General features: G+C 32.8%; 51 protein-coding genes and 3 tRNA genes (1 of these 54 running past the window's edge). 31 read left to right on the top strand and 23 right to left on the bottom strand.

The features are described from left to right. The 5 genes from ACQY1Q_RS11900 to ACQY1Q_RS11880 form a co-directional block, all read right to left on the bottom strand. Nucleotides 1-1,755 carry the 5' portion of a tetratricopeptide repeat-containing sensor histidine kinase gene (locus ACQY1Q_RS11900; RefSeq protein ID WP_431005544.1) on the bottom strand. Its footprint begins 96 nt before the window's first position, so the window shows 1,755 of its 1,851 coding nt (coding positions 1-1,755); the start codon lies at nt 1,753-1,755; its stop codon lies beyond the left edge, outside the window. A gap of 115 nt (nt 1,756-1,870) precedes the next feature. After that, nucleotides 1,871-2,254: a cupin domain-containing protein gene (locus ACQY1Q_RS11895; RefSeq protein WP_431005543.1), complete on the bottom strand. Its 384-nt coding sequence runs from the start codon at nt 2,252-2,254 to the stop codon at nt 1,871-1,873. A 7-nt stretch (nt 2,255-2,261) separates the two neighbouring features. Further along, nucleotides 2,262-3,368 carry an alkene reductase gene (locus ACQY1Q_RS11890; RefSeq protein WP_431005542.1) on the bottom strand — a complete coding sequence of 369 codons (1,107 nt, stop codon included), beginning with the start codon at nt 3,366-3,368 and terminating at the stop codon, nt 2,262-2,264. Nucleotides 3,369-3,381: 13 nt separating this feature from the next. After that, complete coding sequence (locus tag ACQY1Q_RS11885; protein WP_431005541.1) at nt 3,382-3,765, bottom strand: DoxX family membrane protein; 384 nt, start codon at nt 3,763-3,765, stop codon at nt 3,382-3,384. Between the two features lie 2 nt (nt 3,766-3,767). Continuing rightward, a complete protein-coding gene (locus ACQY1Q_RS11880; protein WP_431005540.1) occupies nt 3,768-4,715 on the bottom strand; it encodes a polysaccharide deacetylase family protein in 948 nt (315 codons plus the stop codon). Nucleotides 4,716-4,807: 92 nt separating this feature from the next. Here ACQY1Q_RS11880 and ACQY1Q_RS11875 point away from each other — a divergent pair, with 92 nt between their 5' ends. Beyond that, nucleotides 4,808-5,674 (top strand): AraC family transcriptional regulator, encoded by an 867-nt coding sequence (locus ACQY1Q_RS11875; protein WP_431005539.1) that lies wholly within the window; start codon nt 4,808-4,810, stop codon nt 5,672-5,674. A 19-nt stretch (nt 5,675-5,693) separates the two neighbouring features. Here the strand turns inward: ACQY1Q_RS11875 and ACQY1Q_RS11870 are convergent, their stop codons facing one another. The 10 genes from ACQY1Q_RS11870 to ACQY1Q_RS11825 form a co-directional block, all read right to left on the bottom strand. Then, entirely contained in the window at nt 5,694-6,110 is a 417-nt protein-coding gene (locus tag ACQY1Q_RS11870; protein WP_431005538.1) for a heavy-metal-associated domain-containing protein, read from the bottom strand. 7 nt (nt 6,111-6,117) lie between these two features. Further along, on the bottom strand, nt 6,118-7,827 hold the full coding sequence (locus ACQY1Q_RS11865) for an efflux RND transporter periplasmic adaptor subunit (RefSeq protein WP_431005537.1): 1,710 nt from the start codon (nt 7,825-7,827) through the stop codon (nt 6,118-6,120). A gap of 164 nt (nt 7,828-7,991) precedes the next feature. After that, the gene (locus ACQY1Q_RS11860; protein ID WP_431005536.1) at nt 7,992-10,487 is read right to left on the bottom strand and encodes a heavy metal translocating P-type ATPase; all 2,496 of its coding nucleotides are present in this window, start codon (nt 10,485-10,487) and stop codon (nt 7,992-7,994) included. A gap of 4 nt (nt 10,488-10,491) precedes the next feature. Continuing rightward, entirely contained in the window at nt 10,492-11,721 is a 1,230-nt protein-coding gene (locus ACQY1Q_RS11855) for a TolC family protein (protein ID WP_431005535.1), read from the bottom strand. After that, complete coding sequence (locus tag ACQY1Q_RS11850; protein ID WP_431005534.1) at nt 11,718-15,455, bottom strand: efflux RND transporter permease subunit; 3,738 nt, start codon at nt 15,453-15,455, stop codon at nt 11,718-11,720. The genes ACQY1Q_RS11855 and ACQY1Q_RS11850 overlap by 4 nt, the downstream gene beginning before the upstream one ends. Nucleotides 15,456-15,557: 102 nt before the next feature. Continuing rightward, nucleotides 15,558-15,977, bottom strand: a complete 420-nt coding sequence (locus ACQY1Q_RS11845) for an HYC_CC_PP family protein (RefSeq protein ID WP_431005533.1) — start codon at nt 15,975-15,977, stop codon at nt 15,558-15,560. A 305-nt stretch (nt 15,978-16,282) separates the two neighbouring features. Beyond that, nucleotides 16,283-16,356, bottom strand: a tRNA-Arg gene (locus tag ACQY1Q_RS11840). Nucleotides 16,357-16,363: 7 nt separating this feature from the next. Next, nucleotides 16,364-16,438: transfer RNA gene (locus ACQY1Q_RS11835), tRNA-Pro, on the bottom strand. 25 nt (nt 16,439-16,463) lie between these two features. Further along, nucleotides 16,464-16,546: transfer RNA gene (locus tag ACQY1Q_RS11830), tRNA-Ser, on the bottom strand. Between the two features lie 92 nt (nt 16,547-16,638). After that, nucleotides 16,639-18,702, bottom strand: coding sequence for an HD family phosphohydrolase (locus tag ACQY1Q_RS11825; RefSeq protein WP_431005532.1), 2,064 nt, complete (start codon nt 18,700-18,702; stop codon nt 16,639-16,641). Between the two features lie 106 nt (nt 18,703-18,808). On the opposite strand from ACQY1Q_RS11825, the gene ACQY1Q_RS11820 reads away from it, so the two are divergent. Together ACQY1Q_RS11820 and ACQY1Q_RS11815 are read left to right on the top strand one after the other, a co-directional pair. Continuing rightward, on the top strand, nt 18,809-19,984 hold the full coding sequence (locus ACQY1Q_RS11820; protein ID WP_431005531.1) for an acetyl-CoA C-acyltransferase: 1,176 nt from the start codon (nt 18,809-18,811) through the stop codon (nt 19,982-19,984). Nucleotides 19,985-20,006: 22 nt separating this feature from the next. After that, nucleotides 20,007-20,774 (top strand): NlpC/P60 family protein, encoded by a 768-nt coding sequence (locus ACQY1Q_RS11815; protein ID WP_431005530.1) that lies wholly within the window; start codon nt 20,007-20,009, stop codon nt 20,772-20,774. 40 nt (nt 20,775-20,814) lie between these two features. Here ACQY1Q_RS11815 and ACQY1Q_RS11810 read toward each other — a convergent pair whose 3' ends face one another. Then, nucleotides 20,815-23,370, bottom strand: a complete 2,556-nt coding sequence (locus tag ACQY1Q_RS11810) for an ATP-dependent Clp protease ATP-binding subunit (RefSeq protein WP_431005529.1) — start codon at nt 23,368-23,370, stop codon at nt 20,815-20,817. 319 nt (nt 23,371-23,689) lie between these two features. Here ACQY1Q_RS11810 and gyrA point away from each other — a divergent pair, with 319 nt between their 5' ends. Both gyrA and ACQY1Q_RS11800 read left to right on the top strand, forming a co-directional pair. Then, nucleotides 23,690-26,200, top strand: coding sequence for a DNA gyrase subunit A (gene gyrA / locus ACQY1Q_RS11805; RefSeq protein ID WP_431005528.1), 2,511 nt, complete (start codon nt 23,690-23,692; stop codon nt 26,198-26,200). A 13-nt stretch (nt 26,201-26,213) separates the two neighbouring features. Then, nucleotides 26,214-27,458 (top strand): tetratricopeptide repeat protein, encoded by a 1,245-nt coding sequence (locus ACQY1Q_RS11800; protein ID WP_431005527.1) that lies wholly within the window; start codon nt 26,214-26,216, stop codon nt 27,456-27,458. Between the two features lie 99 nt (nt 27,459-27,557). On the opposite strand, the gene folE is transcribed toward ACQY1Q_RS11800, so the two are convergent. From folE to nadC, 6 genes are all read right to left on the bottom strand, one after another. After that, nucleotides 27,558-28,247 carry a GTP cyclohydrolase I FolE gene (gene folE, locus ACQY1Q_RS11795; protein WP_431005526.1) on the bottom strand — a complete coding sequence of 230 codons (690 nt, stop codon included), beginning with the start codon at nt 28,245-28,247 and terminating at the stop codon, nt 27,558-27,560. 44 nt (nt 28,248-28,291) lie between these two features. Continuing rightward, nucleotides 28,292-29,656, bottom strand: coding sequence for a histidine--tRNA ligase (gene hisS / locus ACQY1Q_RS11790; protein ID WP_431005525.1), 1,365 nt, complete (start codon nt 29,654-29,656; stop codon nt 28,292-28,294). A gap of 114 nt (nt 29,657-29,770) precedes the next feature. Next, nucleotides 29,771-30,700 carry a YihY/virulence factor BrkB family protein gene (locus ACQY1Q_RS11785; protein WP_431005524.1) on the bottom strand — a complete coding sequence of 310 codons (930 nt, stop codon included), beginning with the start codon at nt 30,698-30,700 and terminating at the stop codon, nt 29,771-29,773. A 102-nt stretch (nt 30,701-30,802) separates the two neighbouring features. Then, the gene (locus ACQY1Q_RS11780; RefSeq protein ID WP_431005523.1) at nt 30,803-31,372 is read right to left on the bottom strand and encodes a pentapeptide repeat-containing protein; all 570 of its coding nucleotides are present in this window, start codon (nt 31,370-31,372) and stop codon (nt 30,803-30,805) included. A 12-nt stretch (nt 31,373-31,384) separates the two neighbouring features. Further along, nucleotides 31,385-33,493, bottom strand: coding sequence for a M3 family metallopeptidase (locus tag ACQY1Q_RS11775; protein WP_431005522.1), 2,109 nt, complete (start codon nt 33,491-33,493; stop codon nt 31,385-31,387). A gap of 206 nt (nt 33,494-33,699) precedes the next feature. Further along, nucleotides 33,700-34,560: a carboxylating nicotinate-nucleotide diphosphorylase gene (nadC, locus tag ACQY1Q_RS11770; RefSeq protein WP_431005521.1), complete on the bottom strand. Its 861-nt coding sequence runs from the start codon at nt 34,558-34,560 to the stop codon at nt 33,700-33,702. A gap of 203 nt (nt 34,561-34,763) precedes the next feature. Between nadC and ACQY1Q_RS11765 the strand changes: the two genes are divergently transcribed. The 13 genes from ACQY1Q_RS11765 (at nt 34,764) to rlmH (ending at nt 44,513) form a co-directional block, all read left to right on the top strand. Beyond that, nucleotides 34,764-35,285 carry a hypothetical protein gene (locus ACQY1Q_RS11765; protein ID WP_431005520.1) on the top strand — a complete coding sequence of 174 codons (522 nt, stop codon included), beginning with the start codon at nt 34,764-34,766 and terminating at the stop codon, nt 35,283-35,285. Nucleotides 35,286-35,614: 329 nt separating this feature from the next. Further along, nucleotides 35,615-36,205, top strand: a complete 591-nt coding sequence (locus tag ACQY1Q_RS11760) for a 2OG-Fe(II) oxygenase (RefSeq protein WP_431005519.1) — start codon at nt 35,615-35,617, stop codon at nt 36,203-36,205. Nucleotides 36,206-37,039: 834 nt separating this feature from the next. Next, on the top strand, nt 37,040-37,537 hold the full coding sequence (locus tag ACQY1Q_RS11755) for a hypothetical protein (RefSeq protein WP_431005518.1): 498 nt from the start codon (nt 37,040-37,042) through the stop codon (nt 37,535-37,537). Further along, nucleotides 37,534-38,622, top strand: a complete 1,089-nt coding sequence (locus ACQY1Q_RS11750) for a DGQHR domain-containing protein (protein WP_431005517.1) — start codon at nt 37,534-37,536, stop codon at nt 38,620-38,622. Before ACQY1Q_RS11755 ends, ACQY1Q_RS11750 begins: the two co-directional genes overlap by 4 nt. Nucleotides 38,623-38,750: 128 nt before the next feature. Continuing rightward, the gene (locus ACQY1Q_RS11745) at nt 38,751-39,218 is read left to right on the top strand and encodes an RDD family protein (protein WP_431005516.1); all 468 of its coding nucleotides are present in this window, start codon (nt 38,751-38,753) and stop codon (nt 39,216-39,218) included. Nucleotides 39,219-39,402: 184 nt separating this feature from the next. Further along, a complete protein-coding gene (locus tag ACQY1Q_RS11740) occupies nt 39,403-39,822 on the top strand; it encodes a hypothetical protein (protein ID WP_431005515.1) in 420 nt (139 codons plus the stop codon). 43 nt (nt 39,823-39,865) lie between these two features. Beyond that, complete coding sequence (locus tag ACQY1Q_RS11735) at nt 39,866-40,294, top strand: DUF1801 domain-containing protein (RefSeq protein ID WP_431005514.1); 429 nt, start codon at nt 39,866-39,868, stop codon at nt 40,292-40,294. Between the two features lie 102 nt (nt 40,295-40,396). Beyond that, a complete protein-coding gene (locus ACQY1Q_RS11730) occupies nt 40,397-41,074 on the top strand; it encodes a hypothetical protein (protein ID WP_431005513.1) in 678 nt (225 codons plus the stop codon). Between the two features lie 55 nt (nt 41,075-41,129). After that, nucleotides 41,130-41,783, top strand: coding sequence for a hypothetical protein (locus ACQY1Q_RS11725; protein WP_431005512.1), 654 nt, complete (start codon nt 41,130-41,132; stop codon nt 41,781-41,783). A 294-nt stretch (nt 41,784-42,077) separates the two neighbouring features. Continuing rightward, entirely contained in the window at nt 42,078-42,488 is a 411-nt protein-coding gene (locus ACQY1Q_RS11720) for a hypothetical protein (RefSeq protein WP_431005511.1), read from the top strand. Between the two features lie 135 nt (nt 42,489-42,623). Then, the gene (locus tag ACQY1Q_RS11715; RefSeq protein ID WP_431005510.1) at nt 42,624-42,758 is read left to right on the top strand and encodes a hypothetical protein; all 135 of its coding nucleotides are present in this window, start codon (nt 42,624-42,626) and stop codon (nt 42,756-42,758) included. 39 nt (nt 42,759-42,797) lie between these two features. Beyond that, nucleotides 42,798-43,961: an alpha/beta hydrolase-fold protein gene (locus tag ACQY1Q_RS11710; RefSeq protein WP_431005509.1), complete on the top strand. Its 1,164-nt coding sequence runs from the start codon at nt 42,798-42,800 to the stop codon at nt 43,959-43,961. 78 nt (nt 43,962-44,039) lie between these two features. Further along, entirely contained in the window at nt 44,040-44,513 is a 474-nt protein-coding gene (gene rlmH / locus ACQY1Q_RS11705; RefSeq protein ID WP_431005508.1) for a 23S rRNA (pseudouridine(1915)-N(3))-methyltransferase RlmH, read from the top strand. 5 nt (nt 44,514-44,518) lie between these two features. On the opposite strand, the gene ACQY1Q_RS11700 is transcribed toward rlmH, so the two are convergent. Then, nucleotides 44,519-45,379, bottom strand: a complete 861-nt coding sequence (locus tag ACQY1Q_RS11700) for a hypothetical protein (protein ID WP_431005507.1) — start codon at nt 45,377-45,379, stop codon at nt 44,519-44,521. A 324-nt stretch (nt 45,380-45,703) separates the two neighbouring features. On the opposite strand from ACQY1Q_RS11700, the gene ACQY1Q_RS11695 reads away from it, so the two are divergent. From ACQY1Q_RS11695 to ACQY1Q_RS11635, 13 genes are all read left to right on the top strand, one after another. Further along, nucleotides 45,704-46,285, top strand: a complete 582-nt coding sequence (locus ACQY1Q_RS11695; RefSeq protein WP_431005506.1) for a non-canonical purine NTP diphosphatase — start codon at nt 45,704-45,706, stop codon at nt 46,283-46,285. Further along, entirely contained in the window at nt 46,282-47,313 is a 1,032-nt protein-coding gene (locus ACQY1Q_RS11690; protein WP_431005505.1) for a FecCD family ABC transporter permease, read from the top strand. The genes ACQY1Q_RS11695 and ACQY1Q_RS11690 overlap by 4 nt, the downstream gene beginning before the upstream one ends. Further along, nucleotides 47,306-48,097 (top strand): ABC transporter ATP-binding protein, encoded by a 792-nt coding sequence (locus ACQY1Q_RS11685; RefSeq protein WP_431005504.1) that lies wholly within the window; start codon nt 47,306-47,308, stop codon nt 48,095-48,097. Before ACQY1Q_RS11690 ends, ACQY1Q_RS11685 begins: the two co-directional genes overlap by 8 nt. Before the next feature lie 71 nt (nt 48,098-48,168). After that, entirely contained in the window at nt 48,169-49,203 is a 1,035-nt protein-coding gene (locus tag ACQY1Q_RS11680) for a M28 family metallopeptidase (protein WP_431005503.1), read from the top strand. A 226-nt stretch (nt 49,204-49,429) separates the two neighbouring features. Continuing rightward, entirely contained in the window at nt 49,430-50,098 is a 669-nt protein-coding gene (locus ACQY1Q_RS11675; protein WP_431005502.1) for a hypothetical protein, read from the top strand. Nucleotides 50,099-50,172: 74 nt separating this feature from the next. Next, nucleotides 50,173-51,051: a zinc-dependent peptidase gene (locus ACQY1Q_RS11670; protein ID WP_431005501.1), complete on the top strand. Its 879-nt coding sequence runs from the start codon at nt 50,173-50,175 to the stop codon at nt 51,049-51,051. Between the two features lie 68 nt (nt 51,052-51,119). Further along, nucleotides 51,120-52,310: a glycosyl hydrolase family 18 protein gene (locus tag ACQY1Q_RS11665; RefSeq protein ID WP_431005500.1), complete on the top strand. Its 1,191-nt coding sequence runs from the start codon at nt 51,120-51,122 to the stop codon at nt 52,308-52,310. A gap of 27 nt (nt 52,311-52,337) precedes the next feature. Next, entirely contained in the window at nt 52,338-52,955 is a 618-nt protein-coding gene (locus ACQY1Q_RS11660) for an SGNH/GDSL hydrolase family protein (protein ID WP_431005499.1), read from the top strand. A gap of 20 nt (nt 52,956-52,975) precedes the next feature. Beyond that, on the top strand, nt 52,976-53,563 hold the full coding sequence (locus ACQY1Q_RS11655; RefSeq protein ID WP_431005498.1) for a Crp/Fnr family transcriptional regulator: 588 nt from the start codon (nt 52,976-52,978) through the stop codon (nt 53,561-53,563). A gap of 66 nt (nt 53,564-53,629) precedes the next feature. Beyond that, nucleotides 53,630-54,079 (top strand): DMT family transporter, encoded by a 450-nt coding sequence (locus ACQY1Q_RS11650; protein WP_431005497.1) that lies wholly within the window; start codon nt 53,630-53,632, stop codon nt 54,077-54,079. Beyond that, nucleotides 54,076-54,846, top strand: coding sequence for a GNAT family N-acetyltransferase (locus tag ACQY1Q_RS11645; protein WP_431005496.1), 771 nt, complete (start codon nt 54,076-54,078; stop codon nt 54,844-54,846). Before ACQY1Q_RS11650 ends, ACQY1Q_RS11645 begins: the two co-directional genes overlap by 4 nt. 170 nt (nt 54,847-55,016) lie before the next feature. Next, on the top strand, nt 55,017-55,904 hold the full coding sequence (locus tag ACQY1Q_RS11640) for a hypothetical protein (protein ID WP_431005495.1): 888 nt from the start codon (nt 55,017-55,019) through the stop codon (nt 55,902-55,904). Nucleotides 55,905-56,436: 532 nt separating this feature from the next. Then, complete coding sequence (locus ACQY1Q_RS11635; RefSeq protein WP_431005494.1) at nt 56,437-57,426, top strand: hypothetical protein; 990 nt, start codon at nt 56,437-56,439, stop codon at nt 57,424-57,426. Nucleotides 57,427-57,671 lie beyond the last annotated feature (245 nt).

The raw sequence follows: 57,671 nt of genomic DNA, 5'->3' as shown, positions 1-57,671 counted from the left end.
TTGTTTTATTTTTTTAGATAACAACCTTAATCGTTCTTGTATAATTTTGGTTGCATGAGATTTTTTAGTTGTGTTCTTATTCTTTTTATTAAGTGTAGTTGTGTAGCCTACTCCATTGTCTTTTACAATACATATCAATTTTTCATCAGCTTCAGAGATTTCTATTGTTATTTTAGGATTTTCAACACCTTCAATTCCATGTTCTATGGCATTTTCTATGATTGGTTGAATAATCATAGCCGGTATTTGTATAAAATCTTGTTCAATAGTTTCATCAATAAGTAATGTGTAATCTAACGTATTATCTAATCTTAATTTTTGTAAGTCTAAATAATCTGTTATTGATTGAATTTCTTTAGAGAATGTAACTTTATCTAAATTTGAATTTTCAAGATTGTATCTTAATAGTTTTGAAAATTTAGTTAAGTATTTGACTGCTTTTTCATTCTCACTTTTTAAAATATTTGTTTGAATATTAGATAATGCATTAAAAATAAAATGCGGATTCATTTGTGAGCGCAATAACTGTTGTTGTAATTGTAACTTATTAAGTTTATCTAAATTAATCTTATTGCGTAAATACATTATAAACATAATTACTACTAACAAAAGCACTATTAGTACAATGGTTACTATTAATTTATTTTTTTTAATAATTGTTTGCTGGGCTTCTGTTTTTTCTTGAAGTAATTGTATTTGTTGTTCTTTTTTTTCTGTTTCGTGTACTACTTGTAAACGTTTTATTTCTTTTATTTTAATTTCATCTAATAAATCTTCTGAAATCAAACTTAGCTCTTCTTGATACTTAACTGCTTCTTTAAAGTTTTTTTGCATTTTATGTAAAGTCACCAGTTGTGTTAAAGCATCTTTGATTAATTCTTTATTTTCACCTTTTTCTTTAACTGCCAACAGAAACTCTTCTGCTTTTTTATAATTACCTCTTATTAAAAGTAGGGTTGCATAATTATTCAGTAAACTTTTAGTAACTCTACCCGGAGCGTAGTTAAATGCTTTTCTGTAAAATTTTTCAGCATTAAACAAATCGTTATTCTCATAATATGTTAATCCCATATTGTTATAAGACATAATTACGCCTAGTGTATCTTTTAATCTTAAATTTATTTCTTGAGATTTTTGATGATAGTATAATGAAGAGTCTTTTTGATTTTGCGCCTTATATAAGATACCGATATTGTTATATACGGCACATATATTCTCGTATTGTTGTCTTTCTTCAAAAATTTCTGCTTCCTTTTTTAACATTGTAAGCGAATCTTCATAGTCTTTTAAGAAGAAAAACAATCGGGCATAAGCATCATAAAAATTAGGTATAAATGTATACTCTTTTTCATTTAATACTTTTTCTAAGGATTGAAAAATAACCAGTGCTTTTGCATATTGTCCTTGACTAACCAAATGGTCTGCCCACATATATTCAAAATTCAGACGATAGGGTTCATTATTATAACTCAAGGCTAGTTCTTTTCCTTTGTTATAATATTTATTTATTGAATCTACATTAAATTCAAATTGCTTATAATACTCTAAAAATTTTATATGTAGCTTTAAATCATCTTTTTCGTCTTTACTTTTTTTTACTTCTTCAGAAATATGATATAGTTCATTACGATACTCTTTATAATTGCCTTGTTTTCTTAAGGAGTCTAACTTAAAGAATGTTTGAGCTTGTATCTTATTACTCCACAGCACACATAGTAATATAAGTATATAACCGTTTTTTGGGCTTCTAAACATTTTGCTTTTTTTAGAGGAATTTTTTTTCTCTTTTTAGCAAAAATATGGTATTAATTAGTCTTGATTACTTTTTTAGGGTATAAAAAAGCGGGATAAAAATTATCCCGCAAACTATTTAACTGATAAATTCAACTGTTATAAATTTTAATATGGTACTCCCTTTATTTTCCAGGTTATGTATAAAGTAATGTTCATTATTTAAGCCTTCATAAAACTGTGTATCTCCCTTTTCATATATATTCTCAACAATGCGTCCATCATTATAACACGAAACCGCTGTTCCAAAATTCAACGCTGTCCAAAAATAGGATTTGTTATGTTTATGAAATGGCAAACTTTTTCCGGGTTCTAATTCAATACTCCACACTTTGCATTGCGTATTCTCAAAAAGCAGGAACTCACCTACCTGAGTATTAAATTCTCCTTTTTCTAACTCTTCTATCTTCTCTTTGGTCCAATGATTCCATTCTCCTTTTTTATGTAGTATAACTGTTTTCATTGACAACTTATTTTAAGAAAGGATAGTCTGTATAACCTCTGGCATTTCCACCGCCAAACAAAGTATGCCCGTCTGTTATTGAATTTAAAGCAGCTCCTTGTTTTACTCGTTCCGGATAATCAGGATTACTTAAAAAGTTTCTTCCAAAACCGATTAAATCAACCAAATTTTCTTCTAATAAAGCCTCGCCCTCTTCCGGAGTTTTATTTCCTGTTGCTATAATTGTGTTACTAAAGTTTTCTCTCAATTCTTCTCTAAATTCTTTGGGAATAATCGGAGCATCATCCCAATCTGCCTCACATAAATGAATGTATGCAACCCCTATTGTATCAAGAGATTTTGCTGCTAACATAATGGTATCTAAAATTTCCGGATCTTCCATGTCTTTAAAACTAATAAAAGGTGAAAGCCTTACTCCTGTTTTATCTGCTCCGATTTCATTAACAACAGCTTCAGTTACTTCTACTAAAAAGCGTATTCTATTTTCTTGTGATCCTCCATAGTTGTCGGTTCGTTGGTTGCTATTACTTCTCAAAAACTGATCAATCAAATATCCATTTGCTCCATGAATTTCTACGCCGTCAAATCCTGCTTCAATTGCATTTTTTGCTGCTTTTTTAAAGTCGTTTATTGTTTCTTTAATTTCTTCTAAAGTTATTTCTTTAGGTGTATCTACCGGAACAAATGTGGCATCACCATTAGGTGCGCCATCAAAAATATATACTTGTGTATCTTTAGCTTTGATTGCAGATGGCCCTAAAGGTTGCAATTCATTTACTTTTGACGAACTAACTCTTCCTACATGCCATAATTGTAAAAATATTTTACCTCCTTTTTTATGCACTGCTTGCGTTACTAACTTCCATCCATTAATTTGTTCTTCTAGGTAAATTCCCGGAGTTTTTGCATAACCTTTACCTTGCTGAGATATTTGAGTTGCTTCGGTAATTATAATTCCTGCAGATGTTCTTTGCTGATAATACTCTGCCATTAATTCATTAGGCATATCGTTAGGTTCAGTTGCTCTTGAGCGAGTCATGGGAGCCATTAAAAAACGATTAGATAGCTCTAAATTACCCATTTTATATTTATTAAATAAGTTAGGATATTTCATTTTGAATTTATTTTTATATTATTTTATAGGTATTATCTTCTATACGACTTATCAATAGATAAGCACATAAAGCATATATCATTTGAAAAGCCACCCAATCCCACTTTTCAAGTAAACAAGCTCCAAATAACAATACCGTTAGTAATACTCCTATTGCTATGGTTGTTTTATATGTATAAATTCCTAAAAACAAGGCTGCTCCTAATAACAATTCTATATATGGTACTGTTTGAGAAAAAATCTGAACCATTACTTTTGGAAGAAATGTTGACTCATAAGTAGTAATCATCCAGTTACTAAATGCATTTATTTTAGGTAATCTTACCAAACCGTGGGTAAAAAAATTAATTCCCACAAGGATTCTGATAAATAAATAGGCGGTGTTTTTTGCTTTCATTTTTACTGATTATATTCTAATTCTGAGTTATCTATCGGTGTATTGGGATCATTTTTAACCATTTTAGCTATTTCATCTTTACGCATAAAAACAACTCCCTTGTGTTTTTTGGCATATTGAATAAACTCATCTACAACACGAACTACTGAGGGTTTTCCGCCAATACGATCATGTAAACTAACAGACATCATTCTTCTTTTACTCTTTCCTTCTTCATATAATTGATTAAATTCTGCTTTTAATTGTTCTAAAAATTGATCAGGAGACCATTGCTTTCCTTCAATATTTACAATATCATTATTACGTAATGTATAAGGTACTACAACAAAATCTTTTCCTCTTACTTTAGTGATAAATGGTTCATCTCTACTTAAATCATCAATATGATATAAAAATCCTAATTCTTGTAATACCTTTAATGTATTAGGACTTCTCCTTAGCCAATTACAGTTATATCCTATTCCTCTTTGTCCGGTAATAGCTTCAACCGTGTCAATTCCTTTTTTTACAAAATTTAATTCTTCTTCATAACTCATATTCCATTGATCATCCCAAGCTATTCCGTGAGCAGCAATTTCATGTCCTCTGTTTGCTATTGCTTTAGCTACTTCCGGGTAGCGGATTGCAGCTTCTCCCACAACATGTGATGTAACTTTTATTTGATGTTTATCCCATAAATCCAACATTCTATATACCCCTTCTTTTGCTCCATAACGAAACCAGCTTTCCGCCGGTAAATCAACCTGACCTTTTGGCAACGGTTTTCCTGAAAATGGACTTTCTGCTCCTTCTGGTTGCCCTCCTGTTTCAAATTGCATTGAAAAAGAGATAACCAAACGAGCATTGTTAGGCCAATTCCCTTGCTCATGCTCTGTAAAGTCTTTCTTTTCTGTTTTACATCCCAATAAGGACATTAGAAAAGTATATGCTATCATTTTTAATATTTTCATTTTTTGTGATTTTAATTCCTTACAAATTTAGCTGCGGTTCTCACGTTATTTTTTGTATAAATCCATTGTTTTTTTGTACATTTCTAACCCTTATGATACCACGTTATTTTAGTCATCATTCTTTAAATATTTTTTCTTTTGAAAAAGAAGTATGGGAATATCCGGAGCATACTCATAACTTTTATGAGTTAATTTTTATTGAAAGTGGTCATGGACTTCAGATTATGAATGATGTTACTTTTTCATATACTAAAGGAGACGTTTTTCTCTTAGGTCCCAATGATAAACATCGATTTGAAATAAAAGAGAAAACTGTTTTTACTTTTTTAAAATTTACTGAACAGTTATTTGCTGAAAAAAATGAAACGAATGCAACTAATAATTGGCAGCGAAAAATAGATCGTATTTTGTTAAATCCTAATACGCAACCAGGTGCTATTATTTATAATGAAAACGATTATAAAAAAGTATTTCAGATTTTAGAAATCATCAAAGAAGAATATCTTTCTAAAGATATATTTAGCAGGCGTATTGTTCTTGAACTTTTTGGTGCGTTAATTACCATTATTGCTAGAAATTTACAATTCAAAAATAATTTAATTTCTCCGGAACAACTGGCTAAAGCCGATAAAATAACGGCTCTTCTTTCTTATGTTAGGCAACATATTTTTGATAGCAGTAAACTTAGTATTCAAAACATTGCTGAAACTTTTTTAATGTCTCCTAACTATGTAGGTACTTTTATTAAAAAGCACACAGGAATGAATCTTCAACAACTTATTACTCAAACTAAATTAAAAACAGCTGAGCGGTTATTAGGCTCCAGTAAATTAACTGTTAGTGAAATTGCTATTAGGTTACAATTTACTGACGCTAGCCATTTTACTAAGTTTTTTAAAAAACATAAAGGAATTACTCCTAAAGTTTACAGAAACAAAAAAAACCTTTCCATAGTATAGAAAGGTTTTTTCATGTTTATTAATGAGTTTCTTCTGTAGTTCCTTCTTTTAAACTCATTTTCATTTCATGGTCGTATTGACAACATCCCGGAAGATTGTTATATGATTCCTCACTTCCTGAAACTTTATCTGTATCATATCCGGAAGCTGCAATTGCTTTATGAATAGCTTCTATATTCGTTTTTGATCCGTCAAAAGCAACGTGAATTTCCTTTTTGTTTTTATCCCAATTTGCTTCGGTTACTCCTTCTACTCCGTTTGCTGCTTTTTCAATAGTGCTCTTACACATTCCACAATTTCCACGAACTCCAAAGGTAGTTTTAGTCATGGCTACTTCTTTTTGTTCAGTTTGAGTGGTTTCTTTTTTTGTTTCGTTTTTACAGCTTACCAATCCTATTACAGCTATTAACGCTATGCTTACTACTACTTTTTTCATGATTTAATTATTGTTTATTATTTATTACTTGTTTTACTTCTCCGCACTTTAGCATTTTATCTCCAAAATACGGATTTAAGACTTGTTTTTCTTTGCTTAACCAATAGGCTCCTTTATCACTATCTGCCATTGGACAATATTGTTTATATGCTGTTTCTTGAATACCAAATATTTCTACAGCGAGTATTAAATGGTTTGATACTATTTTAAATTGTTTTCGTTGTTGTTCAACATCTGTTACACGAGCAATAGCTTCACTACTCGATTTTAATGTTTTTAGCAACGACATCCATTCTTTATGAGCCTTTTCATTACTCAACAATTCCATATTTATTTTTTTTATTTCTGAAATAAATTGTGTTGCCTGTCCTTTAGCTTTTTCACCGTTTGTTTCAATTAAAGCATTTTTAATAGCTATATAACTGTTATATGCATTTTGTAATTGTTCTTTAAAAGCATTAGGTATTATATAGGTTTCCTGAATGGATTTTGTATGATTCATCATTGACTTTTTTCCTTGTAACTGAGCTGAGGCGTCTACTGTAAAAACTCCGTTTGTTACAATTTCTTCTCCGGAACTAAGTCCTTTTTTAATCTCGTAAGTATCTCCTCTTTGATTTCCCAACACGACTTCCCTCATTTCAAAAACAGGTTCTTCTGCTTTAGGTTTCACATATACTATAGAGCGTTTACCAGTCCATAGTACTGCTGAAGCAGGAATTACCACTTCTTCATTTTTTTCTGACGAGCTATTTTTAACTTTTCCATAAATAAACATGCCGGGTTTAAATTTTTGTTTTGAGTTATCAATTACAGCTCTCATCGTTACAATTCTAGTTTGCGTATTTACTACAGGATCTATAAAAGATATTTTAGCTTTAAAGGTTTCGCCGGGGTATGCACTAGAACTTATTTGTATTTCCTGACCTACTTTAAAAGAAGCTATCTGACTTTCATATACATCAAAATTTGCCCAAACAGAATTTAAGTTTGCTATTTTAAACAATGCTTGCCCCTGCTTGACATAATCACCTACCTCAACTAATTTTTCTAAAACTGTTCCGGATACAGTAGCATACACAGGAAAATATTCTTTTACTTGTTTTGAACTTTCTATTTGATTGATTTGATTTTCAGAAAGTTTCCATAGTTTTAGTTTATTTCGTACTGCCTTGTATAAAGCCGGCTGAGATTCTTTCAAAGTAGCTGCGGTAAGTAATTCCTGCTGTGCTTTTACTAACTCCGGTGCATAAATGGTTGCTAATAACTGACCTTTAACAACTTTTTCTCCTGTAAAGTTTACTTTTAAACTTTCTATTCTTCCGGAAAAATAACTGGCCTGCACACTATTGGTTGCTTCATTTTCAACAATTTTTCCCGACAAGGTACTACTTCCATTAGCTATGTCTAATACTCCAATCATAGTTGTTTGAATATCTGCCAAAGCCAAGGCATTTTTTGTCATTTTAAATTGATCGGCAGCTAACCCATCTGCTCCTGCTTCTGCAGGAATTAAATCCATTCCGCAAATTGGGCAATCTCCCGGTTCGGGTTGCATAATTTGGGGATGCATAGAGCAGGTCCAAAATTGTTTTTTATCACTATTTTCTGTAGCATGCTCATGATTCCCTCTTTCTTTGGTTTTACCTCCAAAAAGTAACCAACCTATTACAATACCTACGATTAGTAATAGTATATATTGTATGTATTTTTTCACTTGAATACGTTTTAATTAAATACTTATTTTTTACTATTTTAGATAGTTAGCGAAAACTCACTAAATACATATATCTTCATGTATTTGATTCCTCTAAGGAAGCGATTGACTCGTTTTGTCTAATTTTTGTAAGTGTTCTATCTGTTTATTTTTATCTTGTAATGCTATTCTTCTATTTTTAATTTTCTTAATCGAAGTGCATTGGTTATTACGGAAACTGAACTAAAACTCATGGCTAATGCAGCAATCATTGGAGAAAGTAAAATTCCGAAAACCGGATATAAAATACCTGCAGCTATTGGAACTCCCAGTACGTTATATACAAATGCAAAAAATAAATTTTCTCGAATATTTTTTACCACATGATGGCTTAGCTTTTTAGCTTTTACAATGCCTTGTAAATCTCCTTTTACCAAAGTAATTCCGGCACTTTCTATAGCTACATCTGTACCTGTTCCCATAGCGATTCCTACATCTGCTTTAGCCAAGGCCGGGGCATCATTAATACCATCACCCGCCATTGCCACAATTTTTCCTTGCTGCTGTAGAACATTAATTTCATTCAATTTATCTTCCGGTAAACATTCTGCTTTATAGTGTTGTAATTTTAATTGTTCTGCAACTGCTTTTGCTGTATTGTTATTATCTCCTGTTAACATTATCACTTCAACTCCATTGTTTTGTAACTCAGCAATGGCTTTTTTACTCGTACTTTTAATAGCATCATAAATGGTTACATAACCGGCAACTTCGTTGTTTACAGCTATATAAGAAACCGTTTTTCCTTGAGCTTGTTTGTCATTAACCGCTTCTTTTACTTCTTCAGAAATTTCAATAGCTAACTGTTCGAGTAAGGCTTTATTTCCTAAAACAATTTTTTGAGTATCTACCGTTCCTATAACACCTTTTCCGGTAACCGCCTCAAAGTCTTTCACTTCACTTATTAATGCTTTTTTTAGTTTACCATATTTTACAATTGCTTCAGCCAAAGGATGTTCACTATATTGATTTAAAGAAGTTATATAATGTACTATTACTTCATTAGCATACAAACCTAACGCCGTTACATTTTCTACCGATGGTTTTCCTTCTGTTAAAGTTCCTGTTTTATCAACTATTACGGTATCCACTTTGTTCATTCTTTCCAAAGCTTCTGCATTTTTAATAAGTACTCCGGATTGTGCGCCTCTTCCCACTCCCACCATTACCGACATGGGTGTTGCCAACCCTAAAGCGCAAGGACACGCAATGATAAGTACGGCTATTGCATTTACAAATGCATATACATAAGCCGGATCCGGGCCAAAAACTACCCAAACCACAAAAGTGATAGCCGATACTATTAAAACAATAGGTACAAAATATTTAGCAATAGTATCTGCCAGCTTTTGTATAGGTGCTTTTGAACGGCTGGCATTATTAACCATGTGTATTATTTGAGATAATAACGTATCAGCTCCTACTTTTTCTGCTTTCATAGCAAACGATTTGTTACCATTAATAGTTCCTGAACTAACTTTATCGTCTTTATTTTTATCTACCGGAATCGGCTCACCCGTGATCATTGACTCATCTACACTACTACTTCCTTCTAGGATAATTCCGTCAACAGGGATTTTTTCTCCAGGTTTTACTCGTAGTATATCTCCTTTTTTTATCTTATCAATTGCTATTATGGTATCTTCACCATTAACTACCAATGTAGCTGTAGAAGGCACTAACTTTAATAACTCTTTAATTGCTCCGCTTGTTTGACTGTGTGCTCTTGCTTCTAACAACTGCCCCAATAAAACCAATGTTAAAATAACGGTTGTTGCTTCGAAATACACAAATACATTACCTTCCGACGTTCTAAAATCATTAGGAAAAATACTAGGAAAAATCATGGCAAATACACTAAATACCCATGCTATTCCTGCTCCGACACCAATAAGGGTAAACATGTTTAGATGGGTCGTTTTAATAGATACCCAAGCACGTTTAAAAAACATCCAAGTCGCATAGAAAACTACAGGAATTGATAACACAAATTGAATCCAGTTCCATGTTTTTTGGTTTACAACTGCATATAACGGATTTTCCGTCAGCATTTCTGACATCGCTATCAGAAAAATAGGTAACGTAAAGGCAGTAGCAATCCAAAACTTCTTTTTTAGTTTTTTATAATTTTTTTCTTCCTCTGAAACTTCAGCTTCCAGAGGCACTAAATCCATTCCACAAATTGGGCAAGCTCCGGGTTCATCTTTTATTATTTCCGGGTGCATTGGACATGTAAATTGTATCTGTTTTGAAACTGAACTTTTTTCTTCCACTAAGTCCATTCCGCAAACCGGGCAGTCTCCTGGTTTAGGATATGTTTTATCTCCTTCACAATGCATTGGGCAATAAAAGATTCCTGTTCCTTTTTCTTTTGTCTTTCCTTTTTTAGGAATTGTATGGGCATGCTCTCCTAAAGGATGAATGCTGTAATTACCTCCATCTTTTTTAAAGGCTTCCTGTAATTTTTCCAGAGAAATATGAGTTTCTGATGTTACAGTTGCTTCAGCTTTTTCTAAATTGACAACGGCATCTGATACTCCTTCTATATTTAATAATATTTCTTCTACATGACTTCTACAGCCATTACAGCTCATGCCATGTATGTGATATGTATGTTTCATCTGTTTACTTTATTAAATAATTAATAATAGTACTTTGTGTATAATAGTTTACTACTGATGTAATCATACTCAATTGAAATTTTAGTTGTAATTCCTGAATATCTAATACATCATTAAAATCAATGATTCCGGTTTCATAACTTTTCAGTAAAATTTGTTCTGCATTTTTTGCTTGCTTCAAATTTTTAACTTGTGTACGATACGTTATCATAGCTGCATTACGCTTGGCTAATGCATTTTGTAAAGAAGCTTCTAACACGTTTTGTCTTTCTTGTTTTTGTGAAGTGATTTCTTCTTGTTTTAATTTATTTTGTTTGCTAACCGAACTGTACTTTTTGTTAAAAATTGGAATGGATAACGATACCATAGGCATTACAATATCTTTACCGTTATCATTGAAATCCATAGTAGGTCTTTTTTCTACATTAATATAATCGATTCCAAATCCAATCATTGGCTTCTCTTCTTTTTTATTCAATAATTCCGATTGCGTTACTGAAGCATATAATTTATCATACTTCACCAATTCCGGATGTATTGCCAAATTTTCTGCAGAGATTTTTTCGGTGTTCATAGGTAACTCCAAAGTATCTATCACATTAATAACCGTGGCAGCATTTCTGTTTAACAACTTATTTAAAGATGCTTGCTCTCCAAGAAGTTGTTCTTGCAACACTTCTTTTTGTTGTGCTATTTCATTTTGACGCATTTGTAATTTTAAAATGTCAACAGCAGAAGCTTTATTAACTTCTAATGAAGTTAATGCCAGTTTCTCATACGTACTTAATAATTGGTTATTCTCCTCTAATACTTTTTGCTTGGCTTTATTTTCATAGAGCTTATAGTATAACTGAGAAACCGCATTTATTAATTTACGTTTTGTTATTACAATATCCTGATAACTGGCTTCTGCTAACGTTGTCACATAATTTTCTCTGGCAGTAATAGTTCCGAACCAAGGTAACATTTGTTTTGCAGAAAGCTTAAAAAGTTGTGCTCCTGTTCTTGTTTCCGGAGTACTTACAAAAACTCCTACACCTACCTCTGTGTTAGGTAACGAATTTACCTCTTCTTTTTTCTCTGAAATACGTTTATATTGATGTTCAAATTGTTCTATTTGAGGGTTATTCTGTAAAGCTTCGTCTAGCAACACTTGTAATTCTTGTGCTTGTGTTTTTCCTATAAAAAACAAACACAATCCCATTAGTATATTTTTGATTTTCTTTGCTCTCATAAACTTGTTGTTTTAGTAGCTTGTTCACGTTTGAATAAAAATTCTTCTCGCCAGCTATACAATACCGGTACTATGAAATAAGAAGTTACATCTATAATCATTCCGCCAAAACTTGGTATTGCCATAGGAATCATAATATCGCTTCCTCTTCCAGTAGAAGTTAACACCGGTAATAATGCCAAAATGGTAGTGGCTGTCGTCATTAAACAAGCTCTGATTCGTTTATTTCCGGCCTGCAAAGCAGCACTTCTTATGGCTTCAATACTTTGTGGTTTATCTTTTTCAAACGATTGTTTTAAGTAAGTGGCCATTACTACTCCATCATCTGTAGCAATTCCAAACAAGGCTATAAAACCAACCCAAACGGCTACACTTAAATTAATAGGATGCATTCGAAATAGTTCTCTTAAATTTTGTCCGAATACACTAAAATTTAAAAACCAGCCTTGACCATATAACCACATCATAATAAAGCCTCCGGCAAATGCTACTGCAATCCCTGTAAACACCATTAATGAAGTAGTTACGGACTTGAATTGAAAATATAGAATTAAGAAAATAATTAGTAAAGCTAACGGAACCACAACTGATAAAGTTTTCTCTGCTCTTAGCTGATTTTCATAGGTTCCTGTAAATTGATATGACACTCCTTTAGGTACAACCAATTCGCCCGCATTTATTTTCGCTTGAATTGCCTTTTGGGCTGTTTCTACAACATTCACTTCGGCATATCCTGCCATTTTATCAAATAACACATAACCAATTAAAAAAGTATCTTCACTTTTAATAACCTGAGGACCTTGTTCATAACGAATGGTTGCTAATTCACTTAAAGGAACCGGACTTCCTTTAGATACCGGTATGTATATATTTTCTAAATCATCAGGACTAGAACGTAACTCTCTAGGATATCGTACTCGAATTCCATAACGCTCTCTTCCTTCCACCGTTTGGGTTAATTGCATACCTCCAACCGCTACTTTAAGTACTTCTTGTACTGTTTGAATAGAAATACCGTAACGGGCTATTTTTTCTCTATCAATATCTATCAATAGATAAGGTTTTCCAACAATTCTATCTGCAAAAACAGCTTCCTTTTTTACCCCTTCAACTTCTTTTAATATATGTTCTAACTCCAAGCCAAAAGCCTCAATTTGTTTTAAATCTTGTCCTTTCACCTTAATTCCCATAGGAGCACGCATCCCCGTTTGTAACATTACCAATCGGGTTTCAATAGGTTGTAATTTAGGAGCTGAGGTTACCCCCGGAAGTTTTGTTACTTTCACTATTTCATTCCAAATATCATCCGGTGATTTAATTTCCGGACGCCAATTTCTATAGAACTCTCCGTTTGGATCTTCTATTAAATCATCTGCAACTACTTCCGAAAAACCAATAATTGAAGTAACCTCATCTGTGGTATTAGGATTGGCTACAGCTTCACCATTTTTAAGAACAAACCAACCTTTATCATTCACTTTGTATCGTTGGCGTTTTCCTTCTGAGTTTAAAATATATTCGGGTTTGTATAAAATAATGTTTTCATACATAGACATGGGCGCTGGGTCTAATGCAGACTCGGTTCTACCAGCTTTTCCTACTACCGTTTTTATTTCAGGAATAGTTGCCACAGCCATATCTAACTGTTGTAACACTCTTTTATTTTCTTCCACTCCGGAATGAGGCATTGACGTTGGCATTAACAAGAACGACCCTTCATTTAAAGAAGGCATAAATTCTTTTCCTGTGTTTTTGAAAATAAGAAATCCGCAAATCAACACAGTTACCGGAATGGTTAAAAACAAGATTTTGTTTTCCAATGCCCATTGCAAAATAGCTGCATAATATTTCTGGAAAAGATTAAAAATCCCCAAAATTCCAAAACAGATAATTCCTACAAAAATGCTATTTAAAAAAACACTTCTTTCAACTCCTAAAGGACGCCAATAAGCTGCCAACAATCCTACTATAATTAGTGCTGATACTAGAATGTTTAATTTATTAGCCTTTCGATATGGAATTTTCTCCAGAAGCACCAACATTCCTATAACGCCAAAACCAACAATTCCTATTCCTAACCAATGTCCGTAAATTAAACCTGTAATTCCCAGAAAAATTAAAAGACCGTTGATTGCATATTTCAATTTATTGGTTACTATGCTATTTTTAAAAATAGCAGCTGCAAATGGCGGTATTAAAAACAATGCTACGATAATAGAAGCTATTAATGCAAAAGTTTTAGTAAAAGCTAACGGTCTAAACAATTTACCTTCTGCTCCTATCATAGTAAACACCGGAATAAAACTGATAACAGTTGTCATTACTGCCGTGATAATAGCTCCTGAAACCTCAGTAGTTGCACTGTAAACTAATGTATTAATAGGAAGCTTTTCCTTGTTTTGTTCTAAATGTCTAATAATATTTTCAGACAGTATGACGCCTACATCTACCATGGTACCTATAGCAATGGCTATTCCTGAAAGTGCTACAATGTTAGCATCTACACCAAAAGCTTTCATGGCTATAAACACCATTAATACAGCTATGGGTAATAATCCGGAAATTAACACAGAGGCTCGTAAATTGAATACCATAACCACTATTACCAAAATGGTAATTAAGATTTCCAATGTTAAAGCTTCATTTAAAGTTTCTAATGTTTCATGAATCAGTTCTGTGCGATCATAAAAAGGAACAATGGTTAACTGAGAAGTACTACCATCTTTTAATTTTTTTGAAGGTAAGCCAGAAGCTATTTCCTTTATCTTTTCCTTTACATTAGTAATTACTTCTAACGGATTAGCTCCGTAACGTGCTACAACTACTCCACCTACAACCTCAGCTCCTTCTTTATCCAAAACTCCTCTACGAGTCATAGCGCCTAAGGTTACTTTGGCTACATCTTTTATTTTGATAGGTGTGTAATTTTCAGAACTCACTACTGCATTTTCTATATCAGCTATCGATTTTACATACCCTAAACCTCTAACCAGGTATTCCGCCTGATTGATTTCAGTAGTTTGTGCTCCAACATCCTGATTGCTTTCTTTGACTGCTTTAACAATTTGCTGTAAACTTATTGAATACTGACGCATTAATTCAGGATTCACGTCAATTTGATATTCCTGAACATACCCTCCGATAGAGGCCACTTCTGAAACTCCACTAGCCGCCGATAAGGCATACTTTACATAATAATCTTGTATACTTCGTAATTCATGTAAATCCCAACCGCCGGTTACATTTCCTTTTTCATCTCTTCCTTCTAAGGTATACCAAAATATTTGTCCTAATCCGGTAGCATCAGGCCCTAAAGTAGGGCTTACATCATTAGGCAATAAGCCTGACGGAAGCGAATTTAGTTTTTCAAGGATTCGAGATCTACTCCAATAGAACTCTATATCCTCTTCAAAAATGATATAGATACTTGAAAAACCAAACATAGAAGAACTTCGTATGGTTTTTACTCCCGGTATTCCTAATAAGGTAGTTGTTAATGGATATGTTATTTGATCTTCTATATCTTGTGGAGAGCGTCCTTCCCATTTCGTAAAGACAATTTGTTGGTTCTCTCCTATATCGGGAATGGCATCAACAGCCACGGGATTTGTAGGTAAAAACCCGGTTTCCCATTGAAATGGTGCATGTACTATACCCCAACCTAAAAAAAGGACGAGTAGTAATACGGCTACCAACTTATTTTCTATTAAAAATTTAATGCTTTTATGCAACATATTGTGATAATTTAAACAATAAAACATAGGTGTTAAACACCAAATACAGATATACATTCCATGATAAAAATCAAAGAATGAACTCGCTTATTGTTTAAAAAATCATATTAAGAATACCTCATCTAACAAGTGTATATCTTTGACGACTTGCGGAGGTGTATAGTATTGAAACGGAATTACTTTATTATGTAATTCACTAAATGTAGTAACGTAGGCATAAACAAATGAAGCTATAAAAATTTGTTGTTGGAACGTTAAAGTATCTACCGATTGTTTTAACTCTTTTTGTCCTTCAACAACTACTTTTTTATTTGAACAGCAACCTTTTTTAGTAATGGAACATTCTGTTGTATTTTTTTGCTGGTTTACAACTTCCATTCCACAAGTATCTGCTTTAGCAAATAATGCGGTGTCCACTAACATATCTCCACAAAAATGCTTATCAAAAGTAAATGACATTGTAGAAAGTAATACTACAATGCTCATAAATATAGCTGATATTTTATGGATTTTTTGCTTCATTTTCAGATACAAAGATACAAAAAAATCAATTTCCTTCTTTAAATTTTTGTTAATAAGCCTTATATCTTTTGAGGTAAAAACGACATTAACAGTCTTTTTTAGTAAACTAATTATTTTTTTGCTTTTATGGTAGGGTAAAACCTCTTGAATTTGTTATACTTATCCAAAGGCAATTTAGGGGATTGAAATTAATTTTGGCTAATTTAGGAAAGTTCCTTCGGGAGCTTTCTTTTTTTTATTTTATAATTACACTAAGCTATTTCTATAAAACAAAAAAACCTTACTGTTTCCAGTAAGGCTTATTGTGATCGCGACAGGATTCGAACCTGTGACCGTCTGCTTAGAAGGCAGATGCTCTATCCAACTGAGCTACGCGACCATTACCGTCGGGGTGGCAGGATTCGAACCTGCGACCTCCTGGTCCCAAACCAGGCGCGATAACCGGGCTACGCTACACCCCGATAAATGGTTATCTACAATTTTTTGCGGAGAGACCGGGATTCGAACCCGGGCATCGAAAAACGATGACAGCTTAGCAGGCTGCTGCATTACCACTCTGCCACCTCTCCTTAATTCTTTGCCGAAGCGTGAACTAAAAATTGCGAGTGCAAATCTATAACTATTTAAACGTTCTCACAAACTTTTTTGCTAAAAAATTTCACTAATCTGGATACTCAACTCGTAAGTGATAGATATTCATCAACTTATTCTTAATAATTTTTTTAATTTTTTCTATTTCTCTAAAAGTAATATCCGAATTTATAAACTGATTATCGTTTTTTTGCTTTTCTACAATCTTATCTATTAACTCATCTATTTTTTGAGCAGTAGGTTCTTTTAAACTTTTAGAAGCCGCTTCAGCAGCATCACACATCATTAATATTGCTGTTTCTTTTGAAAAAGGAATAGGTCCTTGATATTGAAATTTCTTAATATCTATCTCCGTATTCGGATTATCATCTAGTTCTTTCTTATAAAAATAATACGCTACACTTGTTCCGTGATGTGTTCGTATAAAATCTATAATTCTATCCGGAAGTTTATTCCTTTTTGCTATTTCAATGCCTTTAATTACATGATCTAAAATAATACGAGCGCTATCTTTTGGAGACAAATCGTTATGCGGATTTACTCCAGTAGATTGGTTTTCTATGAAATACATAGGGTTTACCATTTTTCCTATATCATGATACAAAGCTCCTGTTCTTACTAACATTGAGTTTGCTCCTATCTCATTAGCAGCAGCTTCAGCTAAATTTGCCACTTGCATTGAATGTTGAAAGGTTCCCGGGGCTTTTTCATTTAGCTCTCTTAAAAGCTTTGAATTTGTATTTGAAAGCTCTAATAAGGTTACATCAGACACCAATCCAAAAACTTTTTCATAGAAATAAATAAAAAATACGGCTAAGAAAGATAACAATCCGTTTGCTGCAAATAATCCAAAATATAACCAGTTAATTTCATCTGCATTTCCTTCTTTTAAAATTGAAAAAGCCAAATAAGTTATCATATAAATAAGGGTTATTTGTCCAATTGAAATAAACAGGTTTGCTCTCTTGTATAGCTCAGAAACGGTTAAAATGGTAACTATTCCGGCTATAATGTGTAAATAAATAAACTCAAAACTATTAGGCACAATAAAACCCAATAACAAAACCGTTAATACATGAGTAAACAACCCTAAACGAGCGTCAAAAAACGCTTTTAAAACAATAGGCAAGATACTTAACGGAACCACATATAAGTAATCTACATTCGCTTTAACCACCAGAGTTTGCACAAGAATCATAACAAACACATTAAAAAAGATAAAGGTTACTTTGTTATTATCATTATAAATCTCAAGGCGATAACGCTGTAAAAACAATAATAACATTAGCAATGCCAACGATACTAAAACAGCATATCCAAAAACAATCCAACTATAGTTTGATTTTGACCAAATAGTTGATTGCGATGCTAATTGAAAAGATTTAAGCACATTATATCGCTTCCCTTCTACAATATCACCTTTTAGTATAATAAGTTCTCCCTTAGACACCATTCCTTTTGTATAAGAAATATTTTTCAAGGCCTCTTCAAGCTCTTTTGTTGTAAACTTATCATCAAAAGCCACATTAGGCTTTAGCACATTTGCTAAAGTACTTAGCATAATTTGCTGTTTAGAAGCGCTTAAATCTTGAATTTTATTATCAATAATTGGTAAAATATCATTTGATTGGACTAACTTAGAAAACAAAATATTTTCCACAGAATTTCCACGTCTAAGAACTACTATTTCATTTTTATCTCTTACATAGTTTTCATTATTTTTCTCATTAATAAAACCATATTGATAAATAAGATTAATGATTGAAACTCCTCTTTTCATCATTTCATTAACCTCTTTTACCGTTAATGAGTCTGATATTGGCAAAATACCTATTTGCTGTTGAAACTGACTAATAACTTTCTGCTTTATCTCATCATTAAAAGCAAAGTACTTTTTACTTTCAAGTTGCATTAACTCTTTTTCTTTTTCTATTTCCTGTTCACTTTTATAAATAGCAAAATCAAAAGGAGCATATAAATTATCGTATTGCCACGGTTTTCCTAAAACAAAATCGTACTTAAACTGTCCTCCTCTTGGAAACAGATAAACAATGGCAACAGCTGTAATTAAAAACAATAGAACTTTATATACAATAGCATTGTTTTTATACAGTTTATTAATAATTGTATTCATTTTTAAGTTTTAAAACGTAAAGATAACCTTTCTGTATTATTTGAGTACTTGCTATAAAATAGTTATTTTCGCAAGACTTAAATTAACGAAAATACAAATTCAAGATATGAAAGAAGTAGTTATCGCATCAGTTGCAAGAACTCCAATAGGAAGTTTTTTAGGTACCTTATCAACTATACCTGCTCCAAAACTAGGCGCTATTGCTATAAAAGGAGCTTTAGATAAAATAAACTTACAACCGGAAATGGTTGAAGAAGTTTTTATGGGAAATGTGGTTTCTGCTGGATTAGGACAAGCTCCGGCTCGTCAAGCTGCTATATATGCGGGTATTCCTAATACCGTTCCTTGTACTACCGTAAACAAAGTATGTGCATCAGGAATGAAATCTATTATGTTAGCTGCTCAAACTATTGCTTTAGGAGATGCAGATATCGTAGTAGCCGGAGGAATGGAAAATATGAGTATGATACCTCACTATCAATATGCAAGAGTTGGAAGCAAATTTGGACCTATAAAAATGGAAGATGGTATGCAAAAAGATGGTTTAGTTGATGCTTATGATCAAGTTGCCATGGGAGTTTGTGCTGATGATTGTGCTACTGAATATCATTTTTCAAGAGAAGATCAAGATGCTTTTGCTATAGAATCTTATAATAGATCTGCTAAAGCTTGGAGCGAAGGTAAATTTGCTGATGAAATTGTACCGGTTGAAGTTCCTCAACGTAGAGGTGAACCATTAATCTTTGAAGAAGATGAAGAATATAAAAATGTAAGAATGGATAAAATTCCTTCTCTTCGTCCGGCTTTCACTAAAGAAGGTACTGTTACTGCTGCTAACGCTTCAACCATTAATGATGGTGGGGCTGCATTAGTATTAATGTCTGCGGATAAAGCAAAAGAATTAGGAATTACACCTTTAGCTAAAATAAAAGGATATGCAGATGCTGCTCATGAACCAAAATGGTTTACTACTGCTCCTGCCAAAGCTTTACCTAAAGCCTTAGCCAAAGCCGGGGTTGCTATTGAAGAGGTAGATTATTTTGAATTAAACGAAGCCTTTTCAGTAGTAGGGTTAGCCAATATGAAAATTTTAAATTTATCTGCAGATAAAGTAAATGTTAATGGAGGAGCCGTTTCTTTAGGTCACCCGCTAGGCGTTTCCGGTGCCAGAATTATTATTGCTTTAACTTCTATTTTAAAGCAAAATAATGCTAAAATTGGAGCTGCCGGTATATGTAATGGTGGTGGTGGTGCCAGCGCAATGGTTATTGAAAAAATTTAATTATAAAAGCACCTCTTAATTAATGTTTGGAATTTGTAATCTTAGTATTGTACCTCTACGCCTAGCTCCTACAGATACTTCTGAAATGGTAAACCAAGTTTTATTTGGCGAGTATTTTTCAATTCTTGAAAAAGATAAGAAGTGGAGTAAAATTAAACTGTCTTTTGACGGATATGAAGGCTATATAGATAACAAACAATACCAAGAAATTTCTGAAGAAGATTACCAACTTTTATCAGAAAACAAAAAACATTACGCAGGTGAGCTTATCGATTTTATTACCGATAACACCAACAATTTAACCACTATACCTTTAGGAGCTCATTTACCTTTCTTTAAAAATAACTCGTTACATATAAACAATCATACGTATGTATACGAGGGAAGAGTTAGAGATGCTATTTTATCAAAAACCTCTATTATAGAAACCGCTTATTTATTTTTAAACGTTCCTTATTTATGGGGTGGTAAATCTCCTTTCGGGATTGATTGTTCCGGTTTTACACAAACCGTATATAAATTATGTGGATATTCTATACTCAGAGATGCTAAAGAACAGGCTACACAGGGAGAAGTTTTAAGTTTTATTGAAGAAAGTGAACCCGGTGATTTAGCTTTTTTTGATAACGAAGATGGAGTTATTACACACGTAGGAATCATCATGAACGATTACAATATTATTCATGCTCATGGCAAGGTTCGTATTGACAAACTTGATCATAGCGGTATTTATAATGTTGACACCCATCAACACACACATAAACTCAGAGTTATAAAACGTTTTATTTAATAAAAAAGGGATTGAAAATTTTCAATCCCTTTTTTTTATCTTACTCTTCGTCTATTTCGGTTCTGGTTTCTTGTGATTTCTCACCTTTTTCTATTTTTATACTTAATCTCTTTGTTTCATCATCAAGATCCATAAAAATAGAATCGCCTTCATCTAATTTAGCACTTACTATTTCTTCTGCTAAAGCATCTTCAATATATTTCTGAATTGCTCTCTTTAAAGGTCGGGCACCATATTGCTTATCAAAACCTTTATCTGCAATATAATCTTTAGCTTTTTCACTTAGTGTTAAATGATATCCTAAATCAGAAATACGTGACAGTAATTTCTTCAACTCAATATCAATAATTTTATGAATATCTTCACGCTCAAGTGCGTTAAAAATAATCACATCATCAACACGATTTAAGAACTCAGGTGCAAAAGTTTTCTTTAATGCTCCTTCAATAACACTTTTAGCATGAGCATCTTCTTGTTCTTTTTTAGACGCCGTTCCAAAACCAACTCCTCCTCCAAAATCTTTTAGCTTACGAACCCCAATATTTGAAGTCATAATAATGATTGTGTTTCTAAAGTCAATTTTTCTACCTAAACTATCCGTAATATGTCCATCATCTAAAATCTGTAATAACATATTAAATACATCCGGATGCGCTTTCTCTATTTCATCTAATAACACTACAGAATATGGCTTTCTACGAACCTTTTCTGTTAACTGTCCTCCCTCTTCATATCCTACATATCCCGGAGGTGCTCCAATTAAACGAGAAATGGCAAATTTTTCCATATACTCACTCATATCTATTCTGATTAATGAGTCTTCAGAATCAAATAATTCACGAGAAAGGACTTTAGCTAATTGCGTTTTACCTACCCCGGTTGATCCTAAGAAAATGAAAGAACCAATTGGCTTATTCGGATCTTTTAACCCTACTCTGTTACGTTGAATAGCTTTTACTACTTTAGATACAGCATCATCTTGCCCAATAACCTTACCTTTTATTAAGTTTGGTAATTCTGCTAAACGAGTACTTTCAGCCTCGGCAACCCTATTCACCGGTATTCCGGTCATCATAGAAACTACTTCAGCAACATTATCTTCGGTAACGGTTTCTCTGTGTAACTTAGAATCTTCTTCCCATTGGTTTTGAGCTGATTCTAAGGCCATTTCTAAATTCTTCTCATCATCACGTAATTTAGCAGCCTCTTCATATTTCTGTCCGCTTACTGCTTTTGTTTTACGTACTCTTATCTCTTCCAACTTAGCCTCTAACTCTAAGATTTGTTGTGGTACAACAATATTGGTTATATGTATACGAGATCCGGCTTCATCAAGAGCATCAATAGCTTTGTCCGGTAAATATCTGTCTGTCATATAACGATTCGTAAGCTTTACACAAGCTTCAATAGCCTGATCTGTATAATTTACATGGTGATGTGATTCATACTTACTTTTAATATTATGTAATATTTGAATTGTTTCTTCTACAGAGGTAGGATCAACAATTACTTTTTGAAAACGACGTTCTAGAGCTCCGTCTTTTTCAATATTTGTACGATATTCATCTAAAGTTGTAGCCCCTATACATTGAATTTCTCCTCTAGCTAAAGCCGGCTTTAACATGTTTGAAGCATCTAATGATCCGGTAGCTCCTCCAGCCCCAACTATGGTATGAATCTCATCTATAAATAAAATGATATCGTCATTTTTTTCAAGCTCATTCATTAAAGCTTTCATTCTCTCTTCAAACTGCCCTCTATACTTTGTTCCGGCAACTAAACTAGCCAAATCTAGAGATACGATGCGCTTATCAAAAAGAATTCTAGATACCTTTCTATTAACAATTCGTAGTGCTAAACCTTCTGCTATGGCTGACTTACCAACTCCTGGTTCACCAATAAGCATTGGGTTATTCTTTTTACGGCGACTTAATATTTGAGAAACTCTTTCAATTTCTTTTACCCTTCCTACAACAGGATCTAACCTACCTTCTTCTGCTAGAGCAGTTAAGTCTCTTCCAAAATTATCTAATACAGGTGTTTTTGTTTTTTTAGCCTGTTTTCCTCTTTGAGATTGTTGTCCGAAAGGATTAGCCTTATCATCTGTAAACTCATCATCTGAAGGCGTTTCTGCCATCGGACTAGAAGAATAATCTTCTACATGTAACTCTTTGTATAAAGCTTTTGCCTGTTCGTAATCTATATCGTATTTCTGCAATAACTTTGTAGTCGGATCATTCTCATTGCGTAAGATACACAACAACAAATGCGCCGTATCAATAGAATTGCTTTGATATAATTTAGCCTCTAAAAACGTTGTTTTTATTGCTTTCTCTGCTTGTCTTGTTAGATGTAAGCTCTTTTTTTGATTGTTTCCTAATGAAGGGGAAGAAGGATTCAGTTTTTCTAATTTGTTACGTACCAAATCTAAATCTACATCAAATGTAGTTAAGATATCAATCGCTTTTCCATCTCCTTTTCTTATTAATCCTAAAAGCAAATGCTCTGTTCCAATAAAGTCGTGCCCTAATCTTAAAGCCTCTTCTTTACTGAAAGTAATCACATCTCTAACTTGTGGTGAAAAATTATCGTCCATAAATTTAATTTGTGTCTCTGTGTAAAGTTAGTTAGATTTTTCTTATAAAAATACAAAAAAGATGCCATAAAGTAGCCTAATGACATAATGACTTTTTAAAAAGAAATACAAATTCATACTAAAACAATAACTTTCCTGTTAAAATTGTTGATAACTAACGTAAAACTCTAAGCTCAAACTTTGTGTAAAACTTGGCATTGTTGTATCTTGCAATGTTTTAGAAAACACAGGCTTTTTTAAACAAACTTTGAAGGAGTTTTATATTTTATAATTCATTTTTTTATAGAATAAAGAGTACTAATATTTTAAAGAAAAATATATGGCAGATGGCGAAAAGTTGATTCCTATCAACATTGAAGAACAAATGAAATCAGCATATATCGACTACTCAATGTCGGTAATTGTATCTAGAGCTTTACCGGATGTTCGTGACGGTTTAAAACCAGTACATCGTAGAGTTTTATTCGGAATGCATGAGTTAGGAATTAAAGCTACAGGAGCCTATAAAAAATCAGCTAGAGTTGTAGGAGAAGTACTGGGTAAATATCACCCACATGGAGATACTTCTGTTTATGATTCTATGGTTCGTATGGCTCAAGATTGGAATGTACGTTACTTAATGGTAGACGGTCAGGGAAACTTTGGATCAATTGACGGAGATAGCCCGGCAGCAATGCGTTATACTGAGGTGCGTATGCAAAAAATATCAGAAGAAATGTTATCTGATATTGAAAAAGAAACTGTTGATCATAAATTAAATTTTGACGATACTTTACAGGAACCTACAGTACTTCCTACTCGTATTCCTAACCTCTTAGTAAATGGAGCATCAGGTATTGCCGTTGGTATGGCTACTAACATGGCTCCGCACAACCTAACTGAGGTTATTAACGGTACTATTGCTTATATTGATAACAGAGATATTGAGATAGACGAGTTAATGCAGTATGTTACAGCACCTGACTTCCCTACCGGAGGAACTATTTATGGTTATGATGGAGTTCGTGATGCTTTTCATACAGGGCGTGGTCGTATTGTAATTAGAGGTAAAGCTTCTATTGAAGAAATCAAAGGTCGTGAGTGTATTATTGTTTCAGAAATACCTTATCAGGTAAATAAAGCTGAAATGATTAAAAAAACGGCAGATTTAGTTAATGAAAAGAAATTGGAAGGAATTTCCAGTATTCGTGACGAGTCTGACAGAAAAGGAATGCGTGTTGTTTACGTATTAAAGCGTGATGCTGTACCTAATATTGTTTTAAACAAGCTTTACAAGTATACTCCGCTACAAACTTCTTTTAGCGTTAACAATATTGCTTTAGTAAAAGGTCGTCCGGAACAATTAAACTTAAAACAGTTAATTCATTATTTTGTTGAACACCGTCATGAAGTAATTGTTCGAAGAACAGAATTTGAACTGAAAAAAGCAGAAGCGCGTGCTCATATTTTAGAAGGACTTATCATTGCTTCTGATAATATTGATGAAGTAATTGCTATCATTAGAGGTTCAGCTAATGCTGATGAGGCTCGTGAAAAGTTAATTGAACGATTTGAATTAACTGAAATTCAAGCCAGAGCTATTGTTGAAATGCGTTTACGTCAGTTAACAGGTCTGGAACAAGACAAGTTACGTGCTGAATATGATGAGATAATTAAAACAATTACTGATTTAAAAGATATACTTGCTAATGAGCCAAGACGCTACAGTATTATCAAAGAAGAATTAATTCAGGTTAAAGAGAAGTATGGTGATGAACGTCGTTCAGTAATTGAATATGCTGGTGGAGACATGCGTATTGAAGACATGATTCCTAACTCTCAAGTAGTTGTTACCATTTCTAATGCAGGTTATTTAAAAAGAACCAATTTAGACGAATATAAAGTTCAAAACAGAGGTGGTAGAGGTCAAAAAGGAGCTACTACTCGTAATGAGGACTTCCTTGAGCACTTATTTGTAGCTACAAACCACCAATATATGATGTTCTTTACTCAAAAAGGTAAAGTATTCTGGATGCGCGTTTATGAAGTTCCGGAAGGTGGTAAAAACACTAAAGGTAGAGCTATTCAAAACCTTATTAATATAGAACAAGATGATAAGGTAAAAGCCTTCTTAGTAACCGGTGATTTAAAAGATGAAGAATACATCAACAATCATTATGTTATTATGGCTACCAAAAAAGGACAAGTTAAGAAAACTCCGCTTGAGCAATACTCACGTCCAAGAGCTAATGGTATTAACGCCATAACGATTAAAGATGGTGATGAATTACTTGAAGCTAAATTAACTACCGGAGATAGCCAGGTTATGCTTGCTTTAAAATCAGGTAAAACCATTCGTTTTGAAGAAGAAAAAACAAGACCAATGGGTAGAACTGCATCCGGAGTAAGAGGTATTACACTTCAAAATGATCATGATGAAGTGGTTGGAATGGTTTCTGTTGATGATATGGAAAGTAATATTTTAGTAGTTTCTGAAAAAGGTTATGGTAAACGCTCTAAACTTGAAGACTACAGAATTACCAACCGTGGAGGTAAAGGTGTAAAAACATTAAATATTTCTGAAAAAACAGGTAATTTAGTAGCCATTAAAAATGTTGATGATTCTAACGATTTAATGATTATTAATAAATCAGGGCTTACTATCAGATTGGCCGTAGAAGATTTAAGAGTTATGGGACGTGCTACACAAGGAGTTCGTTTAATTAACATTAAAGATAACGATAGTATTGCCGCTGTAGCCAAAGTTATGCATGAAGAAGAAGACGAAAGCGAAAATGAAAATGGCACGGAAATTGAAAACACCAATAACGAGAACCAAGAACAACAATAAATAATAAACAAGAATGAAAAAACAGATTTTAGCTCTTTCATTAGGAGTAGCATCATTAGGTGCTTTTGCACAAAAAGCAGAACTTAAAGCTGCTGAGAAAGCTATTAAGAACCAAGATTTTAATGGAGCAATTTCATCTCTTTCTGCAGCAGAAAAGTTAATTGAAAATGCTGATGATAAATACAAATCAAAGTTTTATTTCCTAAAAGGTCAAGCGCATGCTTCTAAAATGGATTATAAAACAGCTGCAGATGCTTTTAATACTTTATTAGCTTTTGAAGAAAAAACAGGTAGCAATAAATACTCAGGTGATGCAGCTCCTATTTTGAATAAAATGATTCAAGATGTTTCTAACAAAGCTATTCAGTTATATAACGAGGGGAGTGATTATAAAGCCGCTGGTGAAAATTTCTATTTAACATATCAGTTAAGCCCAAGAGACACTTCTTTTGCTTACAATGCGGCCGTTGCTTACACGCAAGCGAAAGATTACGAAAAAGCTTTACAGTATTACAAAGAACTTAAAGATATAGGATATACTGGCATTGAAACTCAATACTTAGCAACTAATAAATTAACAGGTAAAGTAGAAAATTTAGGATCAAAATCTCAAAGAGATTTAATGGTTAAATCTAAGCAATATATAAAACCGGAAGATCAAAAATCAGAATCTAAAGCTTCTACAATTATTAAAAACATTGCCTTAATTTTAAAAGAACAAGGTAAAAATGAAGAGGCTATTGCAGCCATGGCTGAAGCTCGTAAATCAAACCCGAAAGACTTAAACCTTATCTTAAATGAAGCTCAATTATATATTGAGATGAAAAGAATGGACAAGTTTGGTGAGTTAATGCAAGAAGCTATTTCATTAGATCCGAACAACCCTACATTATACTATAATTTAGGTGTAGTAAATTTTAATCAAGGTAGAATTGACGATGCTAAGAAATATTACGAAAAAGCTATTGAATTAAAGCCAGATTATGCTGATGCTTACATGAACTTAGCTGTTTCTGTATTAGATAAAGACAAGGCGATTGTTGAAGAAATGAATAAGAATTTATCTAACTTTAAAAAGTATGATGAGTTAGCTTTAAAACAAAAAGAAGTTTACAAAGAAGCTTTACCATACTTAGAAAAAGCAGATAGCTTAAGCAGAAGTATAGATACTGTTAAAACTTTAATGAACATCTACGAAGTTTTAGAAATGTCTGACAAAGCAACTGAATATAGAAATCTATATAAAGAGATGAGATAAATTTCAAAAAGCTTAGTTTTTACTAAGCTTTTTTCTTTTAAAAGAAAAAAACAGGCTTTAATAAAGCCTGTTTTTTTTTATTGTAATTTCAAGTATTTACTAATTGAAATTTGTTTCCATTTGTAAATACCCTAAGAATTCTTTTTTCGTTTCTTTCTCTTTAAACTTTCCTCCAAACTCTGCTGTTACGGTACTACTCTCAATATCTTTAATACCTCGAGAGTTTACACATAAATGTTTAGCATCAATCACACAAGCTACATCATCAGTTCCTAAAGCCTCTTGCATTGCCTGAACTATTTGCATCGTTAAACGCTCTTGTACCTGAGGTCTTTTAGCAAAATACTCTACTATTCTATTCATTTTAGAAAGTCCAATTACTTTACCGTTAGAAATATAGGCTACGTGTGCTCTACCAACTATAGGTAGTAAATGGTGCTCGCAAGTAGAATAAACTACAATGTTTTTTTCTACTAACATTTCACCATAATTATAATTATTTTCAAAAGTAGAAGCGCTTGGCTTATTTGCCGGGTTTAACCCCATGAATAATTCATTTACAAAAGCCTTAGCCACTCTTTTAGGTGTTCCTTTTAAACTATCATCAGTTAAATCCATTCCTAGTGTTTCTAAAATATCCTTAACACTTTCCTGAATTCTTTCTATTTTTTCTTTGTCCGAAATATCAAAAGCATCTGCACGCAAAGGTGTTTTAGCTGAGGTTCCCACATGGTTCTCTCCTATTTCGTCAATTCTATCGTCGTTCATATTATTATTAAGTTCGAACATTATTTTAAAAAATTGATTTTGCAAAGATACGACAATCTAATATGTTATTGTATCAAATTAACTATTTCATTTATTGACAGTACATACTGCTCTCCGCTTTGCATATTCTTTACCGTAAATTTAGTATCTACTACCTCTGTAACCACATATTCAATATCTCTATTAGTTACATATTTCCATTGTTTCTTTTGTTGGTTATTACTTAACGCAACATCCGGATACAATTCTGTTTTGATATTATTTTCTCGTAACGCTTTTATCGCTTTTACTTTGGCTAAATTTTCGTTTTCGTTAAAGTTTAAAAACAACACTTTTGGCTTTGGTAACTCTACCGTTTCAAACAGTCCTAACTCTTCCATTACCAAATAAATTCTATCTAATCCAAAAGAGATTCCAACACCCGATACATCTTTCAAACCAAAAATACCGGTTAAATCGTCATATCTTCCTCCTCCGCCTATAGAGCCCATTTGTACTTCTTTAGGGGCTGCTACTTCATAAATAGCTCCTGTATAATAATTCAATCCTCGAGCTAAAGTAACATCTAGCTCTAACGTAGCCGTTGTTAATTCTAATTCGTCAATTGCTTTTACAATAAAACGCAACTCTTCAACTCCTTTTAATCCTTCTTCCGAAGCTTGTAACATAGTTTCTAAAGAAGCTAACTTAGCTGCATTAGAACCGGAAAAATTAAATAACGGATCTACTTTATCAATAGCTTCTTGAGTAATTCCTTTTGAAAGCATTTCGGTAACAACGCCTTCTTTTCCTATTTTATCCAGTTTATCTAACGCAACCGTAAAATCTATTAACTTATCTTTTGCTCCGATAACCTCAGCTATTCCTGATAGTATTTTACGATTATTAAGCTTGATAGTCGTTCCTGCTAATCCTAACTTACTAAAAACTGTATCATATAATTGCACAAACTCAACTTCTTGCCATAGAGAAGTACTTCCTACCACATCGGCATCACATTGATAAAACTCTCTGAAACGACCTTTTTGGGGTCTGTCTGCCCTCCATACCGGTTGTATTTGATAGCGCTTAAACGGAAAGGTAATTTCGTTTTGGTGTTGTACAACGTAACGGGCAAAAGGCACGGTTAGATCATAACGTAACGCTTTTTCTGAAATTTTAGGCGTTAATTTCTGACTGTTTTTTTCAGTTAAAATAGTTTCATCTACCTTACTCAAAAAATCTCCGGAATTTAAAATTTTAAAGATGAGCCTATCTCCTTCTTCACCATACTTTCCCATTAAGGTTTCAGAGTTTTCAAAACTTGGCGTTTCTATAGGTTGAAATCCAAAATTTTCAAACGAATGTTTTATCATAGAAAAAATATAGTTTCTTTTGGCTACTTCGGTTGATGAAAAATCTCTGGTTCCTTTTGGGATACTTGGTTTCATATTTTTTTTAATTACTTATTATCAATTACGAATTACGAATTATCAATTACGAATTATTAATTACGGATTCGTAATTAATAATTGAACTGGCAAATATCTGAATTAATTGGGAATTTAAGAAGTTTTATTTTTTCGTTTTAATTGATAAATAGTAGCATTCAATTCAAATCCGAGCAGTAGAATAATGGCGTTTAACCATACAAACAGCATCAAAATTAATAAGGTTCCGATAGAACCGTATAACTGGTTATACTGAGCAAATTTTACCACGTAAATTCCAAAAATATAAAAAGAAAACATAGATACTACGGTGGTTAGGATGGCTCCGGCAGAAAAGAAACGTATTTCTTTTCCTTGTTTGGTTCCGTAACGGAATAAAAGAGACACAATTGTAAAAATCATTAACAGGAATAAAAACCCTCTTCCGTAATAAAACAAATCCATATCGTTGGTATTGAACCATCCTTTCTCATTAATTTTTGACAAAGCTATTTGGTATAGAATTACAAAAACTACGGTAATAATTAAGAATAATGACATTAATAAAGAAACTCCTAACGAAATAATATAGGCTTTAACAATGTTTCGATATTCTTTTACATGATAGGAATATTCAAATCCGCCAAAAATGGCATTAACTCCGTTGGTCATTAAAAAAATAGAGGCTAAAAAACCAAAAGATAATAAACCTCCGTACTGATTGTTTAAAATATCATTTAAAACTCCGTCAACCGCATCAAAGGTTTTTGGAGGTAATACTTCCTGAATTAAAGAAAATAATCCGTCTTGAAAACCATCAATAGGAATGTACGGAATTAGGGTAAGTATAAATAGCAGAAACGGAAAAATAGCCATAAAAAAACTAAACGCAATTCCACCGGCTCTTGTGGTTAACGCTCCTCTGACAATTCCTGTTATGTACATTTCTAAAACATCGTATAAAGACATTCCTTCTAACCCGGGAACTTTTATTTCTTTAATTAGTTTTACAATGATGTTAACTACCGGAATTTTCTCTAGTTTTTCTTCTATTATTTTAGACATTTGTATGAGTCGTTTAAAACGTAACTATCTTTTTCATAAAACATACGTTTCTTTTTTACAAAGTACAGCTATGTTTTTTAACCTTTTAAGTATTAGCTATATTTACGATATAATTATTTTATATTTCTCTAATAAATTAACAACATTCTCTTTAGAAAAAGCAGCTCCCTGTACTTTATTTTTTTCTATATCAATACTAAAGTTTTCTGCTGTTGTAAAATTTGCCTGCTGCAAATTGGTGGTATCAAATATGGCTCCGTTCAAATCACAGTGGTCAAAGTTGGCATATTGCAAATCTGCCTCTGTAAAATCTACCTCTTGCATTTGACACTCTGTAAACTGAAATTTTTGCATGCTAAGCTGATAAAACGAACTAAAGTTTAGTTGACATCCGGTAAAATTCATGTTAAATAAAAAAGCATCTATTTCAAAAAACTTTACGCCTACTAACTTTGTTTGTCGGCAATGTACGTCTTTAAAACTACTGCCTTTAAATCGGGTATTACTTAAATTACATGCTATAAACTCACACTCTAAAAACTCTGATCCGATAATATGTAATCCTGAGAAATCACAATTTTTAAAAGTGCAAGATTCAAAGTCAGTTTTACTAAGTTGTTCACTTGTAAAACTGACTTTTTCAAATAGTTCATTGCTATAATAATTGTTCATGTAGTGAACTTCTTATTTTAACCCTCTTGCCTTAAGCATAGGTTCAGCTTTCGGATCTCTTCCGGTAAACGCTCTATACATTTCTGCGTAGTCCATAGTATTACCTTTAGAAAGTATTTGCTCACGGAATTTTTGTCCGTTTTCACGCGTTAACAATCCGTTATGCTTAAACCAATCGTACGCATCGTGGCTTAACATTTCTGTCCATAAATACGAATAGTATCCGGCTGCATACCCTCCGCTGAATATATGAGCAAAATAGGTTGAACGGTATCTTGGCGGAATTTCTGCCACGTTAAGTTTCATTTTAGCCAAGGCTTCTTCTTCAAATTTTGCTACATCTTCAACAGCGGTATCTGCCGAAATGGTGTGCCATTGCATATCTAAATTAGATGAACATAGGTTTTCTATAATTGAATATCCTTGATTAAAAGTTCCGGCATTTTTAATTTTTTGTAACAATGCTTCCGGAATTACCTCTCCGGTTTTATAATGAAGTGCATAGTTTTGTAATACTTCCGGATGCGTTGCCCAGTTTTCATTAAACTGTGACGGAAACTCTACAAAATCTCTGGCTACACTGGTTCCGGAAATAGACTCGTATTGTTGGTTTCCAAACAATCCGTGTAAGGCATGACCAAATTCATGAAACGTTGTTTCAACATTATCAAAGCTAATTAAAGCAGGTTCTCCTTCAGCCGGTTTTGTATAGTTACATACGTTATAAATTACCGGTTTTTGGTTACGTAATTTGGTTTGTTTTACAAAAGCACTCATCCATGCACCTCCTCTTTTGCTATCTCTTGCAAAATAATCTCCGTAAAACAATCCTAACGGAGTACCGTTTTCTTCAAAAATTTCATACACCACTACATCCGGATGATAGGTTGGTATATCGGTACGTTTTTTAAAGGTGATTCCGTATAACTTAGTAGCCGCATAAAAAACTCCTTTTTCTAACACATTGGTTAATTCAAAATATTGTTTAACCTCATCTTCGTTTAGGTTGTATTTTGATTTTCTTACTTTTTCAGCATAGTAGTTCCAATCGTAAGGTGCTAACGTAAAGTCTTTACCATCTTTGTTAATTTCTGCCTGAATTTCTTTAATTTCAGAAGCTGCTTTGTCAAGTGAGCCCGGTATTAAACCGTTAAACATTTCAAAAACCTTGTTCGGTGTTGAAGCCATGGTACCTTGTAAACTCCAGCTTGCATAGTTATCAAACCCTAAAATTTTCGCTTTTTTAGCGCGTAACGTTACCATTTTTTTTACCAATTCACTGGTGTTATATTCACCGACATCTGTTCTGTGAATTGATTTTTCAAACAACTCTTTTCTGGTTGCCCTGTCTTCTAAGGTTTGAAGTAATGGTTGCTGAGTGGTATTGATTAACTGAATTTCGTAAGTTCCTTCTTTTTCTAATGACTTTATTTTTTCTTCAGAAAGTCCTTTTAATTTCTCTTTGTCAGTAACCATTAACCCTCCTTTTTTGCTGGCATCTAATAGTTTTTTTCCAAAGTCATTAGATAAGCTTGCCAGCTCGGCATTAATTTCTTTCAGTTCTTTTTTCTTGTCTTCAGCTAAATTAGCTCCGGCTTTTACAAAGTTTTTGTAATACTCTTTTACTAAGTATTCAGACTCAGCATCAAGCTGTAAGGTTGCTAACTCATTATACACTGTTTTGATTCTTTCAAACAATTTAGTGTTTAATAAAATTTCATCACTGTGTTTAGAAAATTTAGGCGCTAACTCTTTTTCATTATCCTTTATAGTATCATTGGTATGAGCACTTGCTAAGGCATAAAAAACAGCGGTTGCCTGATCTAATAATTGATCACTTTCTTCTAAGGCTAAAATGGTATTTTTAAAAGTAGGTGCTTCTGTATTGTTAACTATTTTAGCTATTTCTTCATTCTGTACCTCCATTCCTTTTAGTATGGCCGGCATAAAATGTTTGTTTTTTATTTTGGTAAAATCCGGTGCTCCGTAATCTAAGGTGCTTTTCACCAATAACGGATTTTCTGTTGTATTCATGGTGGTTTCTTTTTTAGCTTCTTTCGTTTTAGTGTTACATGAAGTAATAAGCACTAAAGCGGTGGCTGCTATGACGTATTTTTTCATCTGTTTTTATTTATTGTTTTGATTGGTCAGTATAAACTTAGCTGTTTAAAATAAGCATGGTACTGTGTGCTTACTATTCTGAATTTGATGAGTACAACATCTCGATACAATTGTTCTTCCTTTACCTCAGAAAAACCACTTGATGTGACATTAAAACTCTGGTTAATACGTATTTTAAACAGGTTAAATTCATGGGTATAGTTGTTTTATTCTACTGCTTTTAAACTTAAATCCATATTGTATACCGAATGTGTTAAGGCGCCCGATGAAATAAAATCTACCCCACATTCTGCATACTCTCGTATGGTATGTTCATTAATACCTCCTGAAGATTCTGTTAAGCAAGCATCACCTATTAGCGCTACAGCCTTACGGGTATCTTCATAATTAAAGTTATCTATTAAAATTCTGTACACGCCTTCATTGGCTAAAATTTCTTTGATTTCTTCTAAATTACGCGCTTCTACAATAATTTTAATATCCAATCCTTTTTCTGCCAGGTACTTTTTTGTTTTGGTAATGGCTTGGGTAATTCCTCCGGCAAAATCAATATGATTATCTTTAATCATTACCATATCATATAAAGCAAAGCGATGATTTTCTCCTCCTCCTATTTTTACTGCCCATTTTTCAAGAGCTCTGATTCCCGGTGTGGTTTTACGAGTGTCTAATATTTTGGTATGGGTACCTTCTAACAAATCAACAAAAAAACGGGTTTTGGTTGCAATGGCACTCATACGCTGCATGGCGTTTAGTACCAATCGTTCTGCCTGTAGTATGGATTGCGATTTTCCGGATACATAAAAAACTACGTCTCCGTGTTGTACTCTGGCACCGTCTTCTAATAAAGTTTCTACCTTTAAATCTTTATCTACATAAGCAAATACTTGTTTGGCAAATTCTACCCCTGCTATAATCCCTTCATCTTTCACCAACAATTTTGCTTTTCCTTGCGCATCTGCCGGAATACAGGATAATGACGTATGGTCTCCGTCTCCTACATCTTCTCTTATGGCATTGGCAATAATTAGTGCTAACTCTTTATTAAATTGTTCTTTTGAAATCATAGTTTTGAATTGTTGACGTAAAAATACAACTATTTTTAGTTCTCTGTTTTGAGTTCTTTGTTTATTGTTCTGATAATTTTTACCGCGCCTTTGCTAACAAAATTCTACACCTTTTACAAAGGTGTTGTAATGTTGTTTATTTCCTACCTTCTTTTCTCTTCTTATTTCTTCTGCGCATTTTCTTGTTAAATTTTCTATGTCGTTTGTATTTACTACATTCGTTTTTTACAGTGTTAATTCCTATTAAAACAATGGTAGTTACTTATTTTTCCTTTTCTTTTTCTTTAGCGTTTTTATCATGGATGGTAGGATTGGTTTTTAATAGTTTTCTAAAGAAGAGTGATTGGTATTCTTCTAAGTTATCTCATTTGAATTTTATAAAAAAGAAGTCGGTAACTGTTTTAATTGGCTTAAAAGCTTTTAAATGGGTTGTAAAAAACACCTTTTTTAAATACTTAAATCAAAAGCTTAAGTTGAGTTATAAAGCCGGAATTATTGAGTTACGTGAACTACGAAAGGAAATGACTTTTTCTGAAATCAGCCATTTAATAGGTTTTGTTTTTATGTCTGTTTTTGTGGTTATAAAGTTACTTGACGGTAACTTTTTGTTTGCGGCCATTATTATGGTGGTTAACTTGTTTATGAATTTATACCCGTCTTTACTTCAGCAAGAAAACAAAAGGCGTATTGATGCTTTTATAAAAAGATTAACTCATTTAGCTTAATTGTTTAACTAATGCCGTTTTAATAGTTTTATTACGTACAACCTAAGTAGCTTTTTTTGTTCTTATAATCAGAAAAATTACTCGATGTGACATTCATAGAAGCTACTCGATTAATTTTTAATCTGGTATTAATCTAACTCAGGTATATAACCTTACTTTTACCATACTTAGCTACGCCGCACTCTTAATTAAAATACGTGCTTTTACGGAAAACTTTGAAACTTATTCTTTGATTTTTTATATTTTGCTTTCAAAAACCAACACGATTAAAAACGTAAAAGCCATAACGAAAATCAATCTTTTTCCAGGCTTATAACTACTTATATACTATGGCAATAAACTATCCTTTTGGTCTTCCGTTAAAGCATAATTTTGTTGAATTTGTGTACTATAACGGCTTATTCCTTCCGCATGAAACAGAAAGAATTCTGAGTTTATGGGACGACAATCAGAAAATTAAAGCTACGCTTAGCGGAACCGACAACCTGTATGATGATGAGTTACGAAAAAGCGATGTGATGTTTATTGAGAATACTCCGGAAAACGAATGGATATACAACCGATTGGCGGGGTTAGCTATTCAATGTAATAATGAGCGTTATTGGTTTGATTTATTGGGCTTTCATAACAATTTACAGTTGGCCAGCTACACGGAAGGTGATTTTTTTGATTGGCATTTAGACTTTGGGGCGGGAGAAATTTCAGACAGAAAGCTTAGTATTTCCATGCAATTATCAGATCCGGACGAATATGAGGGGGGTGATTTACAGTTTATGCTGAATCAAAAGATTGTAAATGCTCCGAGAGAAAAAGGTACCATCATTGTTTTTCCGTCATTTATCATGCATCGCGTTACTCCTATTACCAAAGGCATCCGTAAATCTATTGTAGGGTGGATTGCCGGACCTCCGTATAGATAAGGGACTAAGGAATTAGGGTATTAGGGATTAGTACGCTAGGGATTAGGATACTAGGAGTTAGGAGTTGGGATGTTAGGGCCTTTAGGTATTGGGTAATTTTAGCACGAACTCTTCCTGCGAGTCGCGGGAGCACTTTGTACTCACTACAGACCCTTCCTGCGAGTCGCGGGAGCACTTTGTACTCACTACAGACCCTTCCTCCGAGTCGCGGGAGCACTTTGTACTCACTACAGACCCTTCCTCCGAGTCGCAGGAGCACTTTGTACTCACTACAGACCCTTCCTGCGGGTCGCAGGAGCACTTTGTACCCACTACAGACCCTTCCTGCGAGTCGCGGGAGCACTTTGTACCCGCTACAGACCCTTCCTGCGGGTCGCGGGAACACTTTGTACTCACTACAGACCCTTCCTGCGAGTCGCGGGAACACTTTGTACTCACTACAGACCCTTCCTGCGGGTCGCGGGAACACTTTGTACTCACTACAGACCCTTCCTGCGGGTCGCGGGAGCACTTTGTACTCACTACAGACCCTTCCTGCGGGTCGCGGGAACACTTTGTACCCGCTACAGACCCTTCCTGCGGGTCGCGGGAGCACTTTGTACCGAGACTATTCAATAAAGTGTGTTATTTTGGGGAGTATTCCCTAAATTAGAATGTAAGCGGCTGTTTACGGGATTCCGTAAGAAAAATAAAAGTGTATTCGCTATATTGGCTGGCGTATAAATGAATATAGAATACAACGGTAATACTACTAAAGTGGTTGTATAACGATGTATTTTATACGTATATAAACAAGTTAGCCAAAATCTATGACAAATAAAATCAAAATAAAATATGGATTTGAATAAAATTGGGGAATCAATACTCATTTTCATAAAAAACATTCCAAATACACTAAAGAAAACATCTATTTGGCTATTAATATCTTATTTAATTCCAATTATAAATGTTGCAATAATTTGGGGTATGAAAGGTAAAAATTTTAAACTTGATTTAAATATCATAAGTATAATAATAGTTACTAATGCTTGTTTTGTAACATCTCTAGTTTATTTGAGTGATAAAAAAAGAGAAATTTCAAAAATCCTAAATATTTCGACACTTGTTATAACTGTTGTTTTATTTGCTTTATCAATTGTAGAAATAGAACAAAAAAAGCAGATATTCCCATTGAATATTTATAAAATTGGTGCATTTCTCACACTTGGACTTTCAATTTTATTTGGACTAATAAGCAAATATGACGAAGTTGAAGCGGAGAGCAGAGTTAGAGCAGAAAAAGCAAAAGGAACTACAGAAACTAAAATTGGAGGAAAATCTATCAAATTATGAGCACTTTAAAACTAAAAACATTAAAGCTACAACAGTCGATAGGTACAATATATGTTTCAAAAATAAAACCTAATGATTTGCTAGCAATGTCAGTTGTTGACCGAAGAAGAATTGAAGAAGATGATGAAATTCTAGGAATACAACGTGAACTAAAAAAAGATAAAGTAATACAAATTCAAAACTATTTATCATCAGTAGACGCAACATTCCCGAATTCTATAATAGTCAATACAGAATCTAACTTTGTAGTAAACGAAACAGAAACAGAATTAGAGTTAAAAATAGACGATAATACTTTTACAATTATAGATGGTCAGCACAGAGCAGAAGGATTTAGAGAAATAGAATTGGAAAAATTTGAACTTTTGATTGCTATTTTTAAAGATTTAAAAGTAGATCAACAAGCAAATATTTTTTCTACAATAAATTCACAACAAACAAAAGTTGACCCTTCTTTAAATCTAAATTTAGAATTAAACAGCAAAGTCTATACACCTAAAAAGATGATGATAGAGATTGCCCAATCTTTTAATTACGATAAAGATTCACCTTGGTATGGCAACATTAAAATGTTAGGTTCTAAAACTAGTGGAATTATCTCTTTATCTGCATTTGTTAATCCTCTTTTAGATATAACATATCCTGAAAAAGATTATTATTTAATCAGAAATGAATTGATGTCAAATGAAAAAGAATTCCCTTCTTTTTTAAACCTTAATTATAAAGTTGATAGGTATTTGTTTTGGGAACTTTATAAAAGAAAAGATATTAATTCAGTTTATAAAATTTTATACAATTACTTTAATTCCCTAAAAGTTATCTTGGAACAAGATTGGCTTAATAACAAATCTTTATTAAATAAAACTACTGGTTATAATGCGATTATAAAACTGTTTCGAGACATTGGAAAAAACGGATTTGAAAACTCTGATTTATCTTATAATTTCCTTTTCAATAAACTAAAGCCATTATCGAAAATGAACGGAACGATCACAAGTGAAAACTATGGAGCTTCAGGTACAAAAGCTACAAATGAATTATATTACGAAATGAAAAAAACTTTGGCTAACAATGGCTATAAGTAATTGCTTGTTCTAGCCTACTTCTGAAAATCCTTGCGGGTTTTCAGTTTGGTGTGTACTTGCTAAGTTAAGTACTAACCCACGCAACTACGTATAGCCGAAACCGTTACCATACATTTTAAAAAAAACCGATGAACGAAACAAACTTGACTTCTAAAATTAAAACTGAACCGAATATTGGAAACCGATTTGTTGCTGGATTAGTAGACTACATTATAATTTATGCAGTTACATTCTTTCTAATTTATACTCTTGGCGAACCGAATGACGAAGGAGGATATTCCTTGAGTGGATTACCAGCATTAATTCCAATTGCTTTTTGGCTGATTATGACTGTTGGGCTTGAAATTGAATTCGGAGCAACTCTTGGAAATTTATTAGTTGGACTTAAACCGATTCCGAAAAACGAAACAAACCGAAAATTGACTTTTGGCGAATCTTTTAAAAGACATTTACTTGACCCAATTGATATGTTCTTTTTTGGATTAGTTGGAATAATAACAATTAAAAACACCGATTTGAATCAAAGAGTTGGAGACTTATGGGCGAAAACTATTGTTGTTCCAATTAAATCTCTGAATGAATCAAAAACTGAATAAAAAATACGTTGGGTAACAACGTCTATGGCTTATTTTGACTAAATTTCCTCAGCGGAAATTCAATCTTATTAAGTATCTTTCCGTCACAACGGAAAATGGACTCGCGTCTTTTTCCTGCAAAAAATTATACGCAGAAACGTTGTAAAACATTATCCAAAAAACGATTATATACTTAAAATAGAAAATGACTTTTAAATACTCGATTTGTCATCCTGAAAAGGAGGATATGGAATATAAAAATAATCCTATTTCAGAAAAAGAAGTTTTGGAAATCGCTAAAAACTATCCTTGGATTGAAAAACTGAATTTGTCTGACACTTTAAATCCTGAAAATGTATATTATAGTCCTTCTTTGGATTTTACCAACCTTAAAAACGGAAAAAGCTTTTGTTTAACTGCTGGTTATGATAAAAATAAAAAATTAGAGTTTTCATTGTGGTACAATAGACCGATAAAAGTAAAAGTCTTATTTGGCTTATTAGGAAAAAAAGAAAAAATGGTTGTTGATGATTTTTGGTCATTAGATTTTGAAAAATCAATGAAATATCTTGAGTACTTCGTAAACGGAAATTACTCAATAATTGAAGAATTATATAGTAAATAACAGTGCACAACAATATACCCGAAAGCTAAAAAAAGCACACAGAATGCGTAGCCTGAAAGTAAACACTGACCCTAAAGTAGAAGCTGTTTTTGCTAATTACCCTGACTTTGTTAGAAATAAAATGCAACGCCTGAGAGAATTGGTTATAGAAACAGCAGAAGAAATTGAAGATGTAGTTGTTTTGGATGAAACATTAAAATGGGGAGAACCAAGTTTTATAACTAAAACAGGAAGCACTTTAAGAATAGACTGGAAAGAAAAAACACCTGACCAATACGCGATGTATTTTCATTGTACAAGTAGATTGATTGATACTTTCAGATTAGTTTTTAATCACAGATTTCAATATGAAGGAAAAAGAGCTATTGTATTTCAGTTAAATCAAAAAATTCCTGAAATAGAATTAAAGCAATGTATAAAAACAGCATTAAGATATCATAAAGTTAAAAACCTAATAACCTTAGGAATATAAAAAATCAGTAGCTAACAATATACTACTTATAGTAAAATGTCTATTTTTACAGTAAAAACACTACATTTAAACCTGTAATTAATAGTAGTACCTCTTTACCCTATGAAAAAAAATCTACTAATATTAATCATTACCTCAGCTCTCATTTCTTGTGGCCAAGAGCATAAATCTACCTCTGTTTTAGTATCTAAAGAAATAAAAACATCTAATACTGCTAACAGTAGTGAACTTCAAGAAACAACACCTATTTCTAACGATAAATATATTGACACCAAACATGTGTATGTTGATTTTGATGGTAGTGAAATAATAATCAAAAACAGCCTTCCTAAAGGCGGATTAAAATATACTGCCCCAAATGGTAAAGAATATGTTTATGCGGTATTTTGGACACAAATTACCAATAAAACAAATAATCTATTAAAATTGAAAATGGGTTTTACTGAAAGCTCATACCAACTTCCTTCTTCACCCGACAGATTTTTTAAATTATTTATTCCATCCGAAACTATGACACCTGATAAAGAAACCTTATTTAATTATGGTTTTAATTTGGAAAAATATTTAAACGATGAATTTAACAACAAGACTAATTTAATAAGAACTGTAAACCCGAAAAGCAGTAATGGTTTTTATATTCTAACACTTTTTAATAAGCCGGTAAATGGTACATTACGAACAGAACTATCACTCAACGAAGACAAAATACTATATCGTGTTAATGATTGTATAATTGAATGTGGAAAAATTAATCTGAAACAGTTGAAACTAATAAAATAAAAGCACTGGATTTAAAACAGTACCTTCGTTTTATATTAAAATAACTGTTATAAAAATGAAAAAGAACTTAATTATATTACCTATCGTAACTTTATCAATGGGATTTTTTCTATTTAATAAACAATCAAAAGAAGAGAAATTTTGGAATTGGTTTTCCAAACATCAAAATACATATTACACCGAAATTGAGAATCTAAAAATACGTGAGAAAATATTTAACGATTTATCTACCGAATTAAAAAAAGTTCATCACGATTTAGTTTTTGAGTTTAGTCCAATCCATGAAAACGGAATACGGGAATTTACAATCTCAGCAGAAGGTATAAAAGAACTTTTTCCTATTGTAACCAATTTAGTGAAAAAAGCTCCTAAAATTGAAAATTGGCAGTTTAATGCTTTTAGACAAAGAATTCCTGGAGACGAATTTGAAATCCAATATGGAGATTTTAAAATTGGTTATTCAGATATTTATTTCAGATACGTAGACGGAGAATATGGAAAAATCGGAATTGAATTAAACATTCGAGATTTTGACAATAGCGGGCAATCTAAAAATGCAATCTATATATTATTAGACGGATTGATTGGAGAGTATGACATAACTATGGGAATTGATTGGATTGAATGGGTGAAATTGGACGAATCGAAGGTTAAAAATTTGAACCCGATAATAAGTTTAAGAACTTTACTAGACCAAAAGAAAAATTAATAAAAACGCTTTACAACAATGGTAACCATTGCGCAAGAGGTAAAACAACAAAAACAGGCAAGAAAAGAAGCTTCTTTTTTAGATTACCCCACCTTTTGTTAGAAAACTAAAGAGTGTTAATTTGGAGAATAATTTGTTTATAGATTACTTTTTCTAACAAAAAAAATGTTCGTAGCACTTTGGTGTCACTTTCTGCCTTTTTACAGTAAATTTTAATAGTTTATTTAGATTATTTGAAAAATAAAGAAAACAAAAGTATAGCATAGAAACTAACAACATTTTAATGAGTATTAAATGAGGATAGATAATGATACATTTCCTATATGTAAATTGGAAGAAAAGAAATTTTCTTGGGGTGAGCCCTACTTACATATGACTCCTATATTTGACATGAAAATCCCAAAAGAGCTCTCTGACTTAGAGTTTTCTATTGAAATATTCATAAAAAACAATTTTAAAAACCAATTATTATATTTCTATAATGTATTGACAAATTATGAAGAGAATAATAGAATTGAAAACTATGAAGGAGGTTTATCAGAACCTAGTCGTAAAGAATTATTAGTAAAAATAAAAAACGAACTGGATTCTCAAAAAAAAGTAAGACCATGGGAAAAATATGATGATTACAGAGAGGAGCTGGATTTTTTATACGTCTTTCAAGAAGAGTTCAATCGTAAAATATTGTTTATAAAAACAAAATAGAACAACTGCACGAAATTGTTAATAAGACTGAATTAGAACCTGAGTATAAACCTTTATATAAAAACTATACAACAGAAATTGAACGATATGTAAATCTTATGTATTCTTTACAAAGCTAAACGTCTATAAAATTCAATGGATTTAAAAGCGATAGCTATTCAAAAAAGATTTGTAGAAAAAATAAACAGTGTTATTGTAGAAAGCGAATTACCAATAACTCTTTTTGAATTTAGAGACGGTAAAATCTCACGAATAGTTGAATATTGGTAGAGAATCTTATTTTATAAATAATTATTATAATTTAGCTGTATGAATAAATATTTTATTGCTGCAATACTTTTTATCTTAGGGTTTAACCAAGCAAGAACACAAAATGCTAAACAAGTAGTTATTGGTACTAAACACCAACTCCATTCTAATGTTTTAAATGAAGATAGAGAGTTTTGGATTAGCCTTCCCGAATCTTACAATAACCCTGCGGTAGCACATAAAAAATACCCATTACTTATTGTGCTCGATGGTAATACACATTTTAAAACCATAACTGGCTTGGTAGATTATATGAGCTCTGCATATAATGCTAGAATTCCTGAAATGATTGTGGTGGGTATTCAGAATATTGATAGAAGACGTGATTTTACACCGGATAAAATAATTACCAAAAGAAAAAACAATACCGGTGGTGGCGATGCGTTTTTACGCTTTTTAGAAAACGAACTTATTCCTGAACTGGATAAAAACTACAGAACAACCTCCTACCAAATATTGTTCGGCCATTCTTTAGGAGGTTTGTTAGCTACTCATGCCTATATGAAAGAAGAGACTGTTTTTAATGCTTTTATTGCTGTAGACCCAAGCTTTGGAACTTGGGACGCCAAAACAATGGATGCTAAATTAGATGCTGTAACAGAAACACCTTTCAAAAGGTTTTTATACATAGCCACTGCTAATTGGGGGAAAAGAAATATTAGAAACAGGGACAGGCACGTAAAATTATATGAAGCTTTAAACAGTAAGTGTGAGGGGGATTTCCCTGCAAAACTGGAATATTTTGAAAGAGAAAATCATGGCTCTGTTTCACCAATTGCTTTTTACCATGGCATCTCTGCCATTTTTGATGGCTATGGAATTTACTATCGAGATATAGAAACTGCAGCACAACTTACACAACACTTCCAAGCACTTTCCCAACGACTTTCTTGGAGTTTTAATCCGCCAGAAGCTCTCGTGAACCGAGTTGGCTACAGAATGCTACAAAGCAGCAATGACAGTGATAAAGCAAAAGCTTTGTCTTTTTTTGTTTTGAACACGGAAAACTTTCCTAACTCGGATAATGCTTTTAATAGTTTAGCGGAAGCATATGAAGTACTTGGAGATACAACAAATGCTATTAACAATTACAAAAAATCTTTATCACTCAACCCAAACAATGAAAACGCAGTACTGAAAATAGAACATTTAAACAAGCATTAGATTTCAAAACCAATCATATCGAATGCGCTGGTTAAAACCTGGTTTTAAGAGTTCACAAAACATTTGTAATTTTGCCTTATGAAAATAAAACTACTCGCTATAGGCAAAACTGACAACAAACAGTTACAGCAATTAATTGACGAATACCAAAACCGACTAAAACACTATGTAAAGTTTGAGTTAGAGGTTATTCCGGATATTAAAAATGTTAAAAACCTAAGCGAGCAACAACAAAAAGAAAAAGAAGGTGAACTGCTCTTGGCCAAACTACAACCTACTGACCAACTCATCTTACTGGATGATAAAGGTAAGCAACACACTTCTATGGAATTTTCTGAATACCTGCAAAAGAAAATGAACTCCGGTATCAAACAATTAGTATTGGTAATAGGCGGACCATATGGTTTTTCTGAAGCGGTATATAAAAAAGCAAACGGGAAACTATCATTATCTAAAATGACCTTTTCCCATCAAATGATTCGGTTATTTATTGTAGAGCAAATTTATCGCGGGTTTACCATTCTGAAAAATGAGCCATATCATCATGAGTAAATAAGTTAGTTGAAAAAACTTTTCCATGCACTAGCAAACCGGGAATCTACCAAACAACTGGCCTTTTGCTTATCATCAGGAAAAGAAGAGTACTCAAAAAAATCATGACTTGTATTGTCTCCTAAAAAAACATCTTGCTCCTTAATCTCTTGTAAAAGGTTATTTTTTAATCTTAATTTTAGTACAGAAGAAAAAAATACTCTTGCTAATGTATCCGATTTTCCGATGCCATGCCCCATATTAGGTTCTTCAGCAAAACAAACTATATTTTTTAAGGATCTATAATGTAAAAACGCTCTTTCAACTGTTTCATTAATTTCTTGTGCATCTTTCTCTCCGGTAATTAATAATCCCGGTGGCGAATTTGTTCCCAGGTTAAGTATATTTCCTTTTATAGTAACATACGCTATTGTTTTACTACTATATAACTGTGAAAAAACATGGCTAAATCTTCCTCCGTGTGAAAATCCTCTTAATAACACAGGTAGATTTGAAATATATTCTACATTATTTTTTTCAGCTATTTTTTTTAAAGCATCAATCATGTTAGATGAAGCTGTTTCCAAATCAGATCTAACATAAACTCCTAAAAGAGCTAATTTTTCAGCTTTCGCATAATCTTGCCATTCTTTATAATTTACTAAGCCTGTACCATTACCTCCTCCACCCGGTGCCAACACTAAAATGGCTCTGGGCGTAACTCCTTCAGGTATCCATAGTTTAAAAGCATTTGCTTCCGGTTCAACCATAAAAAACTCATACGTCCAGTTATCAATAAACTTACCTCTTTCTGTTACCCGAGTTGTTGTATCTTCTGAGCTACAAGAGATGCATAAGAATAGTAGTAAAATAAGTTTTATTTTCATTTCTACACCAATAAAAACACTATAATTCAACAAGATACAACTTTAAACTACATCTTCTTAGTTATATTTTTCTATGTAGAATAATGAATTAAAAAAACTATAGTAGTTATTATAAGATGTATTAACTAATCATACAAAGCAAACAAATACGTATAAAAAGCTTTTTTCACATATAATATTTTTTCTGTTTTTCACTTTTCTTATATGCTACTTTCCCTTTATTCACAATAGATTACTCTATTTTTCTTTTATTTTAATAATCACAAAGTGACGCTAACAAAGATGATAAAAAATACTACATTTGTTAGCTCAAACATTCATTAGATGAAATTAGTTTTTGCTACTCACAACTTAAACAAACTAGCCGAAGTTCAAAAAATGCTACCCAACACTATTGAGTTACTTTCTTTACAAGATATTCATTGTAATGACGATATTGAAGAAACAGCCACTACTTTAGAAGGAAATGCACAAATAAAAGCAAACTATATTACAGAACATTACGGTTATAATTGTTTTGCTGATGATACCGGTTTAGAAGTGGCTGCTTTACAAAATGCTCCGGGAGTCTATTCTGCGCGTTATGCAGGAGAGCCTGCAAATGCAGAAAACAACATGCAAAAACTACTTACAGAATTAAAAAACACTTCTGACAGAAAGGCTCAGTTTCGTACGGCTATCTGTTTGAACTTAGAGGGTAAACAATTCTTATTTGAAGGAGTTTGTAAAGGTGAAATCTTATCTCTAAAGCAAGGAGAAAAAGGCTTTGGTTATGATCCTGTTTTTAAACCGGAAGGATCTACTGTTTCTTTTGCTGAAATGTCTTCTGAAGAAAAAAATAATATCAGTCACCGTGGCTTAGCTATTGAAAAACTGGTTCAATTCTTAAAAACATACACTCATTGAGTTTAACCAAAACATATACAAATCATTTTATTATACTAACGGTTTTACTGGTTGTTTTTTTAGTTATCAACATCAGTCTTGGGTCGGTTCACATTCCTCTTGGTGATATTTTTAACACGCTTACAGGCGGAGAAGCAGCTAAGAGCAGTTGGCAAACCATTATACTAAATTACCGCTTACCCAAAGCTATTACCGCTATTTTAGTAGGTTCAGGCTTATCTATTAGCGGACTCTTAATGCAAACTTTATTTAGAAATCCGTTAGCGGGGCCTTTTGTATTGGGTATTTCTTCAGGAGCCAGTTTAGGAGTTGCCTTATTCATTTTAGGATCAGGAATTTTTGGTGGTTTCTTTGCCAACTTTTTGTTTTCAAACTGGTCTATGGCATTAGCCGCCAGTGTAGGTGCTTTTTTTGTGCTGTCTGCTGTTATTATTGCGGCAAACAGAGTTCGCAATACCATGTCTATTCTTATCATTGGCCTCATGTTTGGCTCGTTAACCTCAGCAGTGATAAGTGTATTATCTTACTTTAGCGAGGCAGAACAAATTCAACAATATCAATTTTGGAGCTTTGGTAGCTTAGGTAATTTAACTTGGAATGAAATTTTAATTTTCGCCACTATTTATGTGATAGGTATAGCCGCTACTTTTAGCGTTATTAAACCTCTGAATAGTTTTTTATTAGGTGAAAACTATGCCAAAAGCCTAGGGATTAACGTTAAAAAAAGCCGAACGATAATTTTATTAATCACCAGCCTTCTTACAGGGGTCATTACTGCTTTTTCAGGGCCTATTGCCTTTGTTGGTTTAGCAGTACCGCACTTAGCAAAAATGTTTTTTTTAAGTTCTAATCATAAAGTACTACTTCCGGCATCGGCCTTTATTGGTGCTATTATTTTACTAATCTGTGATAGCATTGCCCAACTGCCCAATAGTACTTTTATATTACCTATTAATGCAATTACCTCATTATTCGGAGCGCCTATAGTTATTTGGTTATTGGTAAGAAAAAAGAAGATTTATGTGTAAAGAAGCCAACATACTTGAAACCTCTAACTTATCTATTGGTTATCAAACCAAAAGACACCAAACGGTAATTGCTTCAAATATTGATTTACAAATTAGTAAGGGTAAATTTATTGCCTTATTAGGAAAAAACGGTATTGGTAAATCTACCCTGTTACGAACGCTCTCTAAAGTACAAGAACCGTTAAGTGGTACGGTAAAAATTAACCATAAAAACATTAATGAGTATTCGCATCAAGAACTGGCCACCTCGTTAAGTTTGGTTTTAACCGAGCGTTTACCGCAAAGCCAACTAACCGTTTTTGAATTGGTAGCTTTGGGCAGACAGCCCTATACAAACTGGATAGATAAACTTACACCAGATCATCTTAAAAAAATACTTTGGGCGCTTGAACAAACAGAAATAGCGCATTTAAAAGACAAACGTTTTTATGAGTTAAGTGACGGACAGTTACAACGGGTTCTTATTGCCCGCGCATTAGCACAGGATACTGAGATTATTATTTTAGACGAACCTACGGCTCATTTAGACATACACCATACCTTTAAGGTATTTTCACTACTAAATAAGTTAGTAGAAACTACCCAAAAAACAATTATTATTTCTACGCATGAGGTTAATTTAGCTATTCAATTAGCTCATGAACTTATTTTATTGACCGAAGAAAAAATATATACCGGAACTTCAAAAAAATTGATAGAAGAAAATGCCTTTGACTCTCTTTTTCCTAAGGAATTAATAAGTTTTAACAAAACATTAGAACAATTCGTTATCAAGAAAAACTAAATTTGACAGCTAGTACCTGCATAAGGTATCACAACAACTAATCAAAACCAACAAAATTTAATTAATTATTGATGAAAAAATTACTCTATATAGCAAGTGCTGCATTTATTGCTTGTGGTTCCAGTAAAGAAACAACAGGTGTTGATAACGATCCTTCTGTTGATTACGCGGCCAAATTTGCTAAAACTATTACAGCAAAAGATTTAGGCAAGCATTTATTTGTATATGCATCTGATGAGTTTGAAGGAAGAGATACAGGAGAGCCCGGACAAAAGAAAGCGGTTAATTATTTAAAAGATTTTTACATAAGCCAAGGTATTCAATCTCCGTTAGGTGGTGATGATTATTTTCAGGAAATTCCTTCTGCATACTTAAGCAGCAACCGAAGAGGTAGAGTATTAAAAGATTCTGAAAATGTACTTGCTTTTATTAAGGGAACTGAAAAGCCGGACGAAATAGTGGTTATTTCTGCTCACTTAGATCATGAAGGAGTTAAAAACGGAAAAATATACAACGGAGCTGATGATGATGGTTCAGGTACTGTAGCCATTCTTGAAATAGCTGAGGCGTTTAAAAAGGCAGCAGATGCAGGTAAAGGTCCAAAACGCTCTGTTTTATTCTTACATGTAACCGGAGAAGAAAAAGGATTATTAGGCTCAAAATACTATACAGAAAACCCTGTTTTTCCATTAGCAAATACCGTAGCTGATTTGAATATAGATATGGTAGGTAGAGTTGATGAGCGTCATAAAGGTAACCCTAACTATGTGTACCTTATCGGTTCAGACAAATTAAGTACCGAGCTACATAACATTTCTGAAGCAATGAATACTAAGTATACTAAAATAGACTTAGATTATAAATACAATGATGATAATGATCCGAATCGTTTTTACTACCGTTCAGACCATTATAATTTTGCTAAACACAATATTCCTATTATTTTTTACTTTAATGGTACGCATGCCGACTACCATCAGCCAACTGACACACCAGACAAGATTAACTACGAAATGCTTGAAAACAGAGCCCGTTTAGTATTCTACACCGCATGGGAAGTTGCTAACCGTGAAAACCGTATTACAGTTGACAAAATTGAAGAATAATAGTTATTTAAATCTTTAAATTAATTGTTTATAAAAACTCACCTACGCAGGTGAGTTTTTTATTTTTCAGTTTTTCATCTATATTTGCTGCAAAGAAAAAATAATTGCTATTGCTATGTTCCCTGTAAAAGTCAGATAACTTATTGTCTTTTATTTTACTAACGCCCTATGTTAGTAGCAATTGCTATTGTAAACTATGTAACTATATACTATTAAATAATAAATTATGACAAGAGAAGAACATTTGGTGTTTTGTAAAAAATGCACCAATAGAAAAATGAATATGCAAACAGGAATTGTATGCAGTTTAACCGACAGAATTGCCGATTTTGAAAAAGAATGCACATCTTTTCAATTAGATGAAACGGTTACAGAAAACCTTAATAATACTGATCCCGTTGAACATGCTGAAGTAATACACACATTATCTGAAGAGGACTTAAGCAAGCTAAAAACAGAACAACAATACCCAAAAGCGTTAATAGCCGGACTTGTTGTTGGAGTTATAGGTGCCATGGCTTGGGGAGCAATTACAGTGGCTACTGAATATCAAATTGGATATATGGCTATTGCTATTGGTGCCGGAATTGGACTTGCCATGAGATATTTTGGTAAAGGTATTGACCAAATATTTGGCATTACAGGTGCTATAATTGCTGTTACCAGTTGTTTATTAGGTAACTTTTTTAGCATTATTGGCTTTGTTGCCTCTTCTGAAAGCCTTGGTTATTTAGAAACGTTGAGCTCTTTTAATTACAGCTTATTATTTCCTATTATGAGTGAAACGTTTAATCCTATGGATTTACTTTTTTACGGTATCGCTGCTTATGAAGGCTATAAGTTTTCTTTCCGAGTTTTTACAGAAGAAGATTTACAAGCCATCAATCAGAAATAATAATAAAAACATACCCTACTTACCTAATTTGTAGGGTATATTTACTTCCGAATTTTTAACCTACTACTAAGCCAATGCTTACATCTACCCTAGCAGTTTTATTTATTGGTTATTTAATTTTTAAAAAATCAAATCAAAAAAAGGGCACCTCTGTTCGTAAAATTCCTACTGAAAAGTTTCCTAATCATTGGAAATTGTTTTTATCATCTAACGTAGCCTATTACAATGCATTAACGGCTTCAGAAAAAAATCTATTTGAATTTAAAATTCAAGAATTTCTATTGCACTGTGAAATTGTAGGGGTTGATACTACAGTTGAAGATACTGATAAATTATTGGTAGCTGCCAGCGCTGTTATTCCTATTTTTAATTTTCCGGATTGGCATTATCCTAATATTTCCAAGGTTATTTTATATCCGTGTATGTTTACCAAAGAACTGGAAAGAACCGGACCTAATCGCAATGTTTTAGGAATGGTTGGTAACGGATATTTAGAAGGTAAAATGATTTTATCTAAACAAGCGTTGCATTTAGGTTTTCAAAATGAATCGGACAAAAAAAATACAGCTATTCATGAGTTTGTTCATTTAATTGATAAACTAGATGGAGAGATAGACGGTATTCCTAAAGTGCTGTTAGAAAAACAGTACACAATTCCTTGGATTGATTTAATCAATCAAAAAATGGATGAAATTTATATGGAAACCTCTGATATTAATCCTTACGGTGGTACTAACAGAGCTGAGTTTTTCTCTGTGGCCAGTGAATACTTTTTTGAAAGACCTAAATTACTGGCTCAGAAACATCCGAAATTATACCTGCTTCTTGAACAACTATTTAAGCAAGACATGGATGATAAAAATTTACACCTTTTAAAAATTAAAGTGAAAAGAAATGATCCTTGCCCTTGCCTTAGCGGTTTAAAATATAAAAAGTGTTGCAGAGTTAATTAATGCTTCTTTTTTCTCGTATTTTTACAAGTATATCAACTAAGTAAACTTAAATTGTAAAAATGTCCCCCATGAAAAGAATACCCGTTTTTCTTTTATTTGTTTTATATATACTCACTGCATGTACTAAAAAAACAGCTACGCCTGAATTTATAAGCTATCGAAATTTACATGAACAAAATCATGAAAAATATGCATTCTCTACAGAAAAGCAATGGGATAGTTTAAAAAACCGTACCGCTAAAAGTGTAACTTTTAAAGAAGGCTTACTACATAAAAAATACCGCACTTTTGGTTGGCACCCTTACACTAACGGTACTTCTTACACAAATTATAATTTTAATATTTTATGGGGTATTTCTTACTTTTCCTACGCCCTTAATCCATATAACGGTCATTATAAAAATATCCACCAATGGAAAACAACAGCTTTGGTAGATAGTGCTAAAGCGCATAACTGTAAAGTTTTTTTATCGGTTTCTAATTTTGGAGCTCATGACAACCGCGTTTTTCTGAACAACCCAAAAGCTCAAGATAACCTTATTAACACCTTATCTGAATTAATAGCTTATAGAAATGCTGATGGTATTAACATTGATTTTGAAGGAGTTTCCGGAGAAAACAGAACTCAGTTTACAGAATTTATTATTAAAATAGCGAAACAGTTTAAAAAGAAAAACCCGAAGTACATGGTCTCTTTATGCTTATATGCTAAAGATTGGCATGATGTTTTTGATATTAAAAAAATTGATTCATTTATCGACTTTTACACCTTAATGGGCTATGATTATTACGGTAGTTTTAGCACCTATGCAGGTCCTGTAACTCCTTTAAAGAATAGTAAAGACTTTGGAAACGGATTAGAAAACTCTGTTAATTACTATCTTTCAAAAGGAGTGGAAAAACAAAAACTTATTGTGGGGCTCCCCTACTACGGGGCAGAGTGGCTAACAAAACACAAACGCATTCCCTCTATCTCTTCAAAATTTGTGTCGCATCCACAATATAAAACCATTAAAAGTATGTATATTGATTCTTTAAAAGCTCCTGTTCAATTTGACGCTAAAAGCGCTTCAACCTACATTACTGTTAAAGAAAACAACACCTACAAAGAAATATGGTTTGAAGATTCTAAATCACTGGCTCTTAAATATGACTGGATCAAGCAAAAAGAATTAAGCGGTGTGGGTATATGGGCTTTAGGCTATGATGACGGATATGCCGATTTATGGAATTTATTAACAGATAAGTTTTCAAAATAATTTACAAATAATCTTTCCCCTTTATTTATGAAAAAACTACTTTTTTTACTCTTGCTCGTTCCGGTAATTGCTTTTACACAACCTCATTCAAAAACTGAAATTTCAATTTTGTTTATAGGCAACAGCTTAACATATTATAATGATTTACCTAAACTAGTTGCCAAAGAAGCTAAAAAGAAAGGAATAAAAATACGCACCAAAACAGTTGCCTATCCTAACTATGCTATTGTTGATCATTGGAACGGCGGAACCGTGCAAAAACTAATTGCCAGTAAAGCATATAAGTATGTAATTATTCAACAAGGACCGTCATCTCAAAATGAGGGTAGGCAAATGCTTATTGAAGCCGGGAAGAAATACCGTCAGTTATGTCATAAAAACGGAGCAACTCTTTGTTATTTTATGGTTTGGCCATCTTTAACGTATTATGCTACTTTTGATGGAGTTATTAAAAACTATACAGATGCTGCGCGTCTTAATGAGGCTATATTACTTCCGGTTGGAAAAGCTTGGAAAAATTATTTTGACACAACCAATACATTTGATTATTACGGTAAAGATGGTTTTCATCCTTCACTAAAAGGTTCAAAAGCCGCTGCCAATAGTATTGTAAAACATCTTTTTAAAGAAAATCACGCTAAATAAAACACCATTTCATCTTATACATGTATAACGATTTCATACAACAGGTTTTTAACAGATATTATCCGGTAGACAAATCTTCTCTTACACAGCTTATAGCCTTGGCTGAAATACAGCATTTAAAAAAAGGAGAATTAGTACTTCCCATAGGAAAGACTTCTAAACATATCTATCTGTTATATCAAGGAGCTATTGTTTCGTATTACATCAACAACGAGGGGAATGCCTATCACAAGAATATATTTTTAGAAGGAGATTTTGTAGGCTCTACCGTTTCTGCTTTAACTAGCACACCTTCAAAATTCGCTTTAGAAGCGATTGAAGAAGCTACGGTTATCTGTTTTAAATACGATGCTTACAAATCTCTATTAAAAGAAAAAGCTGATATGCAGCTTTTTTACATTGCTTATCTCGAAAAAAACTGGGTGATTGATAAAGAACAACGAGAAATAGATATTGTACTAAGAGAGGCCACAGACCGTTATATTGACTTTATTACCTTACACCCACAAATTGAAACCCGCATTCCTTTACATTATATTGCCTCGCATTTAGGTATTACTCCTACTCAGTTAAGTAGAATCCGTAAAAAAATCAAAAAAACTTCTTAAATCAACCTATGTAAAGGCACAGGTTATTTCTTAGCTGCAATTTTGTAGTGTATTAAAAAACATACAATGAAAATCATTATATATTACCTACTGGCCTTTGTTGGCGGTGTTTTTCTTGCTATTCAAGCCTGTTTCAATACGCAGTTAGGATCGTTAACCAAACAACCGTTGATTGCCACATTAAGCACCTCTATATCAAGTGCTGTATTGGTTAGTGTTTTTATTTTTTTTAGCAACCAAAAAACAACTGCTAATTTTTCTGTACAGCAAATTCCCACACATTTATGGTTTATCGGAGGTTTTTTTAGCATGCTGGGTATTACTTTATACTTTTACACCATTCCCAAATTAGGAATCTCCAGAATGATAACTTTAGGGCTTTGCGGACAAATTATTTTTTCATTGATTGCCGGAAAGTTTGGTTGGTTAGATCTTCCTACAGAGCCCATCACTCTCAAACGCCTATTAGGTGCTATTATAATGATTATAGGTGTAACTTTATTAAACTTAAAATGAAAAACGTACAAGAAAACCTTACTAATTTAACCTCACTTTGGTCAACTGTCGGTAAATCATTCAACACTTTTACAGATCGTGACAACCTACAATCATCTTATATCAAAAATGCACAATGGCCTAACCGGGTTTGGACTCATAAAAAGGTAACCCTACAAGATGTAGTATTGATACAACAACGAATGCAGGAAAACCCGTTATCTGTATTTTCATATTTCAAAACCTCTCAAAATTCAGAAGTTGTATTAACCCAACATGGTTTTAGTTTAAAATCGGTTCAATATGGTATGAGTTTACCTCTTCAACAAACTTATCAAACTACCAAAAACTTACGCGTAGTAACCGTTAGTAATGAAAGCGAGGCACAGTTATGGAGTGCTGCTTTTGAAAAAGCTTTTGGTTATTATATAAGCCCCGAAATAATTGTAAAAACACAAAATCTTATTCCTTACGCTTTAGTTTATGAAGCCAACCAACTTATTGGCACTTTTATTTTATACATCACCCATCATACTGCCGGAATTCACAGCTTAGGTATTTTACCTGAAATGAGAAAAAAAGGATATGCTACTGAAATAATGTTATACGTGCTCAACTTAGCACAACAACTAAAGGCTGAGTTGGTTACTTTACAAGCTTCTGAAATGGCCAAAAACATCTATTTAAAACTGGGGTTTTCATTAGACTTTATGATGGAGAATTATGAATTAAGTACTCATAAAAAACAAACTGAAAAGCAAACGAATTACTTATTTTTCTCTTTTTAAAAGGATTATAGCTTATTAAAACTCTCATATTAGTGACTTTAACCATATATTTGTATCTAAAGGAAGGGGCGGTTTGTTAGTTTATCCCTGTAAGTTTTGCCTACAATTCAAGACCTACGACTAACAAATCTTTAACACAATAGAATGATTAACGGATTAATCTGAGAGTTATGAGAAATTCAATAGCAGTTATTGTATTAATAGCGTTTATGCTGTTTACTGCTTGCTTTAAAAACAATAAATCTACGACAACAAAATCAGTAAAAAGTACGGCAGAAAAAGTACTGTCTTACTCTTTTAGCGGAATAAATTATGCCAAGCAAATTGATTTTTTAGCAGATGCTCAATTTGTACTTACAGAAAAACTCAATAAAATTACCGGAGAAACGACCATAAAAAAACATTACGGCCAGTATAAAAAAAAGGATACTCTTATTACGTTAATTCCGGAAGAAGTTGAAATTATAACACTTACCACAAAACCGGAAAGGGAAAAAGAAAAAAATACCTTTGCTTATACTGCTGATATTTCTAAAATAAATACACAATACCAAATTGTTTCATGGGGTAATAAAGAGTATTTACTTTCAGAGGAATTCAATTCTATGGCAAATTATGATGAAAAAAACGATTTTCAACGATTTGCTTATTACTACAATGCAGGTATTGAACCCGATGAAAGCGGTTATTATTTTACGCGCCCACTACAACAAACTGATAGCATACCTAAACCTTTAGACACCTTGTATATTCCGGAAAAATGGCGCGATTATTTTTTAAAAAAACCTATTTCTGCCACTATTATTCATAAAGAAAAAAAGGTACAAAAAAGTAACTACCGTGATTTAATTTCATGGCGTGTACAACTTAACAAAGGTGCTAAGGATGGTATTAAAAAAGGACTTTCTTTTTCTACCAAGTATGAAGATTTTTATATTGAAATAGATTCTATTCTACCTAATGTTTCTTATGGTAGTTATCGTATTAACGACATTGATGATGAGTTTATAGAAATTGGTACAGAAATGAGAACTCAATGGACTGTTGAAATTCTGTAATACCTATAAGAAACCTTATTTATTTTACCATGTGTAAAAAATATTTCTTCTTTTTTAGCACATATACAAAACAAAGTAATCCCCTGTAAAACAAACAGGTTAAACCTGAAATAAAAAGCAGTTTTTTCTAGCAACAAGATGGATTCATCTTCGTTTTCTAATTTTTTTTTATCTTTTTTAAAACTTTTCAACTAAATATAGGTCTAAGCAAAAAACAAATTGTTAGTTAGTTCTATATCATAAAGAACATCACGCAATAAGCTGTTGAGTTCTTTAACAACATATTTCTTCCATACACATCGGAAGATTCGATTTTTCCCCTATCCTTAACCTGCCTCTGCAGCGACGTTGATGCAATTGTACATTTAGAAAAAATCGTCCTGCAGTGCCGCGGGTGATTATAATTTCAAAACACCATGTCTTTACATTATGGTTTAATTGGTAATCCACCGCTTTTATAGTACTTTAGTAAGCGTACAATTGGTTATTTTCCCTGTATTAACTTATAAATCTTAACAAGCATACTCCTTTTATGGAAGAACTAAAAGAAATAGCATCTGTATTACTCAAAGAAGAAATAGACCGTTTAGAATTAGAAAAAACAATTCAAAAATATACCTCGTTAGTTTTAAAAGCTTCTGAATTAGATATTGAATCCATAGAAACCACCAATGATGTTTATTTAAAAAACGGCAAAGCCATTGGTACCAAATGGGCAGCTTTATGCTTGGAAGATGACGTAAGAACTCAAAAGTTTATAAAAGGTCTGTACTTAGCCATTGAAAAGAAACGATTGAACAGCCACGCTCCTATTCGTATTATTTATGCCGGAACAGGACCTTTTGCAACACTTATTTTACCATTATTACCTCTTTATACGCCTAATGAAATACAGGTAATTCTCATGGAAATTAATGAAACTACAGCCGAGCAAGTAAAAAAAGTAATAAGCTATTTTAATTTTGAAGAGTATATTCAGGAGTTGATAATTGGTGATGCGGCTAATTATACCTTTAACCACAACCAGCAAGCAGATATTGTTATTAGTGAAACCATGCAACGGGCATTAGATGAAGAGCCACAAGTAGCCGTGACCATTAATATAGTATCACAAATGAAAAAAGAGGTCATTTTTATTCCGCAACGTATTAATTTGTTTGCTGCTTTGATTGATCCTACCACTATTTCCAATACTGATGCCTCGTACCTGAAAGCAGCCCTTGCTTTTGATCTAGATACGGAAGTAATACTACACAATACTTCTTTATTTAAACAGTATGCAACAACCCGCTTTCCTTCAAAAACAATCCATTTTAACAGGCAAGATATTCAGCAGTTTAATCACCTTGCTTTTTTTACTGAAATACAGGTATTTCAAGACCTTAAAATTCTTCCTTTTGAAAGTGGATTAACCTTACCTCGTATACTGGAAAATCTGTCTGTTTATGAAAAAGATGTTCGTATAGAAACCTATTACAAAGCAGACAAGCATCCTCAATTGGTTTATAGAGTTATTGAATAATAAACAGTTCTATAATAAGACACAGGCATTCTCTGTTTGAGAGGTACTTCGATTTTATTCGACACAACTACTTAGAGTTATTAGACAACGTCTCGATACAATTTTTCTTCTTTTCAGTCAGAAAAACCACTCGACGTGACATTCGAAAAAGCAAATACTTTTGTGATAGCAGTCTCTTTATATTGACCGTTTAATTTAGTTACTACAGAAACATCGTCTTTTCGAAGGAGTGATAACGACTGAGA

Origin of the sequence: Tenacibaculum sp. TC6, assembly GCF_050606265.1 — a bacterium.
Classification (GTDB): domain Bacteria; phylum Bacteroidota; class Bacteroidia; order Flavobacteriales; family Flavobacteriaceae; genus Polaribacter.
This window is presented reverse-complemented; position numbering and strand designations above follow the sequence as displayed.

Coding starts and splice junctions, on each gene's coding strand:
- ACQY1Q_RS11655 (WP_431005498.1), top strand. CDS start 52,976: ATGTATAACGATTTCATACAACAGGTTTTTAACAGATATTATCCGGTA.
- ACQY1Q_RS11825 (WP_431005532.1), bottom strand. CDS start 18,702: ATGAATACAATTATTAATAAACTGTATAAAAACAATGCTATTGTATAT.
- rlmH (WP_431005508.1), top strand. CDS start 44,040: ATGAAAATAAAACTACTCGCTATAGGCAAAACTGACAACAAACAGTTA.
- ACQY1Q_RS11740 (WP_431005515.1), top strand. CDS start 39,403: ATGACTTTTAAATACTCGATTTGTCATCCTGAAAAGGAGGATATGGAA.
- ACQY1Q_RS11885 (WP_431005541.1), bottom strand. CDS start 3,765: ATGAAAGCAAAAAACACCGCCTATTTATTTATCAGAATCCTTGTGGGA.
- ACQY1Q_RS11760 (WP_431005519.1), top strand. CDS start 35,615: ATGGCAATAAACTATCCTTTTGGTCTTCCGTTAAAGCATAATTTTGTT.
- ACQY1Q_RS11820 (WP_431005531.1), top strand. CDS start 18,809: ATGAAAGAAGTAGTTATCGCATCAGTTGCAAGAACTCCAATAGGAAGT.
- ACQY1Q_RS11870 (WP_431005538.1), bottom strand. CDS start 6,110: ATGAAAAAAGTAGTAGTAAGCATAGCGTTAATAGCTGTAATAGGATTG.
- ACQY1Q_RS11785 (WP_431005524.1), bottom strand. CDS start 30,700: ATGTCTAAAATAATAGAAGAAAAACTAGAGAAAATTCCGGTAGTTAAC.
- ACQY1Q_RS11695 (WP_431005506.1), top strand. CDS start 45,704: ATGAAATTAGTTTTTGCTACTCACAACTTAAACAAACTAGCCGAAGTT.
- ACQY1Q_RS11860 (WP_431005536.1), bottom strand. CDS start 10,487: ATGAAACATACATATCACATACATGGCATGAGCTGTAATGGCTGTAGA.
- ACQY1Q_RS11650 (WP_431005497.1), top strand. CDS start 53,630: ATGAAAATCATTATATATTACCTACTGGCCTTTGTTGGCGGTGTTTTT.
- ACQY1Q_RS11895 (WP_431005543.1), bottom strand. CDS start 2,254: ATGAAAACAGTTATACTACATAAAAAAGGAGAATGGAATCATTGGACC.
- gyrA (WP_431005528.1), top strand. CDS start 23,690: ATGGCAGATGGCGAAAAGTTGATTCCTATCAACATTGAAGAACAAATG.
- ACQY1Q_RS11800 (WP_431005527.1), top strand. CDS start 26,214: ATGAAAAAACAGATTTTAGCTCTTTCATTAGGAGTAGCATCATTAGGT.
- hisS (WP_431005525.1), bottom strand. CDS start 29,656: ATGAAACCAAGTATCCCAAAAGGAACCAGAGATTTTTCATCAACCGAA.
- nadC (WP_431005521.1), bottom strand. CDS start 34,560: ATGATTTCAAAAGAACAATTTAATAAAGAGTTAGCACTAATTATTGCC.
- ACQY1Q_RS11815 (WP_431005530.1), top strand. CDS start 20,007: ATGTTTGGAATTTGTAATCTTAGTATTGTACCTCTACGCCTAGCTCCT.
- ACQY1Q_RS11700 (WP_431005507.1), bottom strand. CDS start 45,379: ATGAAAATAAAACTTATTTTACTACTATTCTTATGCATCTCTTGTAGC.
- ACQY1Q_RS11755 (WP_431005518.1), top strand. CDS start 37,040: ATGGATTTGAATAAAATTGGGGAATCAATACTCATTTTCATAAAAAAC.
- ACQY1Q_RS11660 (WP_431005499.1), top strand. CDS start 52,338: ATGAAAAAACTACTTTTTTTACTCTTGCTCGTTCCGGTAATTGCTTTT.
- ACQY1Q_RS11850 (WP_431005534.1), bottom strand. CDS start 15,455: ATGTTGCATAAAAGCATTAAATTTTTAATAGAAAATAAGTTGGTAGCC.
- ACQY1Q_RS11845 (WP_431005533.1), bottom strand. CDS start 15,977: ATGAAGCAAAAAATCCATAAAATATCAGCTATATTTATGAGCATTGTA.
- ACQY1Q_RS11730 (WP_431005513.1), top strand. CDS start 40,397: ATGAAAAAAAATCTACTAATATTAATCATTACCTCAGCTCTCATTTCT.
- ACQY1Q_RS11720 (WP_431005511.1), top strand. CDS start 42,078: ATGAGGATAGATAATGATACATTTCCTATATGTAAATTGGAAGAAAAG.
- ACQY1Q_RS11875 (WP_431005539.1), top strand. CDS start 4,808: ATGATACCACGTTATTTTAGTCATCATTCTTTAAATATTTTTTCTTTT.
- ACQY1Q_RS11635 (WP_431005494.1), top strand. CDS start 56,437: ATGGAAGAACTAAAAGAAATAGCATCTGTATTACTCAAAGAAGAAATA.
- ACQY1Q_RS11780 (WP_431005523.1), bottom strand. CDS start 31,372: ATGAACAATTATTATAGCAATGAACTATTTGAAAAAGTCAGTTTTACA.
- ACQY1Q_RS11750 (WP_431005517.1), top strand. CDS start 37,534: ATGAGCACTTTAAAACTAAAAACATTAAAGCTACAACAGTCGATAGGT.
- ACQY1Q_RS11735 (WP_431005514.1), top strand. CDS start 39,866: ATGCGTAGCCTGAAAGTAAACACTGACCCTAAAGTAGAAGCTGTTTTT.
- ACQY1Q_RS11685 (WP_431005504.1), top strand. CDS start 47,306: ATGTGTAAAGAAGCCAACATACTTGAAACCTCTAACTTATCTATTGGT.
- ACQY1Q_RS11680 (WP_431005503.1), top strand. CDS start 48,169: ATGAAAAAATTACTCTATATAGCAAGTGCTGCATTTATTGCTTGTGGT.
- ACQY1Q_RS11710 (WP_431005509.1), top strand. CDS start 42,798: ATGAATAAATATTTTATTGCTGCAATACTTTTTATCTTAGGGTTTAAC.
- ACQY1Q_RS11675 (WP_431005502.1), top strand. CDS start 49,430: ATGACAAGAGAAGAACATTTGGTGTTTTGTAAAAAATGCACCAATAGA.
- ACQY1Q_RS11890 (WP_431005542.1), bottom strand. CDS start 3,368: ATGAAATATCCTAACTTATTTAATAAATATAAAATGGGTAATTTAGAG.
- ACQY1Q_RS11665 (WP_431005500.1), top strand. CDS start 51,120: ATGAAAAGAATACCCGTTTTTCTTTTATTTGTTTTATATATACTCACT.
- ACQY1Q_RS11715 (WP_431005510.1), top strand. CDS start 42,624: ATGGATTTAAAAGCGATAGCTATTCAAAAAAGATTTGTAGAAAAAATA.
- ACQY1Q_RS11640 (WP_431005495.1), top strand. CDS start 55,017: ATGAGAAATTCAATAGCAGTTATTGTATTAATAGCGTTTATGCTGTTT.
- ACQY1Q_RS11725 (WP_431005512.1), top strand. CDS start 41,130: ATGAAAAAGAACTTAATTATATTACCTATCGTAACTTTATCAATGGGA.
- ACQY1Q_RS11855 (WP_431005535.1), bottom strand. CDS start 11,721: ATGAGAGCAAAGAAAATCAAAAATATACTAATGGGATTGTGTTTGTTT.
- folE (WP_431005526.1), bottom strand. CDS start 28,247: ATGTTCGAACTTAATAATAATATGAACGACGATAGAATTGACGAAATA.
- ACQY1Q_RS11745 (WP_431005516.1), top strand. CDS start 38,751: ATGAACGAAACAAACTTGACTTCTAAAATTAAAACTGAACCGAATATT.
- ACQY1Q_RS11810 (WP_431005529.1), bottom strand. CDS start 23,370: ATGGACGATAATTTTTCACCACAAGTTAGAGATGTGATTACTTTCAGT.
- ACQY1Q_RS11880 (WP_431005540.1), bottom strand. CDS start 4,715: ATGAAAATATTAAAAATGATAGCATATACTTTTCTAATGTCCTTATTG.
- ACQY1Q_RS11645 (WP_431005496.1), top strand. CDS start 54,076: ATGAAAAACGTACAAGAAAACCTTACTAATTTAACCTCACTTTGGTCA.
- ACQY1Q_RS11775 (WP_431005522.1), bottom strand. CDS start 33,493: ATGAAAAAATACGTCATAGCAGCCACCGCTTTAGTGCTTATTACTTCA.
- ACQY1Q_RS11670 (WP_431005501.1), top strand. CDS start 50,173: ATGCTTACATCTACCCTAGCAGTTTTATTTATTGGTTATTTAATTTTT.